Origin of the sequence: Nocardioides sp. (assembly GCF_036405735.1) — a bacterium.
Taxonomy (GTDB): Bacteria; Actinomycetota; Actinomycetes; order Propionibacteriales; family Nocardioidaceae; genus Nocardioides.
In genome coordinates, this window is record NZ_DASWXC010000037.1 from 1 (window position 1) to 55,589 (window position 55,589).

A 55,589-nucleotide genomic window follows, 5' to 3' on the forward strand; every position below is an offset into this window, starting at 1 on the left:
GGCGTCGGCGGCGATCCGGCGTGCCTCGGCGGCGGACTCCTCCGCCTCGATCCGCCGGGCGGACTCCTCGGCGGCGGCCTTCTCGGCGAGGGCGCGCAGCTGCGCGGCGGCCTCGGCGGCGGCCACCTGCTCACGGGCGCGCGCCTCGAGCTCCTCGAAGGTGACCGGGGGCTGCTGGGTGCTGTCGGGGCCCGTACGGCGGAACCACCGGCGGTCACTCGAGTTCTGAGGCTGGTCCATTGCGGGGCCGATCCTATCGGCGCGAACCGGTTCCGGCTCAGTCTTCAGCCGGATGCCCATGTCGCCCCCCGAGGCGCGGGCACCTGACATTCTCAACCGCGACACGCCGGTGGCTCGTCAGCAGCGTCAGGTGCCCGCGGCGACACCGGCCCGGAAGGCTCAGTAGACGATCGCCTGCACGCCCTCGGCCAGGATCTCCTCGGCGAACGCGGCGGCCCCCTTGATGGCCGCTCCGGGCACCAGGTCGGCCTCGGCCAGGCCACGCCGGGCGGCGCACTGGCCGCAGACCGTCACCGAGCCGCTCTCGAGCACCAGGTCGAGCAGGTCGCCGAGCGGGGTGGCGAGCTCGAGGTCCAGGGACGCCCGTCCGGGTACGCCGAACCACGCCGCCTCGCCGGTCAGCCACAGGCTCACCGACGCTCCGGCGGCCACCGCGGAGGCGGCCACGGTGAACGCCTGGTTGGCGCGCTCGGCCTCCTCGGCTCCGGCGGTGCACTTGACGACGAGGGTCCGGCTCATGCGGCCACCCTACGGAGCCGCCGGCTCCTAGAATGCCCTGGTGGCCTTCCAGATCCCGGAGAACCTGAACCCCGACTGCGCGCCCATCGCCTGGCTCCTCGGGGCATGGCGCGGCAACGGCCACGGCGACTACCCGACGATCGAGAAGTTCGAGTTCGAGCAGGAGCTCGTCTTCCAGCAGGACGGCCGCCCGTTCTTCCACTACTCCGCACGCAGCTGGGTCATCGACCCCGACACCAAGGAGCGGCTGCGCCCCGGCGCGATGGAGACGGGCTTCATCCGCTCGCGACTGGTCGAGCCCGGCAAGGCGAAGGTCGAGATGGTGCTGGCACACCAGAGCGGCGTGGCCGACGTCTGGTACGGCGAGGCGTCCGACGGGAAGATCGAGTTCGCCACGCGCGGGGTCGGGCTGACGGAGACCGCCAAGGAGGTCACCGCGGGGCACCGGCTCTACGGCAACGTCAACGGTCAGCTGCTGTACGCCTACGACATGAAGGCCATGGGCCAGGAGCTGCAGCCGCACCTGTGGGCCCAGCTGAACCGGGTGGGGTCTTGAGCGACGACTGGCGCGAGGAGCTGCGGCGCAAGGGCTACCGCCTCACCCCGCAGCGCGAGCTGATCCTCGCCGCGGTCGACAGACTGCGGCACGCCACGCCGGAGGAGATCCTCGCGGAGGTCTCCACCCAGGCGTCGGCGGTCAACATCTCGACGGTGTACCGCACCTTGGAGGTGCTCCAGGAGCTCGGCCTGGTCCGGCACATCCACCTGAGCGACCGGGCGCCGACGTACCACACCGTCCGCGGCGACCACGCGCACTTCCACCTCACCTGCCGGAATTGCGGCGGCGTCGTCTCCGTTGACGAGAAGAAGGCCGCGAAGTTCGTCGAGCGGCTGCGCGTCGAGGACGGTTTCGAGGTCGACGTCGCGCACCTGACGATCTTCGGGGCGCACACCGTCTGCCCCGTGGAGGACCGTGATGAGGACTAGCCCGCTCCTGGAGCTGCCGGGCGCCGTCGCCGCCGACGGGATCGACGCGCCCGTGGCCGCGCACTACGGCTCGTTCAACGTCGAGCAGCGCACGCTGGCCGCGGGGGAGGGGTTCGTCGACCTCTCCCACCGTGACGTCGTCGTGATCGCCGGCCCGGACCGGCTCACCTGGCTGCACTCGCTGACCTCGCAGTTCTTCGAGGGGCTGGAGCCGGGACGCTGGACCTCCGCGCTGATCCTGTCCCCGCAGGGCCACGTCGAGCACTACTTCTCCGGCGTCGACGACGGCACCGCGTTCACCGCCTGGACCGAGCCCGGCGCCGGCGAGGCGCTCGCCGGGTTCCTCGAGCGGATGAAGTTCTGGTCCGACGTGACGGTCACGCTCGCGGACGACCTGGCCACCGTCTGGCGACCCGCCGGCTACCACGTCATCGCGCGCGACCAGCTCGCCGTCTTCGCCGAGGCGGCCGGGCCGGCGTGCGGACTGTGGGCGTTCGAGGCGCTGCGGATCGAGCGGGGCGAGCCGCGGTTCGGCGTCGACACCGACCACCGCACGATCCCCAACGAGGTCGGCTGGATCGGCCCGGCGGTCCACCTCGACAAGGGCTGCTACCGGGGCCAGGAGACCGTCGCGCGCGTCCACACCCTGGGCCGGCCGCCGCGCCGGCTCGTGCTGCTGCACCTCGACGGGTCCGAGAACCGGCTCCCGGCGGTCGGGACGCCGCTCGTCCACGGCGAGCGCGAGGTCGGGTTCGTCGGCTCGTCCGCCCGGCACTTCGAGCTCGGCCCGATCGCCCTGGGCCTGGTGAAGCGCTCGGTCCCGGTCGACGGACAGCTCACGGTCGACGGCATGCCCGCCACGCAGGAGGTCATCGTCGACCCCGAGGTGGGACTGCACGTCCGGCCGTTGCGCTGACCGTGCGTCAGGGTCGCATCCGCGCGTACTGGACGTGCGTGTCGGCCCGGGCATGGGTGAACCCCAGCCCCTCATAGAGCCGTACGGCGGCCGCGTTGTCGGACTCGACGTAGAGGTGCACCTCGGCGGTGTCGCTGAGGTGCACCAGCCCGAGCGCCGTGAGCACCTTGCCGAGCCCCCGGCCCTGCGCGGACGGGTCGATGCCGACGACGTACACCTCGCCGGACTCCGCCGAGTGCCGCTTGGTCCAGTGGAACCCCAGCAGTCGCGGGGTCTCGCCGGACCGGTCCCAGGCCTCGATCAGCCCCTCCGGCTCGAACCACGGCTCCGCCATCCGCTCGGCGAGCCCGTCGCGGGTCATCGCCCCCTGCTCGGGATGGTGCGCGAACGCCGCCGCGTTGACCCGCACGATCTCGGCCTCGTCCCCGGGCCGGAAGGACCGCACCTCGACATCGCCGAGACGCTCGTCGAGAGACGGTGTGCCGGGCAGCTCCAGCGACGTCGGCCGCCGCATCACCCACAGCTCGCGCACCGCCCGGAAGCCGTGCGAGGCGGCCAGCGCCACGGCCGCCGGCTGGTGGCCGTGTGACCACGCCCGCAGCTCACCATCGGCCCCGGCACTGGGTCCACCACCGGGTACGTCGGCCAGCGCCTGCTCCAGCAGCTCGGTCCCGACCCCGCGACCCCGGCAGTCGGGCCGCACGACGAGCGAGAGCTCCGAGCCGACGACCAACGCGAACCCCTCCTGCGTCACCCAGGACCGAGCCTGCTCGGGCCGGTGCCGCAGCGACAGCCGGGTGGCCTCGTCCAGCGGCGCGACGCCGTCGTACGCCTCCGCCTCGAGCGCGATCCGCAGCACGTCGTCCATGGGCCCACCCTAGGCGTGGGCGTTTGAGGGAGCGCCACGGTCAGCCGATGACCGTGGCGCTCCCCGAACCGAGAGAAGCGACAGCACAGCTCGGCGAGCAGGGGACCGGGGCGCCGTCCCAGCCGCGCCGCTGCAGGATGCCTCCGACGGCGCCCGCCGTGAGGCACGACTCGACCATCACCTGGCGCCACCGCAGCCGGAGCACGATCCGGCCCTTCGTCAGATCGGCCAGGTCGCGGGCGGCGTCACGGTTCCCCGCCCGCCAGGAGTCGTGGTTGAGCTGTCCGTCGAGCTCGATGACGAAGTCGAAGCCCGGGTACTCGATGTCGCGCCGCTCGACCCGTCCGCCGACCCGGCTGACCGCCTGCCTCACGGGGACGGGGAGCCGGTGCGGGCGCTCGACGCGCGTCAGGTAGCCGTGCTCGAGCACGGACTCCGTGCCGTTCTCGATGTCGTCGAGCAGGCGCAGCAGCAGCTGTCGTCGCGACAGGCGACGCTGCCTGCCGACAACGTGACGCAGCGACGCCGCAGTGAGCCCCCGGCGGCCGACATGCGCGGCGAGCAGGGCGACGATCTCCTCCTCGTCCTTCGCGAGCCGGATCGCGAGCAGCAGGTTCTCCTCGAACGTCAGCCGCGGCGGGTTCGTGTGCGGCCGGATCCGCCGGGGGAGGCCGGCGACGGGGTGGTACTCCACGTCCTTCAGGCGGGCGATCCGTCGCGTGCTGTCGATCGCGAGGTGCACCGGGCCCGGTGCGCTGAGGTCCCAGGCCGACGCCAGGCACAGCGCCGCGGGCGCCGCATGCAGGACCGTGGCCCAGGCCCGTTGCCGGGACGTCAGCGGACCGGTGTGGTCGACGTACACCCGCGGGTGCACGCGGACCAGCTCCTTGCGCCGCTCGGAGCGGCGTACGTCGTTCCAGGACCAACCGCCGTCGACCAGCTGCTCGTAGCCGACCACGCCGTCCTGCATCCGACGCTGGTTGTCGAGGATCCGGCGTGCCAGCAGGGCGTCCCGCTCCTCGTCGGTGATGGGTTCCATGCCGAGGCATCTGCCCCGCGGGGCAGCCCTCAAGAGAGCTCACGAGCCCTCGAGCGAGCCCTCCAGCTGCGCCAGGTCGGCGGGGGCGGTCTCGGTCGACCGCGCGGGGAGCACGAACCGGTAGCCGACGTTGCGCACCGTGCCGATTAGCGTCTCGTTCTCGGGACCGAGCTTGGCGCGCAGCCGCCGGACGTGGACGTCGACGGTGCGGGTGCCGCCGAAGTAGTCGTAGCCCCACACCTCCTGCAGCAGCTGCTGACGGGAGAAGACGCGGCCGGGGTGCTGGGCGAGGTACTTGAGGAGCTCGAACTCCTTGAACGTCAGGTCGAGGGAGCGGCCGCCGACCTTCGCGGTGTAGCTGGCGTCGTCGACGACGACCTCGCCGGACCGGATGACGTGCGCCTCCGGGTCCGCGGCGTCCCGGGCGGCGGCGAGCCGGCCGATGGCGAGCCGGATGCGGGCCTCGAGCTCGGCCGGGCCGCAGGTGTGGAGGACGACGTCGTCCATGCCCCAGTCGTGGGCGACGACGGCGAGGCCGCCCTCGGTCACGACCAGCAGGACCGGGACGTCGGTGCCCGTCGTACGGATCAGGCGGCACAGGTCGCGGGCGTGGGCGAGGTCCTGGCGGCCGTCGACCAGCAGCAGGTCGGCCTCCGGCGCCTCCAGCAGGGCGGCGGCCTCGGCGGGGAGGATCTTGACGGAGTGGCCGAGCAGCGCCAGACCGGGAAGGACCTCCACCGAGGGCTGCAAGGCGCTGGTCAGCATCAGCAACGTGCTCATGGCCGGTTCCTCCAGAGCTCGGGCGCGACCGCGCGGAGGATCGCGACGAGGAGCACCGAAACGCAACGCTGGGCCTCGGTCGGTTGGATCGTTCCCGCATACTACCGAGACCGGCACGTCACGTGTCGAGCGTCTGAAACGGGATCGAGATGAGCCGGATACGGATTCGCTACTGGGCGGCGGCCAAGGCCGCGGCCGGTACGCCGGAGGACCAGCTCGAGGTCGAAGGCCCCCTCGCCCTCGACGAGGTCGTACGCCGCGTCGTGGCGCTCCACCCCGGCACCCGGCTGCCGGACGTGCTCGCGGTCTGCTCCGCACTGGTCGACGACCGGCCGGTGAAGCGGCTCGACCCGAGCACCGTGCTCGTGGAGCCCGGTCAGTCGGTGGAGTTCCTCCCGCCGTTCGCCGGCGGCTGAGGAAGAGGCCCTTTACCAAAAGATGGTCTAGACCACCGTTGCCTCCGGGCGCGGGCCTCGTTGCTCCCATCGAACGGCCGTCCGAGCGGGTCGGCCCCAGAAGGGAGCAGATGAGATGACCACCCCCCTGAGGCGAGTTCTCTCGACCGTCGCCGGTCTCGCGCTGACCGCCGGCCTGGTGGCAGGAGTGTCCGCGAGCCCCGCCCAGGCCGCCGACTGCGCCGCGCCGAACCAGACCTACGGCCAGACCCAGGTGCACACGGCGAAGGCTGCTGCCTGGCAGAAGAAGACGGCCACGAAGGTCAAGAGGGCGCAGAAGGCCTACGCCAAGTCCAAGTCCACGGCCAACCGGAAGAAGCTGAAGAAGGCCAAGCGGCTCAACCAGCGCGCGATCCGCAACCTCCGTGCCTGGCAGGCGCACAACGCCACCGCCCGTGACGCCGCGGCTCGCTGCAACGCCCAGAGCGACGACCGGCAGCCGGGCGGCCCGCAGGCGGCTCCCGCCGACCCGACCGTGATCTTCCAGCAGCTGATCGACGCGCTCGCCGGCCTCGGCGGCGGTGGCGGTGGCTTCTCGCCGGAGCAGCTGCAGCAGCTGGCCCAGCAGATCGCCGACGCCTTCGGTGGCGGCGAGGTGTCGCCCGACGTCCTGACCCAGATCGTGGAGCAGGCCGTCGAGGCGCTGACCGGTGGCGGCGGAGGTGCCCCGGTCGACCCGGCCGACCTGCAGCAGTACATCGACCAGTTCGCCGACGCGCTGTCCGGCGCCGGGCTGCCGGCCGACCGGTTCGCCGAGCTGTTCCAGCAGTTCGTCGACGCCCTGGGCTCCGGCAACCTCGACCCGTCCATGCTGGCCCAGGTGGTCGACGCCGTGACGACCGCGCTCACCGAGGGCGGCGTGCCGGCCGAGGCGGCCGGCGACGCGATCGAGCAGGTGATCGCCGACCTCGCGAACGGCGGCTACCCGAGCGACCCGAGCGGCCTGGTCGCCTACATCGTCAACAGCGTGCAGAACGGCCTCGACGGCACCCCGCTCGACGAGCCGATCGACCCGGTGCTGCAGCAGGTCGAGGACGGCCTCACCAGCGCCCTGGGCCAGCTGCTCGGAAGCATCCCCACCCCGTGACCGGCTGACCCGCTCCGGCGTACGGCGACGAGGCCGCCCTTCCCCCCATGGAGGGCGGCCTCGTCGTGTCCCGGGAATGACGTCCGGCCCGGCCGGCGTTGCGCTGGCATGACGACCGGTCTGTGGGTGGCGCTCGGCGCGATCGCGGTGGCGCTGTGCTTCGGCGGCTACCGGCGCGTGGTCGACGGCCGCTTCATGGCCCGCTCCGCTGGTCGAGCAGCGAGCGCCAGCGAGCGTGTCGAGACCCCCGCAGCCGCCCTCGCCACCCTGCTCCCACAGCTCGGCGAGCGCGCCACGCTGGTCCAGTTCTCCACGGCGTTCTGCGCGCCGTGTCGCGCCACCCGCCGGATCCTCGGCGAGGTGGCGCAGGTCGTTCCCGGCGTCGCCCATGTCGAGATCGACGCGGAGCAGCACCTCGACGTCGTCCGCCGCCTGGGCGTCGTACGGACGCCGACGACGCTCGTGCTCGACGCGGCCGGACGTGAGGTCGCGCGGGCGGCCGGGGCGCCCCGCAAGGAGCAGGTACTCAGCGCGATCGCCGCGATCGATCTCGATGGCTGAGACGCACGTCCACATCGCGAGATTCCGAGTTGGTGGCCCCGGGGAACGGCCCTAGGGTCTACGACATGTTCTCGACCATGCTGACCAAGCGCCGGGCAGTGGATCACTGCCTCGTGCGCTCGTCGCTGTGTCGAATGTCGTCCTGAGGACCGCTGCACCCGTCGCCTGACGCCCGCAGCAGATGCCGCGAGCCGCGCCGCCGCTCGCACCGTCCCCCGGAAACCGTCACAGGAGACCCATGTCCGCCGTGTCCGAGAACGTCGTCGCGCCGCGTGTCGGCATCGACCCGCGAGGCCCGCAGTTCACCGCTGTGGTCACCATGCTGGTGCTGCTCGCGGTCCTCGCGACGGCGGGGACATGGGTCGCGACGGTCCTGACCGCCGTCCAGGCCGGACTGTTCGCCCTCGGCGCCGGTCTCGGGGTGCAGCGCACGCCGGTGGCGGCGCTGTTCAAGGTGGCCGTCCGGCCGCGGCTCGCGCCGCCGGTGGAGCTGGAGGACCCGGCGCCGCCGCGGTTCGCCCAGGCGGTGGGTCTCGTGTTCGCCGCGACCGCGCTGGCCGCGTTCGTCGCGGGCGCGGACACGGTGGGCATCGTCGCGATCGGGTTCGCGCTCGTCGCCGCCACGCTCAACGCGGTCTTCCGGTTCTGCCTGGGCTGCGAGCTGTACCTCCTCATCAAGCGTTTCGCCTGACACCAAGACTCCCGAAGAGAAAGAAGAACCAACATGAGCCGCGAGAACTCCCTCGTCTCCGCCCAGTGGGTGGAGGAGAACCTGGACAACCCCAAGGTCGTCCTGATCGAGGTCGACGAGGACACGTCCTCCTACGACAAGGGCCACATCCGTGGGGCCATCAAGCTCGACTGGACCCACGACCTGCAGGACCAGGTGCGTCGTGACTTCCTGAACAAGGCGCAGTTCGAGGCGCTGCTGAGCAGCCGCGGCGTCGCCAACGACGACACCGTCGTGCTCTACGGCGGCAACAACAACTGGTTCGCCGCCTACGCCTACTGGTACTTCAAGCTCTACGGCCACCAGGACGTCAAGCTGCTCGACGGCGGCCGCAAGAAGTGGGAGCTCGACAGCCGTGAGCTGACCGACGAGCTGCCGCAGCGCGCGGAGACGACGTACGTCGCCCAGGAGCAGGACCGCTCCATCCGCGCCTTCCGCGACGAGGTCGTCGACGCGATCGGCGTCAAGAACCTCGTCGACGTGCGCAGCCCCGACGAGTACGCCGGCCGACTGCTCGCCCCGGCGCACCTCCCGCAGGAGCAGGCCCAGCGTGCGGGCCACATCCCCACCTCGGTCAACGTGCCGTGGAGCAAGAACGCCAACGACGACGGCACCTTCAAGTCCGACGCGGACCTCAAGGCGCTCTACGACGAGGTCGGCTTCGACACCTCCAAGGACACCATCGCGCTGTGCCGCATCGGCGAGCGCTCCTCGCTGACGTGGTTCGTGCTCCACGAGCTGCTCGGCCACCAGAGCGTCAAGAACTACGACGGCTCCTGGACCGAGTACGGCTCGCTGGTCGGCGTGCCGGTCGCGCTCGGCGACGAGCCGGGGACCGTCTGATGTGCGGCGCGACCACCGGCGGGCTCTCGCTGGCCGGCGTCGACGTCGCCAAGGAGGCGATCATCCAGGGTCAGGTGACCCGGGATGGCGAGCCGGTCGGCGGTGCGTACGTGCGCCTGCTCGACCGCACTGGTGAGTTCACCGCCGAGGTCCCGACCTCCGCGACCGGCCACTTCCGGTTCTTCGCCGGCGACGGCCAGTGGACGCTGCGCACCCTCGCCCCGAAGGCCGACCCGGTCGACAAGGTCGTCCACGCCTCCGTCGGCAACGTCGCCGAGGTCACGATCGCGATCTGACCCACTCCGCTGGTCGAGCCGGCCTGACTCCGATGGTCGAGCCGGGCGTAACTCCGGTGGTCGAGCCGGCGAGGCGAAGCCGAGACGTGTCGAGACCACTCGAGCCACGTTTCGCTGGTCGAGCCGGGCCTGACTCCGGTGGTCGAGCCGGCGAGGCGAAGCCGAGACGTGTCGAGACCACCGTGTCGAGACCACCACGACAGGGCCGCAACCCACACCGGGTTGCGGCCCTGTCGCGCTATGGCGCGGGCGTCTCGACGATCACCGTGACCGGTCCGTCATTGACCGATGCGACCTGCATGTCCGCCCCGAACACCCCGCGGGCGACGGGGACGCCGAGCCGCGACAGCTCGGCGCAGAAGGCGTCGTACGCCGGCTCGGCGATCGCTCCCGGAGCGGCGGCGCTCCACGACGGCCGCCGGCCCTTGCGAGCGTCGCCGTACAGCGTGAGCTGGGAGACCACGAGCACGGGCGCGCCGAGGGACGCCACCGACTGCTCGTCGCGCAGGATGCGCAGCCCGTGGATCTTGCCCGCCAGCCAGCGCACCTCGGCGGGGCCGTCGGCGTGCGTGACCCCGAGGTAGACCAGCAGGCCCGGGGAGTCGATGGCGCCGACGACGGAGCCGTCGACGGTCACCGAGGCTGACCGGACTCGCTGCACCACTGCTCGCACGCGGCCATCTTGAGGCATACGCCAGATGGGGGATGACCCGGCTGGCACATCGAGCGGAGCGTGGGAACATGCTGATGTCTCACCCCGTCCGCGCGTGGAAGCGCCGTCTGCTCGGTCCGATCGAGATCGAGGAAGCGACGTTGGAAGAGGCTGTCGCGATGTTCGTGCAGAGCCGTCGTGGCCGGCGGTTCGTTCGCCGCATCGAGCGGCATCGACCAGCGCGACAGGGCCTATAGGAGAGTTCCGCTGGCGACTGCCTCTAGGGTCAGCCGCTATGACCGGCTTGCTCATCACCGTCGCGCCCACCGGCGCGGAGACGGCGAAGGACGACTGCCCCCAGCTCCCCACCACCCTCGAGGAGCTCGTTGCGACCGCGAGGGAGTGTGAGGCGGCGGGCGCGCGGATGATCCACGTCCACATCCGCGACGACCAGCACCGCCCGACCCTGGACCTGGGGCGGCTGAAGGACACCGTGAGAGCTCTGAAGGAGAGCACCGCGCTGATCGTCCAGCTCTCCACCGGCGGCAGCGTCCACGATCCGCTCGAGCAGCGGCTGAAGGTCCTCGACGCGGAGCCTGACTCGTGCAGTCTGACGATGGGCACGACGAACTTCGGCGACGACGTGTTCTCCAACCCGTGGCCGTTCGTCACCGAGCTCTACCAGCAGGCCCAGGCTCGCGGGATCGTGCCGGAGTTCGAGCTCTTCGACCTGGGTCACGTCGCGAGCCTGCAGCGCCTGCTGGACCGCTACGGCCTCCCCGCCGGCGGGCGGGTCCACGTCGACTTCGTCATGGGCGTGCCCGGCGGCATGCCCGGTACGGCGGCCGCGCTGGTGGCCGGCGTACACGCGCTGCCCGAGCAGGTGACGAGCTGGAGCGCCACCGGGATCGGGCGCACCACGCTGCCGGTGATGCTCGCCAGCCTCAGCATGGGCGGCCACCTGCGGGTCGGCATGGAGGACGTACTGACCCTGGCCAAGGGCGTCCCGGTGACGAGCAACCGGGAGCTCGTGGACCGGGCGGTGGGACTGGCCGAGATGGCCCAGCGGCAGGTGCTGACGGCGGCCGAGGCCAGGCTCCTGATGGGTCTCGAGTCGACATGACTCTCGAGTAGCCCGTTCGGACTACCGGTGATGTGAACCACATCGAAAAGGCTCAGGTCGGCGGCGTGTCGGTTCGGCTGAGCGTGGATGAGCGGGGATAGCCCCTTCGGGCCGGTCTAGATCACCGTGTCGCCGCTGTCTGTCCATCCCAAATTTTTGGGAAAGTTGGGCGGCCGACCGCAACCCCATGGTCTGCTAGACCCTCGACCAAATCGATTGCGCCGCTCCGCTCCCACGGAGACCGGCGGGAGGATTCCTTAATGAAGAAGATCATCGCCAGCACCTTCACGGCCGCGCTCATCGCGTCTGGTCTGGGCATCGCGTCGGCTCCGGCCGCGTCGGCCGCCGACAACTACGGCCCGAAGAACATCGGCCAGGTCGTCAGCGCCGCGGTGAAGAAGAAGGGCAAGCTCAACAAGAAGCAGGTCGCCGCTCTGGTCAAGCAGATCAAGGCCGCTCAGAAGAGCAAGCTCATCTCCAAGAAGCAGGCTGCCAAGCTCATCAAGAAGGTCAAGAAGGACGCCAAGAAGAAGAAGTGACCTTCTGATCTCTTCGGACAAGGCCCCCGGTCTCCGGTCGGGGGCCTTTCCGTTGGATCTGGTTCGTTGCAAGAGACGCGGCCGGAGCGGGGCTCGCCCTGACCCGTGCCGCGTGTGGTTCGGAAGTGAGTGACGTGCGGTTTCAGCACCCTCGGCGCCTCGCGGTCGGCGTACTCGCCGCCGCGCTGGTCGCTCTCATCGGGTACGCCGGCTGGCTGCTGTGGCAGGCGGCCGACAGCCTGTCGGCGGCTGCCGACGACGCGGCTGCGGTCAAGACGGCCGCGCTCGGAGACGACCCGACGCAGATGGCGGAGCCGCTCGACGACTTCGCCGACCACGCCGGTCGAGCGGCGGACGTGACCGACTCGCCGGTCTGGTCGCTGATGACGAAGCTGCCGTGGATCGGCGACGACGCCCGCGGTGTGCGCACCGTGAGCCAGGTCGCCGACGATCTGGCCCGTGACGGGCTGCGGGAGCTGACCGGCGTCGTGGGTGACATCGACGCGGTGCTTCCGGCCGACGGCGGCGTCGACGTCGCCCAGGTCCAGGGGCTGGTCGAGCCGGTCGCCACCGGACACGCCGCGCTGGTGGCCGCGCGCGAGGAGCTCGCGCGGGAGGACCCCAGTGGCTACGTCGAGGCACTCAAGCTGCGCTACCGCGACCTCCAGGCCGACGTCGAGGACGCCGCCGACGCGATGGGCATCGCCCACCGGGCGCTCGGCATCCTGCCCGCGATGCTGGGCGCCGACGGGCAGCGCAACTACCTGCTGATCGTGCAGAACAACGCCGAGATCCGGGCGACCGGCGGCCTGCCGGGGGCCGTCTCGCTGCTGACGGCCGACCGCGGCCAGATCGAGCTGGTGCGTCAGGTCGCGGGCAACGCCTTTGGTGAGGCGCCCTCCCCGGTGCTGCCGATGACGGCGGCCGAGGAGGAGATCTTCGGTGAGAACCTCGCGCTGTACTTCCTCGACGCCAACCTGACGCCCGACTTCGCGCGGGCCTCCGACCTGTGGAAGGCCCGCTGGGAGCAGACTCAGCCGGAGCGCATCGACGGCGTCGTGTCGCTCGACGCGGTGACGCTGTCCTACGTCCTGCGCGCCACCGGACCGGTGCAGGTCGACGGCATCGAGCTGACCGCCGACAACGCGGTCGACGAGCTGCTGAGCCGGGTCTACTCCCGGCTGCCCGACCCGGCCGACCAGGACGTGTTCTTCCGCAACGTCGCGGCGTCGGTCTTCGCGAAGGTGACGTCGTTCGCGGGCTCGAAGAAGGAGCTGCTGCAGGCGCTGCGCACCGCCGCCGGTGAGCGGCGCATCCTGCTGCACGCCTTCGACGACGAGGTGCAGGCCCAGCTGGCCGGCACGGCCGTCGCGGGCGAGATCGCCGGCACCGACCCGGTGAAGCCGCAGATCGGCGTCTACTTCGCCGACGGAACGCTCAGCAAGATGAGCTACTACCTGCGCTACGACACCCAGGTTCAGGCGACCTCGTGCCTGGACGGCGTGCAGACGTGGACCGGCAAGGTGACGCTGCGCTCCACCGCGCCGGCGGACGCCAAGATCTCACTGCCGAGATACGTCACCGGCTCAGGGTTGCCGAAGTCGTCGGCCGGCCTGCAGCTGGTGACGGTCTACGTCTACGCGCCGGAGGGCGCGACGGCGAGCGACTTCGACGACAACGACCTGGACTTCGACCAGTTCACCGCCGAGATCGGCGGGCGCAAGGTGATCGGCACCTGGGTCGTGCTCGACCCCGGTGAGACCACGGACCTGCGCTGGACGATGACGTCGGCCGCGGACCAGACCGGCGACGCCCGGCTCACCGTCACGCCGTCGATCGAGCCGGGAAGCAAGTCGACCATGGTGCGGTCCGCATGCTGACCGCTTGTGGCGGTGCCGCCGGTGCCGACCTGACAGCCATTGAGTTCGGGAACAGCGAGGCGATTCGCCTCGTCGGAAGTTGGAGCATCACATGGAACTGAGCGACTACCTCAAGCTCGTTCGCCGTCGGTGGGTCTCGATCCTTCTCGTGACGCTGCTGTGCGGCGCGTTGGCGCTCGCCTACACCGCGCTGCAGACGAAGCAGTACGCCTCCGACGTACGGCTGTTCGTCTCGACCACGGTCGCCGACGCGAGCAACGCGGGCACGATCAACGCCGGCGGCCAGTTCTCGCAGGCGCGCGTGCAGTCGTATGCCGGCCTGGCGTCGAGCCGTGAACTCGCCGAGGCGGTGATCCAGAAACTCGACCTCGATGCCGAGCCGGAGGAACTTACGGGCAAGGTCACCGCGTCGGTCGCGGTCAACACCGTCAATCTCACGCTCACTGTCACCGATGCTGACCCGCACCAGGCCCAGCGCATCGCCCAGGCCTACGCAGAGGCGCTGACCGAGTTGGTGCGACAGCTCGAGACGCCCCCGGGGCAGACTGATGCCCCCATCAAGGCGACCATCGTCGACAACGCCTCCCTTTCGGAGAACCCGGTCGCGCCCAAGCCTGTCCGCAATGTCGGCCTTGGGATCGTGCTGGGCGGATTGCTCGGGCTCGGCCTCGCGGTACTCCGGCAGAAGCTCGATACCCGCGTGCACTCGACCGAAGAGGTTGTCGAGCTCACCGACAAGCCCGTGCTGGGTGCCATCGGCTTCGATGCCGAGGCGAAGGATGCATTGCTCATCAGTGACATTCCGTCACACTCGCCGCGCGCCGAGGCGTTCCGCGTGCTGCGGACGAACCTTCAGTTCGTGGACGTCGACAACCACAACAAGGTGTTCGTGCTCTCCTCCGCCGTCCCGGGCGAGGGCAAGACGACCACGTCGGTCAACCTTGCGATCAGTTTGGCTCAGGCAGGAATCAAGACACTCCTGATCGAGGCCGACCTACGTCGCCCGCGAGCGGCCATCCGCCTCGGCCTCGACGGCGCTGTTGGCGTCACTACGGTGTTGGTCGGAAAGGTCAAATTCGAGGACGCGCTGCAGCATGATGAGAGGACAGGCCTGGACTTCCTCGCGGCTGGTCCGGTTCCGCCTAACCCCGCCGAACTCTTGCAGTCGAACGCGATGCGCGAGCTCCTATTGCGCCTTCGCGACTCCTATGAAGTCGTCCTCATCGATGCGCCGCCGTTGCTCCCGGTCACGGACGCCGCCCTGCTGGCACGGCAGGCTGACGGTGCCATGCTCGTGATCAAGCACGGCAAGATCACGCGCGACCAGGTGAAGCTGTCCGTCGACCGCCTCACCCATGTGGACGCGCGCCTGGTCGGCGTGGTGATGAACATGGTGCCAGCCAAGCGCGGCAGCAGCTATGGCTATGGCTATGGCTACGCCCCGGACGACGCTTTGACGTCACCTGAATAGGACGTGGTCGTGGCGCGTGACCCCGAGCCCTTATCGCCGGTAGGTGGCGTGGAGACGGTCGCCTTCGCCCAGGTGCCCGTGGTGGCTACCGACCGAGTCGAGGCTGCTCGTCGGCTCATCGCGTGGCTGGGTGGACGGCGAGGTGCGTCGCACGTGCACCTTGTCAACGCCTACTCAATCGCCTTGGCCAGCACGGACCCGGCGCTATCGGCCGTCTTCGCGTCCGGCGTGTGCCTGCCCGATGGTAAGCCGCTCGGCTGGATTGCACGATGGCTGCGGGGTGTGCCGACGTTCCGCCAGGTACGAGGGCCTCAGCTCTTCCTCGATGTTATGGACGGCGGCCGTGACGTGGGATTGCGACACTTCCTGCTCGGCTCGACGGAGGAGACACTGCAACGGCTGCGGACGGAGCTGGAGCGGAGATATCCCGGCGTAGAGATCGTCGGCACCCACAGCCCACCGTTTCGCCCCCTGACCGACGAGGATTTCGTCGCCCAAGACAGCCACGTGCTGACGGCAGCACCCACCGTCGTATGGGTCGGCCTCGGCACGCCGAAGCAGGACTTCGAGGCGCTTCGCATCGCTCGGGACCTTGGACTTCCGGCGGTCGCCGTTGGAGCCGCCTTCGACTTCACTGCTGGCGTCATCGAGCCGGCACCGGAGTGGATGTCGGCGTGCGGACTGGAATGGTTCTACCGGCTGATCCGCGAACCGCGACGACTTTGGAGGCGGTACCTATTCGGGAATCTGCGGTTCCTATGGGTAGCAATGCGGCCGTCTTCGAAACGGTTCCCGCATGACGACTAAGCGCAGCGACCGCCGCAGTGCACGACCCGCCAAACCAGTTCGCGCGGCTCAGAGGGTGTTGGTCGTCGGGCCCGATGGCACGGGTAAGACGACGTTGCTGCACCTGGTCGAGGCCGAGCTGAGGCGGCAGGGGTTGACCACACGTCGGGTTCACTTCAACCCCTCACAGCCGGCTGACGGAGCCCGAGTAGTGGGGACGCCCCAAGAGCAGGCGCCCCGACAGACCATCGGCCAGGTCCTGAGCGTGCTCGCGCGCTTTGCGCTGTATCTTCGTGCCCGACTCGGCCCTGGCGGTCTACTGCGCACCGACGTCGACTTTCTCTTTCAGGAGCGAGGCTGGCTCGATCAAGTCGTCGATCCGGCTCGCTATCGCATGCGTCCAGGCGTCGCGGTGCGTCTCGTTCGAGTTCTGGCCCGCTTCGCGCCACCCCGCTACGACCTGGTGGTGACCTGCGTGGGAGATCCATCGACGATCCATGCTCGCAAGCCGGAGCTGGGGGTGAGCGAGGTTCAGCGCCAGATTGGAGTCTGGGCTCGGCTGACCGGAGTACGGACGGGCTGCGAGATCGACACTACGCAACTCAATGCTGATGCCGCCGCAGCGGTCGTCCTCAGCAGGGTCGCGGCCCTTCGCGCGGATGTCCTCACCCGGCGGTCGGTTCGGCTGGTGCCCGCGCCCCGTCGCCTGGAACTGCGCGCAACGCCGGGTGCTCAGCGTGCGGCAGGCAATCTCTATCGACCCGAGCGGCCTCTTGGCCGCCTGTCGAGGATTCTGATGCGTCGCATCGTCTGGTGGCGTGGTGTGAGCAAGGATGACCCCCTTGCCGTCCTGATGCGGCTGCTGTGCCGAGAGGACATAGTGCAGTTCGACAGAGTTGCCTCGATCCGATCCCATGGTCGCGAGAGGCTGGTCGCCGCCCTCGAGAACGCAGGTACCGAGGTCGCATATGCCAAGTTCGCGTGGGGAGCCGATCACGGTAGCCTCGGTCATGAGCTCCGTGGCATGCGTCGGGCCGAGGACCTCGAGGGCTTCGTCGTCCCTGAAGTGCTCGCCTATCTCGACAGCGGCGAGACCGAGCTGCTGGTGCTTCGCAGCTATCCGCACGTCGCCGGTCAGCGGTTGGAAGCCAGTGACGTAGTCGCGATGGCGGTGGCGCTGGCTAGGGCCGACGGGGGCCATGGGCTCACACACGGTGACCTCGCGCCATGGAACGTCCTCATGAGCAAACCCCCGGTCATCCTTGACTGGGAGAGGTGGGATGCGGAGTTCCGCCCCTATGCGGATATCGGTTACTGCCTGGGCGAGATGGTCCGCCTTGGGATCGTCTCGAGCGCCGACGCCGTGGCGGCGGTCGCGGCGTATGCGCAGACGTGTTCATTGCCGCCGCCGGATCCCGATGACATGCCGGAGGCGCTCCGGCTCTGCCTCAACACAGAAGGCGCCTGACACGTATGACTACCGTCTCCATCCTCACCCCGAGCTACAACTATGCGCAGTTCTTGCGCGCGGCCTTGGCCTCGGTATCGGCCCAAGAGACGTGCGAATCGGTCGAGCATGTCGTCTCCGACGGCGCATCGTCCGACGGTACCCGCGATCTGCTGCGCTCCTTCCAGAGTCGACACCGCTTGGTCTGGTCATCGAGTCCGGACCGCGGTCAGAGCGACGCGTTGAACCGAGCGTTGGAGGCGTCATCGGGTGACATCATCGGCTGGCTCAATGCCGACGACGTCTACCTCCCCGGTGCCATCCAGACCGTGACTGACTACTTCTCCGCACATCCGGACGTCGGGGTCGTATTCGGCGATGTCGTCATGATTCACGAGGACGGCGCGGTGGCCAGGCTGATCGCGCTGTACGATCGCCCTCGCCTGCCGCTCCGCTGGCGTGGGTGCATGCTGCAGAGCACTGCGACATTCTTCCGTCGCGACGTCCTCGGTGACGCACCGTGGGACGTCCAGCTGCGAACGGTGATGGACTGGGACGTCTTTCTCGGACTCCAGGGGTCCGGCGTTGCCTTCGCTCACCTTGCGCGACCTTTGGCCGGCTTCCGCCTTCACTCAGCCCAGGTCACCCATGGACTCGATTCTCGGTCGACGGACGAACACCGCATCGTTCGGGCGCGCCACCGTAACGCGGCTCATACTGCCGCTCTTGCACGACCCATTGGCGACGCTATCCATGGCCTGAAAAAGGTCCGCGCCGGTAGTTACCGACGCGAAGGTGCAGCCCGCGCACTGGCATCACTGCCATTGGTCGCTGGGGACGGCAGCGTCGATGAAACCACGTGGCGCAAGGTGCTCGACCTCTATCGAGCGCGCTAACCAGGCACTGCGTTGAGATCAAAGAGGGAAGTAATCTAGTGCGCGTCCTGTTATCCGCCTACGCCTGCGACCCTGTCGAAGGAAGCGAGCCGGGGGTGGGCTGGGCGGTTCTCCAGGGTGCCCGTTCGTGGTCCGGTGAAGTCACCCTCGTCACGCGCACCAACAACGTCGCCGCGATTGAGGGGGCCCTCGGTCCGACGTCGGGCGTACGGGTCATCGGGCTCGACCTCCCATCCTGGCTCATGCGGCTTAAGCACATGCTGCCCTGGGGGCACACGCTCTACTACGCGTTGTGGCAGCTCAGACTCGCACACTTCCTGTCCACCAGGCTCCGGCATGAGGCGTTCGATGTCGTTCACCACGTGACCTTTGCGAGCGACTGGCTCCCGGCGGGTGTGCTGCGGCTACCGGGCACTGCGATGAAGGTGTGGGGTCCGGTCGGAGGAGCGAGCGTCTGCCCCGTGCGTCTCTATCCCTACCTGGGGGCGCGCGGAGTATGTACCGAGATTCTTCGCCGGTTCACCGGGGGGCTCGGTCGCTGGCTGCTGGGTCGGCGAAACGCCCGGGTGTCTGACCGGGTTGTCGCACAGAACCCGGACGTCGCAGGATACTTCTCGAGCGTCGCCGTGCGCATGTTCGTCGAGCCCAATGCCTTCATCCCGTACTCACTGGTCGCCCCGTCAAGCCACGCGAGCACCGAACCTGGAATCATTGTGGGTGTCGGGCGACTGATGCCGTGGAAGGGTTGGGCGCTCGCCCTTCGTAGCCTGACACATCTGCCGTCCCACTATCGCTTGCGCCTCTACGGTCGTGGACCCGACGAGGCGCGCCTTCGTCGGCTCGTCGAGCGGCTCGGGATCGACGGGCGGGTGGAGTTCATGGGTCATGTGCCACGCGCAGAGGTTGTGCAGGCAGTTTGCTCCGCTGAGGTGATCGTCTTTCCCAGTTTCCACGACTCAGCCCCGGGAGTCGTCGGCGAGGCAATCGCTCTTGGCAAACCCCTGGTGACGCTCGATCTTGCGGGTGCGGGATACATGGCCAAGCTGGCCGGAGTCGAGCCTGTTCCCCACCGCGGCGGCGAGCTCGCTCGGCGATTCGCTGACGCGATCCGCGCGCCAGCAAGCCCGACCGATCACGCTCGATTCAACTCGGAGCGAGTTCGGGCACTCGTCGGCGAGTGGTACGGCATTGGGCAGACAGGGGCATGATCATGGGAACCACCGATACCCGACTGGCGCGACGACTACTGGAGTCCCTCGACGCTCTCGAGGTCGACTATGCCGTGCTCCATAGTGCGGCGCGCGTCGCGGAATTGCAGACGATCAGCGACATCGACCTGCTCGTCGACGACGAGCCGGCGAACGTGATCCGCCGGTTGAAGGTCGCGGTCGACAGCTGCGAACTGGCCCACGTCCTGACCTGGCGGTACGACACCGGTGCGCTCACGACGTTCTGGATGACGCCCGGCCTCGCTGACGGGGTCCAACTGGATCTGATTCGGGACCCCGAGGGCTCGGGTAGGTATGGCGTGCGAACCGTGGATCTGGCCGATGCGTTCCGCATTGATGCGCCGTGGCCGCGACACCTAACGGAGCGTGGCACGGCTCACTATCTCTTCGCTAAGCGACTGGTGAAGGGAGACGTGCGTCGTTGGGAGGAAGCAGCGCACATCCTGCGCACGGGTGGTGGGATCGACCTGGCCCTGTTCGCCCCGCGCCGGCAGCGGGTGTACCGCCGGGCATACGAGGGCCGGTTTCCGGGGCGCGCGTTTCGCGTGCAGGTACTGGCTCGCCAGCGGCTGTCACACAACGGCACCCGCCGGCTGGTCCGGCGTACCGGTGAGGTCGTCGAGGTGTCCGGGCGCCTCGATCAAGAGGCCCGAAGGTTCCTCGAAGAGCGCGTACGGCCGGTCGTCCCGCAGATCGTGTTCCTCAGGCGCCGCCCCGGCGCCCTGCGCAGGTGGTCGCTGACCCGGCGCCCAAGGATCGTCGTGGTGGAAGTCGGGGGACCGTCGATGTCGGGTGCTACGGCGGCCCGGCAGATCTGGGAGGCGCTACGAGCACGGGCATACGAGGAGTCCCCATGACTGAGGTGAGCGTCGTGTTCGTCGGCTTGGCCCGTGACTGCGAGGTCTCGGCGGCAGCGTTCGTCGAGGCGTTGGCTGGCCTTTCCGCGCAGGGCGGCCGGGTGAGCGCCGTCATCGGAGAGAATGGCTCGACCGACCGGACGCGCGAAATCCTTACGAGGTCGCCGCTGGTGCGGGTTGTCGATACGGGCGCGATGACGGACGCGGGCCCGCGTTTGCGCCGAATGGCCGTCGGGCGACAGTTGCTGCAGAAGGCCGTCGCGAACGAGCCAGCGAACTTGGTTGCGGTCATCGACATCGATGAGCGCTTCTTGGACGATGTGACCCTCGAGCAGATCGATGACGCCGCGGCGCGCCTGGCGACGGGCGAGGTGTATGCGGTGGGCGCCACGTCGCGGCCGGCCTATTACGACCTGTTGGCCTATCGGGGCCCGGAGGGTGACTTCGCAGGGCTTGATCGCCGTATCGACGAGCAACGTCGCCGACCACTTCGCTACTACCGCTTGTTCCGTGAAGAGATCTATCCCGCCCAGCGCAGGCTTACCCGTCATGAGGACATGATGTGCCGGTCCTCTTTCAACGGGCTGGCCTTCTACCGCGCTGAAGACTTCCGGTTGGGCTCCTATCTCTCTGAGGCGTATGACGAGTGCGAGCACGTCCCCTTCCACGCGTCCCTCGCTTCGGCAACCGGTCGTGGAGCGATGGTGATCGCCGGAACTCTCATCCTCCGGATGCCTCGTGAGCACGGTCCGCGCGGCGTGTTCGGCTTCTTCTGGCAGCGGATAGTTCGGCAGACTAAGCAGCGCTTCCTCTGACGGGCGGCCCGACTCGGCATCCGCCAGCGCGCTGACCGCCATAGGTCGTCGCGGTGCCCGTCGGGTCGTTACCTGGAAGTGGACCGCGGCCGAGTCGCGCGGATTACCACCACCACGACTTGCGCCGCGCGGGCGCGAGACGGTACCGAAGATCGGCCGTGCGATCGCCGATCCAGCGGGCCGGAACCCCGCCAACAAGAACACGGGGCGGAACGTCCTTGGTGACGACCGACCCGGCTGCTATCACCGCTCCTTCGCCTATCCGGACTCCCGGAAGAATAGTGACACGTTCGCTTATCCATACCCGATCGCCCACCACCACCGGAGCCTCTATCTGTTTGAAGTCCGCGTCGTTCCAGTCATGCTGCGCCGTCCAGATATGTACCTGGGATGAAATGTTCACATCGCAGCCAATAGTCAAGTTCCCGCGCGCATCCAATATCGCCCGCTCGCCAACACTCGTACGTGCGCCTACGCGGAGCTTGCGGGCTCCGCGGATCTGAAACCCATGGTAAAGCGTAGCGGTGGGATCAATTCTTGCACCCCACTGGCGCGCGACCAACAGCCGTACGCGGTGCCACGGCGAAAAGCTCGCTGCGTGGAGGGACACAAGTTCGAGATTGCCTGCGCGCGAACGCAGCCAATTGACAATGAATCCAGAGCTCACAGCAACTGCCACCTTGCGTCCTGAGGCGAATACGCGAAGAGGGGCGGTCTCCAATGTCGGCGCAACTTGTCCGGAAGCTTCCAGCGAACGCGCTCGGGCAGCATGAGAAATCGATCGACAAAGCGCAGGCGGCCAGCGATCGAATCGATTTCTTCCAAGTATTCGTCCATGGCGGAGCTCAGATGATTGCCGTGGTACCTGAATCCGCCGAGCGCGACTTGCGCGACATGGAGCTCGAAGTGTTGGTTGATGCGATGCCACAGATAAAAGTCGCCGGCGAGGCGAAACGTGGCGAGCTGGGCTAGATCGACCGTCCGCATGGCTGCTGCGGACCAGAAAGTGGACTCTTGCTGGATTCCGGGCAGCCCGCGCCAGTAATAGCCGCGCTCGAGGAACGAACGCCGGTAACGGAACGGAAGTCGAGACGAGACAATCTCGCCGGATTCGGAATAGAAGAGCTGGAGTCCACAGACCCAGTCGATCCCTCCGTGGTTGAAGACATCAGCGAGCCGGAGGAGCGCCCGCGGCTGGAGCATGTCGCCCGCGTTCAAGTAGAAGAAGACATCGCCATGAACGGCCCTGAAACCCTTGGCGAGAGCGTCGTACATGCCAGCATCCGGTACCGAGGCGACCCGCACGCGACCGCGCCCTGAGGCCAGCGCGGCCGCGACCGTCTCGTCAGTGGACGCTCCGTCCTGGACGATGTAGTCGATCTCGACCCGTCCGTCATCGAGACCCTCCTGGGACACGATGCTCTTAACCGTGTCGGTGATAAGGCTTTCGCCATTCCAGACAGGGGTAACGATCGCGAAGCGCATGAGTCATGCCTTTCGGTAGGCGAGCGTGATGGTGGCGATGACGAGGATCACTGTTCGGGGGTCGATGCCGACGAACTGCACTGGCACTTCGGTAATTGCCGTAACCAACACCAGGGCCGCCAGTCCAGGAAGCGGTCTTCTGCTCGTGCGCACCCAAGTAAGCAAAGCCCACGCGTGCATCGCGAGGTAGGTGAACACGACTCCCGCCAGCAGCGCCCCGCTGACCATCAAGGTGTCCAGGAGTTGGTTGTGAGCATGGAAGGCAAAGTTCGGAAAGCCGTCGATCCGAGCCTGTATCCCTTGCCAGTAGAACAGCCCGTGTCCTCTGAGAGGCGACGCCGTCCAGTGAGCCCGTGCGTTGTTCCAGATCTCCTGTCGCCCCATTGAGTTGATGAAGTGGGGGGTCATGAGGACAGGAAGAGCGACGATTGCGAGCAGTCCGAATGCGAGCCCGCGGCGCGCGAGCGATCCGAAGGGCCCACGGACTGCCCAGATCAGTAGCAGGATCGCGGCCGCGAGCAAGGCTGTGCGTGACCCCGCGGCAAAAGAAGTGAGACCAAGAACTGTGAGACCTAGACGTCGGTAAGGGACCCGGAAGGAGAGGCCGACAGCGAGGAGGGCGCTGGTCCAGTACGCTAATTCATTAGGGTGACTGAAGACTCCTGTCAGTCGCTCGCCCGAGACCAAGGCAAGTCGGTCCTGGGTCCCGGTGCTGACCCAGGCCAGGCCGGGTGCAAGCCCGGCCACAGCCCACGATGCGACGACGCTGATTAGCCCCCAGTTCCAGAATGTGCGGACAGCCAGTGTTGCTGGAGGGGGCGCCAGCAGGAGTCCGAGGACGGCAAGGCACAGCACCAGTACCGATCGGTTGAGCTGGTGGGTCGCAGAGTAGTTAAGTGCCAGCGCAAGCAGCGCGCCGACGATGATCAGCACCGTCGACCGCTGGGGACGGTGCCAGCCGTGCAGCTGCAGCACCACGCAACGTGCGAGCACAAGTGTTGCGATGGCTCCGTCGAGGACGAAGCCAAGCTGGCTGGATAGGGGTACCGACCCTGCTTGCGCCAACACTTGGACGTCGTAGATGTGACTCCCGTGGGCGACGGTGGCAATGAAGACCGGGAGCGTGCCACGCAGGACGGTCAATACGAGCAGCGCCCGCCAGAGCTGGTGGCCCTGCGGGTGATCGGTCGGCAGGACGACGCCGGCTGTGGTGACGGTTGCCGTGGTCACGTCGGCTCGACAGCGCAAGCCAAGCGCTCGGTGTCGGCGCTCAGTCGACCAGGCGCAGACATCCAGGGGCGAAGGAGGCGAATCACTGGCGCAATTGTAGAGGGCTTGACCGCTTGGCGATTCCCGAATCCTGGAATGGCGCAGGGCCGCGGGCGCGCCGCCGCGACTAGGGCAGCGTCGGACCGGTTGGGCGGGGCTGCTTTCGCATGAAGCGCCACCACAGGATCGACGCGTGGAACGCGACAAGGGAGACGACGGAAGCCCATACCGGTCCTGAGACACCCCAGGAGTGAGCAAGCACCAGGCTGAGTGGCACGTTGGCCACGGCCATAGCCGTGGTAGTCCATACCTGGAACCGAAGTGATGCATCATCTGTCAACGCCGCCGCAGGGACGAGCTGAACCGCGATCGCCACCAAGAGGGCACCCATCGCGACGAGCAGTTCACGGCTGTGGCGGAACTCCTCTCCGGCCCAGTGTCGTATGACAAAGGGGCCGCAACTCGCCAGGCCGACGGCGATGACTACTGCGAGCGTCACAAGAAGGACGACCCCCCGCCACGGAATGCGATGTGACTGTGCCGCTGCGCGGGCAGTCGCGAAGTGGGTCCAGAGGACGGGATAGCCGGCTGTTACGACGGTCAACCCAAGCGAGTAGAGCTTGAAGGTCACAGCATAGTCCGCTGTAGCTGCCGGACCCAGGACCGACGAGAGGATGATCGGGTGGGTTGAGTACGACACGGAAAGCATGACGCTCACCAGAGCGATCGGCCATGAGCTTGTCCACATCCGACGAACCGTTACTAGTTCCCTGTCGCTTGGGGTGACGTCTCTTGGACCGTCTGGGAGAGCTCGGTGCAGTGCACGTGATGCGAAAAGAAGCGCAGGCAGACTTGTGAGAGCGGCCGTAACGAGGAAATAGCGGATTCCTCGGTCGAGGGCTACCCCGATCGCGACGGTGCCTAGCAACCAGGCAGAGCCGAGGATCGGAAGTCGCGCGACTAGGGCGGACCGACCGACCCCCTCCAGCGCGCGGAGCGGGACTGTGGCACACAGCAGTACAACCGCGGGAACCAAGTAAAGAAGGACGACCGCGGGGGACGCGCCGGGAACGACGACTGCCCAAGGCACGAACGGAGCCGCTACTCCCAATCCTGCGACGAGAGCGACGACGATGGCCAGCATCATCCGCCACGTGGCGCGCAGTGAAGCGCGCAGCGCCAAGGCGTCGCCAGTGGCGACGGATTGGGCAACGTACGTACGTGCGGAGACGGCGAGGCCTTGGTCCGCGAAAACGAAGAAGGCTGATAGTGAAACGACGGCGGCATAGACGCCGTACTGGTGCCGTCCCAGTCCTGAGACTAGTAGCGGTATGGTGGCGAACCCCAAGATGGCCGTGACGGCGCGAGCCGCGAGGCTGCTGGCTGTCACTGCAAGCACACGCCTTCGGAGCCCGCTTGGGCCTTGTGTCACGGCTATTGGCTCCCTGGTCCGGACAGTGATACGCGGGCCGTGCCGAGGCCGCGGGTCGGCGACGAGCCTAGTGGAGCCCCGGACCGGCGGGACCCAGATGCTGGAGAGTCAGGTCACACTTGCTGAAGTCCGTGCGTCGACAAAGGGATCCTGCGAGACTCGATTGCGGAAGAAGCTCATCCGCACGGATCCTGCGGCGGACACGGCAGCGCCATGGGGACGAAGAAGACTGGGGACTAATGACTAAGAAGGCGCTCATCACTGGCATCACTGGCCAGGATGGTTCCTATTTGGCGGAGCTGCTGCTCCAGAAGGGCTACGAGGTCCACGGGTTGATTCGCCGGGCATCGACGTTCAACACGCACCGGATCGACCACCTGTATGTCGACCCGCACGACCCCGACGCCAAGCTCTTTCTGCACTACGGTGACCTCTCGGACGGCGCCCGGCTGGTGACGTTGCTCGCTACGATCAAGCCGGACGAGGTCTACAACCTTGCGGCGCAGTCGCACGTCCGGGTGTCGTTCGACGAGCCTGAGCACACTGCCGATACGACCGGCACTGGCACCATCCGGTTACTCGAGGCGGTGCGGCTCTCCGGCATCCACTGCCGCTATTACCAGGCCTCGACGTCAGAACTCTATGGTGCGACCCCGCCGCCTCAGAGCGAGGAGACCCCGTTTTACCCTCGCTCTCCCTACGCCGCGGCGAAGCTCTACAGCTACTGGATCACGAAGAACTACCGCGAGGCTTACGACATGTTCGCGGTCAATGGCATCCTCTTCAACCATGAGTCGCCTCGCCGCGGCGAAACGTTCGTGACTCGCAAGATCACGCGGGCCGCTGCGGCCATTGCTGCAGGCAAACAGGAACACCTCTACATGGGAAACATCGACTCGATCCGGGACTGGGGCTACGCAGCTGAGTATGTCGAGGGGATGTGGCGGATGCTCCAGGTGGACGAGCCGGAGGATTTCGTCCTCGCTACCGGTCTGGGCATCACTGTCCGTGACTTCTTGGAGATCGCCTTCACCGAGGTCGGCCTCAACTGGGAGGACCACGTTCGCTTCGACGAGCGCTATCTGCGTCCGACCGAGGTCGACGCCCTCATCGGTGATCCGACGAAGGCGGAGAAGAAGCTGGGCTGGAAGGCCACGATCGACGGCCGCGCCTTGGCGAAGCTGATGGTCGAGGCCGATGTCGAGGCGCTGAAACACGAAGGCCGCCCCTGGATCGACCAGGTGGACCTCCCGAGCTGGACGACAGCATGACGGGATACGAGTTCACGCTCGATAAGGACGCGCCCTTCTATGTGGCCGGCCATCGGGGACTCGTGGGGGGCGCCATCTGGCGCGCCCTAGAGCAGCGCGGGCACACAAACCTGGTGGGCCGCACCTCCGCGGAGCTCGACCTGAAGGACCGCGGAGCCGTCTTCGACTTCATGTCAGAAGAGCGCCCGGCGTACCTCGTGCTGGCGGCCGCGAAGGTCGGCGGGATCATGGCCAACAACACCTACCCGCACGAGTTCCTGTCGGAGAATCTGCAGATCCAGACGAACGTTATGGACGCCGCCTTGGAGTACGGCGTCGAGCGGCTCCTCTTCCTCGGCTCGTCGTGCATCTACCCGAAGTTCGCGGAGCAACCGATCCGCGAGGACTCTCTACTGACCGGACACCTGGAGCCCACGAATGACGCCTACGCGATCGCCAAGATCGCGGGAATCATGCAGGTCCAGGCAACGCGGCGGCAGTACGACAGGGCGTGGATCTCCGCCATGCCGACGAATCTCTACGGGCCAGGTGACAACTTCTCCCCGACCGGCTCTCATGTGCTGCCAGCCCTGATCCGGCGCTACGACGAGGCGCTGCAGTCAGGCGCCAAGAGCGTTGCCAACTGGGGCACCGGGACACCTCGCCGAGAGTTCCTCCACGTCGATGACATGGCCGACGCGTGCCTCTATCTGATGGAGCACTACGACGGGCCGCAGCAGGTGAACGTCGGCACAGGCAAGGACGCCACGATCAAGGAGATCGCTGGCTACGTAGCCGAAGCGGTCGGCTACGAGGGCAAGGTCGAATGGGACTCGACGAAGCCGGACGGCACGCCGCAGAAGTTGCTCGATGTCACCCGGCTCAACGAGCTCGGCTGGCATGCCTCGATCAGTCTGCGCGAGGGGATCAAGTCGACGGTCGACTGGTTCCGCGAGCAGCACGGACGCGTCCGCGAAGCCAACTGATCGGCCGGGCGTGGTCCTTGAGCACACGGTCTTGTTCCGGCTCTGGCCCGGTGCCGACCCAGATGAGGCGATCGACGTAATCGACCGCGCTCGCCCCGACGATCCCGGTGTGTTGAGCTGGCGGGTAAGTCGGTCGGTCGACGACCGCAAGGGCATTGTGCTGCTCGAGCGCGCGATCTTCGCCGACCGGTCGACGTTCGAGCGCTTTCTCGAGACTCCGGCGCACAGGTCGGCCGGTCGCTATATGGCGCAGTGCTCAGACTGGCTTGTAGCCGACGTGGAGCTCGGTCAGCCGTAGTGGCAGACGTAGTCCATGAGTTCCACGACCTCGATGTCGAAGCTTGAGTCGCCTGCGACGTCGAAGGAGTCGCCGGCGGCGTACTCGCTCCACTCCTTGCTCCCCGCGAGCCGGACGCGGCAGCGCCCGGCCTGGACCTCCATGCGCTCCGGCGCGGCCGTGGTGAAGACGAGCTGCGACGGGAAGATAACGCCGGCGCTCTTGCGGGTGCCGTCGGCCAGCGTGAAGGAGTGGCTGACGCACTTGCCGTCGAAGTAGACGTTGGCCATCGGGGCGAGCGTGACGCCGGCGTATTCGGAGGTCATGCGCGGAGTGTAGAAAGGGCCGCGAGCATCTCGCTCGCGGCCCCTTCCAGGTGAGACAGAGATCGTCAGCTGGCGCTGTTGATCATGCCCGCGTCGACGGTGACGCCGGTGGCCTCGTCGATCAGCACGAACGAACCCGTGGTGCGGTTCTTGGAGTAAGGGTCGCACGGCAGCGGCACCGTGGTGCGCAGCTGGACGCGTCCGATCTCGTTGAGGCCCAGCTCGTTGGTGTCCTGGTCGCGGTGCAGGGTGTTGACGTCCAGGCGGTACTGGATGCCCTTCATCAGCGCCCGGCCGGTGCTGGTGGTGTGCTGATCGCGAGCTTCTGGCGCGGCCTGGGCTGGTCATGCGAGAGGACGACGCTGGTGGCGCGGACTGTTGCATCAACTTCAAAGGTTGACGGAGGTTGAAGTTCGTTTGAAGTTGCCGAGAGCTAGGCGTCGACAAGACGAGCAGGCAAGTCCTCCGGCGCTGTCCAGGCGTGCTGACGGCCGAGCTTGTGCCAGGTCAGCAACCCCTGACGCTCGAGATCGCGGAGGTCGTTACGGGCGGCCTGTTCGGAGACACGGTGACTGCGTGCGTGGCTGGCCGCCGTGTAGTCCTGACCCGGATTCTTCACCGCGTGCTCTAGCAACGCGACCTGTCGATGGTTCAGTCCCACCGGGCCGGCTGCGGCCCGCCTGCGGAACTCGTTCAGCTCGGCCGCCTTGGCTGCCAAGTAGGCGTGAAGATCATTGATCGCGCGACTGATGACTTTGACGTTGTAGATGAAGAAATGGGTGAGGTCACCCTCGTCGTACTCGGAGTGGAGGTAGGCCTGCGCGTACTGGGAAGGCGCCTGTTTAAGGATACGGCTGATGGTCAGGAACTCCGCGAGCCAGTAACCGTTGTGGAGCAGCGTCCAGTAGAAGAGTGCCCGGGCGGTGCGGCCGTTACCGTCCTCGAAGTAGTGATCGAAGCCCATCATGAAATGCACGGTGATGGCGCGCAACACCGGCGGCATGAAGCCGTCCGGGGTCTGACCGTTGGCGAAGTCGCACAGCGCCTCCATGCGCTGCGGCAGTTCGGCGACGGGAGGAGGCTGGTGGAGCAACTGCTGGCCGTCACCCCAAACGGCTACTCGGTCAGCGTCGTCATCCTGGATTTTCCCGGCGCTGAGAGGGTCATCCAAGGTGCCGTCGGTGACGATGCGGTGGATCTCGCAGATCAACGCGGGGGTCAGCGGCTCCTCCTTCAGATCGACGATCCGCTGCATCGCATGGAAGTTGTTGAAGATCATCCGCTCACCGCGGTCGCGCGGGTCGCGTCCGCTGCGAATCATCTCCTTCGCGACGCGCCGGCTCGTCGCTGCGCCCTCGAGCTGGCTCGACGTGATGGCCTCTTCGATCAGAGAGTTGACGACGTAACGATCACGGGTCGTTGCGTTCGTGACCTGTTCGCTGATTGTGATGCTGCCGCTTGCATGGCGGTTGATGAAGTCCACGCCCTCGAGTACTTCGTCGGCGAGGACATAGGAGAACGGTTGGTGCCTGAGATCGATGAGCGTCGGTAGCATCTTGCGCGCCGCTTGGCGGGCCACCTTGGTCGCGAGCCACCACTCCTCCGGCGTCAGGTCGCCCGGAGGCTCCTTGTGACGGAGCTTGTCCCATGCGAGGTAAGGGCCACCCGAGACCTCGGGAAGCGCCTGAAACACCGCGGCCAACCGATCGTTTCGCCGGGCGGCATCCAACAGTGTCGACGTCGCAGGTGGCGGAAGTGGGGTCTTCACCATGGAACTCCAACTTCAAGCGAATGTGTAAGTTGGGGTTCAGTGTAACTTCAAACATTGAAGAAGGTTGAAGTTCGTTTTGGTTGGAGCCTCAGTGCCCGACCGGGTCGCGGGGTGCCTGCCGGCTCTGGTGCACTACTTGCCCCAACCAACGAAAGCGAAGGGCCGCGAGCGTCTCGCTCGCGGCCCTTCCAGGTGAGACAGAGGGCGTCAACTGGCGCTGTTGATCATGCCGGCGCCGACGGTGACGCCGGTGGCCTCGTCGATCAGCACGAACGAACCCGTGGTGCGGTTCTTGGAGTAGGGGTCGCACAGCAGCGGCACCGTGGTACGCAGCTGGACGCGTCCGATCTCGTTGAGGCCGAGCTCGTTGGTGTCCTGGTCGCGGTGCAGGGTGTTGACGTCCAGGCGGTACTGGATGTCCTTCACCAGCGCCCGGCCGGTGCGGGTGGTGTGCTTGATCGCGAGCTTCTGGCGCGGCCGCAGCGGCTGCGTCGTCATCCAGCAGATCATCGCGTCGATGTCCTGGCTCGGCGTGGGGGCGTTCTTGACCCGGGCGATCATGTCGCCGCGGGAGACGTCCACGTCGTCCTCGAGCCGCACCGTCACCGACATCGGCGGGAACGCCTCGGAGAGCTCGCGGTCGAACAGGTCGATGCCGGCGATCTTGGAGGTCATGCCGGACGGCAGCACGACGACCTCGTCACCCGGCTTCAGCACGCCGCCGGCGATCTGGCCGGCGTACCCGCGGTAGTCGTGGTGCTCGTCGGACTTGGGCCGGATGACGTACTGCACCGGCAGGCGCACGTCGACCAGGTCGCGGTCGGACGCGACGTGGACGTGCTCGAGGTGGTGCATCAGCGTCGGGCCGGAGTACCACGGCATGTTCGTGGAGCGCTCGACGACGTTGTCGCCCTGCAGCGCCGAGATCGGGATGACCTCCAGGTCCGGGACGTTCAGCTTCGTCGCGAACTGCGTGAACTCCGAGGTGATCTGCTCGTAGATCTTCTGGTCGAAGTCGACGAGGTCCATCTTGTTGATCGCCAGCACCAGGTGCGGCACCCGCAGCAGCGAGAGGAGTACGGCGTGGCGCCGCGACTGCTCGGTGAGGCCGTGACGAGCGTCGACGAGCACCAGGCCGAGGTCGGCGGTCGAGGCACCGGTGACCATGTTGCGGGTGTACTGCACGTGGCCCGGGGTGTCGGCGATGATGAACTTCCGCTTCGGCGTCGCGAAGTAGCGGTAGGCGACGTCGATCGTGATGCCCTGCTCGCGCTCGGAGCGCAGACCGTCGGTCAGCAGCGACAGGTCGGTGTAGTCGTGACCCTTGCTCTGCGACGTCGCCTCGACGGCGGCGAGCTGGTCCTCGAAGATCGCCTTGCTGTCGAGCAGCAGCCGACCGATGAGGGTCGACTTGCCGTCATCCACGGAGCCGGCGGTGGCGAAGCGAAGCAGGTCCATCTTGGTCTCGTTGGCCATCAGAAGTAGCCCTCCTTCTTCCGGTCCTCCATGGCCGCTTCGGAGAAGCGGTCGTCACCCCGGGTCGCGCCGCGCTCGGTCACCCGGGCGGTCGCCACCTCGGCGATGATCTCGTCGATGGTGCTGGCGGTGCTCTCCACGCAGCCGGTCAGGGTCAGGTCGCCCACGGTGCGGAACCGCACCGTGCGCTCCTCGGCCACCTCGCCGGGGCGGCACGGGTTGAACTCCGACTCGGTCAGCAGCATGCCGTCGCGCTCGAAGACGCGGCGCTGGTGCGAGAAGTAGATCGAGGGGATCTCGATGCCTTCCCGGCCGATGTAGTCCCAGATGTCCAGCTCGGTCCAGTTGGAGATCGGGAAGATGCGCATGTGCTCGCCCTCGTGGAGCCGGCCGTTGTAGAGGCTCCACAGCTCGGGGCGCTGGTTCTTCGGGTCCCACTGGCCGAACTCGTCGCGGTGGGAGTAGACGCGCTCCTTGGCGCGGGCCTTCTCCTCGTCGCGCCGGCCGCCACCGAAGGCGGCGGTGAAGCCACCCTCCTCCAGGGCGTTGAGCAGGGTGCCGATCTGCAGCCGGTTGCGGCTGGTCTTGCCGTCGTCGACGACGATGCCGTCCTTGATGGCCTGCTCGACGCTCGCGACGACGAGCCGCACGCCGAGCCGGTCGACCCAGTTGTCGCGGGTGGCGAGCACCTCGGGGAAGTCGTAGCCGGTGTCCACCTGGAGCACCGGGAACGGGATCTTCGCCGGGTAGAACGCCTTCTCGGCCAGGCGCAGCATCACGATGCTGTCCTTGCCGCCGGAAAACATCAGGACCGGCTTCTCGAACTCGGCGGCGACCTCACGGAAGATGTGGATCGACTCCGCCTCCAGCTGGTCGAGCTGGCTCAGCCGGTAGTCGGGGTGGGTCTGGGTCATGGGTCTCTTTCCGTGGCAGAGGGCAGCCCTCATCGTAGACGCGCCGACCAGTGACGCCGAACCACGTCCACCCCGCGTCCGGCGCCGTACCCTGCCGGTGTGAAGATCGCAGTGGTAGGCATGGGGTACGTCGGGCTCTCCAACGCCGTCGTGCTCGCCCAGCACCACGACGTCGTGCTGCTCGACATCGACGCCGGCCGGGTCGCCGCCGTCAACCGGCACGAGTCGCCGATCGAGGACCCCGAGCTGGAGGAGTACCTCCGCGAGCGGCCGCTGCGGCTCGGCGCCACCCTCGACCAGGCCGAGGCGTACGCCGGCGCCGACTTCGTCCTCGTCGCGACCCCCACGAACTACGACGAGCGGACCAACTACTTCGACACCTCCACCGTCGAGGCGGTGATCGCCGACGTCCTGCGGCTCGCGCCGGCCGCCACCGTGGTGATCAAGTCCACCGTGCCGGTCGGGTTCACCCGGCGGATGCGGGAGCGGCACCCCGACGCGTCGCTGTTCTTCTCCCCGGAGTTCCTCCGGGAGGGCCGCGCGCTCCACGACAACCTGCACCCCTCCCGGATCGTGATCGGCGCCGTGACCGAGGAGGCCAAGCGGTTCGCCGACCTGCTCGTCGAGGGCGCCGTCGACAAGGACGTGCCGGTGCTGTTCACCGGCTCCACCGAGGCCGAGGCGATCAAGCTGTTCGCCAACACCTACCTCGCGCTGCGGGTGGCCTACTTCAACGAGCTCGACACCTACGCCGCGATGCTCGGCCTCGACACCGGCCAGATCATCCAGGGCGTGGGGCTCGACCCGCGGATCGGCACGCACTACAACAACCCGTCCTTCGGGTACGGCGGCTACTGCCTCCCCAAGGACACCAAGCAGCTGCAGGCCAACTACCGCAACGTGCCGCAGAACCTCATCAGCGCGATCGTCGAGGCCAACACCACCCGCAAGGACTTCATCGCCGAGGACGTGCTCCGCCGCCGGCCCACCACGGTCGGCATCTACCGCCTCATCATGAAGGCGGGTTCGGACAACTTCCGCGAGTCGAGCATCCAGGGCGTGATGAAGCGGATCAAGGCCAAGGGCGTCGAGGTCGTCGTCTACGAGCCGGCGCTCACCGAGGACCGGTTCTTCAACTCCGAGGTCGTCCGCGACCTCGAGGAGTTCAAGCGGCGCTCCGACGTCATCATCGCCAACCGCCGCACCGACGTGCTCGCCGACGTCGCCGAGAAGGTCTACACCCGCGACATCTACGGCCGCGACTAGGCCCTTCCAGCCCTTCCGGAGCGGTCTATACCGGTCGGTAACCGGACGGCCACAGTCGACCCTCAGCCGGGACCACGGTCCCAGGACGGTCCTAGCCTGCCCAGATGGGGATGATCAGAAAGTGGCGACGGACCATTCGATGTCGGCGGAAGTACGGCGACCGCTGCCCGCACCTGGAGCGGCACAACCGCCGGCGCTACGTGCCGGTCAAGCCCGTCGCGACTGCTCCGGATCAGGCACCGGCTCCTGCGGCTGACTCTCGGCCACCCGCCACGCCCCCGAGTTGACGTCGAAGGCCGGCAGGCCGTGGCGCTGGCGCACCCAGCCCCAGGCCAGCGGGCCGAGCAGCAGCAGGCCGGCACCGATGATGCCGACCCACGTCGGCGAGACGCCGAGCATCTTCAGGCCGGTCAGCGTGAGCACGATGACGATGCCGCGCCGGATCACCGACTGACTCACCCAGGCCGCGGCGCGCGCACCGAGGAAGGTGCCCGGCGTACCGCCCAGGATGAGCGGGATGAGGACCGACCAGTCGACGCCCGTGGTCACGACGTGGCCGATCGCGGCGGCGATCACGAGCGGGACTGCCTGCACCAGGTCGGTGCCGACCAGCTTGAGCGCCGAGAGCGTCGGGTAGAGCAGCAGCAGCGCCACCATGATCAGCGAGCCGGAGCCGACGCTGGTGATGCCGACCAGCAGGCCGCCGATCGCCCCGACCGCGATGGTCGGCAGCGCCCGGACGGCGGTGACCTCCGAGGTCGTGACGTTGCCGCTGACGACCAGCCGCAGCTGCAGGTACATCCGCAGGGTGTAGCTGGCCGCCGCCAGCAGCAGCGCGACGCCGATCGCGTAGGTCAGAAACTCCTCGGCGTCGTCGCCCCCGACCTCCTGCACGATGAAGCCGCCCGCGAGCGCGAACGGGACCGATCCTAGGATCAGGTACCCGGCGAGGCGGAGGTTCGGCTGGCCGCGTCGCCAATGGACGCCGGCGCCAACGGTCTTGTTGACGCTGGCGGCCACCAAGTCGTTGGCGACCGCCGCCGACGGGTTGATGCCGAGGAAGATCAGCGCCGGTGTCATCAGGGCGCCACCACCCATGCCGGTCAGACCGACGACGATGCCGACGCCGAAGCTGACGATCAGCACGGACAGCGCGTCGACGGAGAAGAGCTCGTGCACCCCTGCGCTCTCTTCCTTGGTTGGTTAAGTCGATGGCTTCAGTTGAGTTGCCGCGTCGACCCTACCTGCTCGCGTCCGTGACCCAGCGATTCACGACCGCCGGGTGAGCGCCGGGACGACCACACCGAGCAGCTCGGTGATGAGGTCAGCGGCCGCCTGGGCGGCCTCCGGTCCGCGGCGGTAGGGGTCGGCCACGTCGTTGTCGGCGCTGCCGCGGGTCTCCGCGAGCCGCCGCAGCAGCTCCTCGCGCGGCAGGCTGTCCGGACCGATCCGCTCGATCGCCGCGGCGGCCTGGCCCAGCGTGAAGACCTTGCGGAACAGGCCCGGGAAGTCGTCGAGGATGAAGCTGCGATGGCTCGCCTCGGCGGTGAGCACCAGGTCGGCCTCGTCGAGCAGCTGCCGCGTCAGCGGGCGGCTACGGAACGCGGCGCCGTCGATGCCAGCGGCCAGCAGCGGCACCATCGCCTCGTCCATCTCGCGGTCGGTGAAGCCGCGGGTGCCGGCGCTCTCGAACACGATGTCGGCGTTCTCGCCCGCCAGCCGGCGGGCGGTGAGCTCCATGAAGGGGCTCCGGGAGATGTTGGCCGTGCAGACGAAGAGGACGCGGAGTGGTCGGGGGGTCTCGACGACGCCCTCGCCTAGCGGCTCGGGCTGCTCGACCAGCGGGGAGGCGGGCTCGGGCTGCTCGACCAGCGGGGTGGGCTGCGGGGTGGGCCCGAGGCCCAGGTCGAGCCCGCGCCGCTCCAGGCCACGCAGCACGTCGGCCAGCGCGTCGTCGATGGTGCGGCCGGTGGTGTCGACCACCACGTCGGCGTCCTGCGGGGTCTCGTAGGGCGAGGAGATGCCGGTGAACTCGGGAATCTCGCCGGCTCGGGCCTTGGCGTAGAGCCCCTTCCGGTCCCGCCGCTCGCACTCCTCCAGCGGGGTCGCCACGTGCACCAGGAAGAACGCCCCGCCGGCCTCGTCGACGTAGTGCCGCACCTGCTGCCGGGTCTCATCGAAGGGCGCGATCGGGCTGCACACCGCCACCCCGCCGTGGCGGGCGATCTCCGCGGCCACCCACCCGATCCGGCGGATGTTGGTCTCCCGGTCCGCCTTGGAGAAGCTCAGCCCGGCCGAGAGGTTGCGGCGCACCACGTCGCCGTCCAGGCTCGTGACGGTCCGCTCGCCGGCCTCCAGGACGCGGTCCATCAGCGCGCGGGCCAGCGTCGACTTGCCGCTCCCGGACAGCCCGGTGAAGAAGACGACGACGCCCTGCTCGCTCGGGTCGGAGCCGGCCAGCACCACCGGCGGTGCGACCACCGGGTCGCCGTACGCCGCCAGGACGCGGGGCGTCCGCGGGTCGTTGGCCGCGATCGGGATGGCGACGACGGCACTGTTCTCGGCCAACGCGGCGCGCAGCACCGCCGGGCGGTCCACGATGCCGCCGACCAGGACGGCCGTGAAGCCGTCCGGGTGCTGTGCCCGCGCCTCGGCCGGGGTGAGGTAGAGGCGGCGGAAGGGCCCGTACGCCGGCCGCGTCAGCGCCGTCACCTCGCGGCCCGGCCAGGTGACCGACGCCAGGGGCAGGCCCTCGGGGTCGACCAGCTCCACGGACCCGGCCGCGGTGGCCTGCTCGGCCACGTCGGCGGGCAGCTCCAGGTCGAGCGGACCCGGGAGCGCTCCGGAGGCGATCAGCTCCAGGTCGTCGAGCTCGCGGGCGGAGGGGCAGAACTGCGGGACGCCGGGCACGGCGGCCATCTTAGGCTTGCGGACATGTCAGCCCCCGTGCCCGTCGCCGAGATCGTCCGCTCCGGGTTCGTGGAGGGCCGGCACCACGGCTCGGTGGTCGCGCTCGACCCGGACGGGTCGGTGGCCTGGTCGGTCGGGTCGGTCGAGGAGCCGGTGCTGCCGCGCTCGTGCAACAAGCCGCTCCAAGCGGTCGCCATGGTGGAGCTCGGGCTCGACCTCCCCGGCCGGCTGCTCGCGCTGGCCAGCGCGTCGCACTCCGGCGAGCCGTTTCACCTCGACGGGGTGCGGGAGATGCTGGCGCTGGGTGACCTCGACGAGTCCGCGCTGCAGTGCCCCGAGGACTGGCCGCTCGTCGACGCCGTCCGCGACGAGCTGGTCCGCTCCGGAGGCGCCCGGAGCCGGCTCGCGATGAACTGCTCCGGCAAGCACGCCGCGATGCTGCTCACCTGTCGCGCCAACGGCTGGGACCTCGACTCCTATCTCTCGCCCGAGCACCCGGTCCAGGCGGCGATCCTCGAGCGGTTCGCCCAGCTCACCGGCGAGCCGGTCGGAACCGTCGCCATCGACGGCTGCGGCGCCCCGCTGCTGGCCACCTCGCTGACCGGGCTGGCGCGTGCGTTCCAGCGGCTGGCGCTCGCCACCACGGGCGCCGAGCGACGGGTCGCCGACGCGATCCGGTCGCATCCGGCGTACGTCTCGGGGAGCACGCGCGACGAGCTCGCCCTCCTCACCGCGCTGCCCGGCGCGATCGGGAAGGCCGGGGCGGAGGCGGTGTACGCCGTCGCGCTGCCCGACGGCCGCTCGTTCGCGCTGAAGATCGACGACGGCGGCACGCGGGCACGACCGGTGGTGATGGCGGCGGCGCTGCGGCGGGCGGGCATCCGCTCCGACGCCGTCGACGCGACCGGTCGCCACATCCTCACCGGTGGCGGCCAGCCGGTCGGCGAGATCCGGGCGCTGCTCTGATGCCGACCTTCGACGTCTTCCCCGCGGCCTGGCCGGGCGTGTGGCTGGCCGCCGCACTGCTGTGCGCCTACGCCGCCGGGCGCTGGGGCCGGTGGGCGGCGCTGCCGCTGGCCGGCTTCTGCCTGCTGTGGCTGTTCAACAACAGCCTCGCCGAGGGCGGGACGCTGGTGGAGCTGTCGGCCAACCACGGGCTGAACACCACCGACCTCGTCGGCGTCGTCGGCCTGGCCGTCGCCGGGTGGGTGCTGCTCCGCGGCCGGTGAGTGGTCTCGACGCGTCTCGGCTTCGCCTCGCCGGCTCGACCACCGGAGGCTCGCCGGCTCGACCACCGGAGGCTCGCGGCTCGACCACCGGAGCCTTTCCGCGGCTCGACCACCGAGCCGGCGTACTCCTGTGACCGGCCCCACCTGACAATTGCTTGCAATTGTTAGCGCCTGCTAGCACCATGGAAACCATGGCCAAGAGCAAGGGCAAGGTGTCCACCACGGTGGGTGCCTTGGGGGAGTACCTCAAGGAGCAGCGGGTCTCGGCCCAGCTTTCGCTGCGCCAGCTCGCTGACCAGGCCGGGGTGTCCAACCCCTACCTGAGTCAGATCGAGCGGGGGCTGCGCAAGCCGTCCGCCGAGGTGCTGCAGCAGATCGCGCGTGCGCTGCGCATCTCCGCCGAGCAGCTGTACGTCCGGGCGGGGATCCTCCGTCCGGAGGAGGGTGCGGTGGGCTCGGTCGAGCTCGCGGTGCTCGGTGATCCTCAGTTGACCGAGCGGCAGAAGCAGTCGCTGCTCGACGTCTACGCCTCGTTCCTGGCTCTCAACAACCGGTCGGTCTCGGACGCTCCCGAGGTCGGGGAGAACTCCTCGTCCGACGAGACCTGACCCCTGTCTCGCTCTACTGCCCCTACTGCAAGGAGAAGTCCTGTGCCGAAGTTCGAACTCCCGCTCCTGACCAAGCTGGAGCTGCCGAAGGTCAAGCTGCCCGAGGTGAAGCTCCCGGAGGTCAAGCTGCCCGAGGTGAAGCTCCCCGAGGTCAGCCTCGCCAAGGTCAAGACCCTCGGCGGCAGCGCCCGGTCCAAGGCCGCCGCCCGCTTCGACGCCATCACCGACGACGCCAAGGCCCGCCGGGCCAAGGTCGAGGCCCGGGTCGCCGAGCTCCGCTCGGACGCCAGCGACGCCTACGCCGACCTGACCAAGCGCGGTGAGGCGCTCGTCGCGAAGATCCGTCGCACCGAGGCCCCCGTCGCCGTCGTGGCGCCGGTCGCACCGGTCAGCAAGCCCGCCGCCAAGCAGGCCGCTCCGAAGGCTGCTGAGAGCAAGCCCGCCAGCAAGCCGGCCGCCAAGAAGCCGGCCGCCAAGAAGGCGCCCGCTGCGAAGAAGGCTCCCGCCAAGAAGGCGCCGGCTGCCACGAAGGCTCCCGCCGCGAAGAAGGCGCCGGCCAAGAAGGCTCCCGCGAAGAAGGCGCCGGCCGCGAGCGAGACCGCCACCACCAAGAAGGACTGACCTCTCCGGTCGACAAGGCACCATTGCGGAGGCCCGCATCCCACCTGGGATGCGGGCCTCTGTCGCTCCCGTAGGCTGGCCCGGTGGACCTGCTCTCCCTTCCCGGCACCATCTCGCTGGTCGTCTACTTCGTCCTGCTGGCCGTGAAGCTCTTCGCGTTCGTCAGCGCGGTGATGTACCCCGCCGAGGCCTACCGTGCCGCCGGCAAGTGGACGAAGCCGGGCTGGTGCGCCGTCCTGGGTCTCGCGCTCGTGCTGCAGGTCATCCCCGCGGCGCCGATCAGCATCATCAACCTGGCGTTCACCATCGCCGCGTTCGTCTACCTGGCCGACGTACGTCCGGCGCTGATGGGGCTGCGCCGACGCTGACCCGCTGGTGTGAAGCAGGATCGACCCGCGCTCCGCGGGCCCTGCTTCACGCAGCGGCCGGTACGCCGAGTCGCCTGAGGTCGCGTGCCACCCGGCCCGGGTCGTCACGCAGCTCTCGGCTGGTGCAGCGCACGAGGATGCGGTCGCTCGCGCTCAAGGCCCGCTGCCGGGCGATGTCGTCGGCCCAGGCATCGGCGTCCATGTGGAAGCCGCCGTCCACCTCCAGGACGAGGATGGTGCCGTCGGGCAGGCGCCACTCGCAGTCGGTGTAGCGCAGCCGGCCGTCGGCGTCACGCCGCTTCACCTGTCGCGCGGGCGGCGCGAGCCGGTAGGTCCGGCACATCCGCTTCACGTCGAGCTCGGCGACGGAGTGTGCACCACCGGCGATCTCGAGCAACGCCGCGCGCATCAGCGGTGCCTGCGGCAGCCGGGCCAGGCGGTCCAGCCAGCGGGTGAGCGCGTCGGCCGTCGTGACCTGCTGCTGGACCAGCGCCGCGAGGAGTCCCTCGACGGTGCGCGGCTTCGACTCGGTCGATGCCCACAGCAGGGCGGCCGGCTCCACTTGGCAGGTCGGTACGCCGGCGCGGACGCTGCGCCACTGCGACACGGCGCGGCGCGTCCGGACGAAGTCATAGCCGGCCAGCGGACGGGGCGCCGAGGTGTAGGGGACGAGCACCACGACCTGCTCCCGTTGCCACGTGCGCAGTCCGGCGCGCTCACACGCCTGGATGCCGCCGATGAGAGCACCCGTCCCACCGTGCAGCACGCCGAGCCGGAGCCGCTGCTCGGTCGTCAGCGCGCCAGTGGTCGTGCACAGGACGCTCGGCGCGACCCGTTGCCACCGCTCGGTCTGGACCCGGAACGCGATGGCGCGGTGCGTCACGGCAGCGTCGTGCAGCTGGGACAGCGTGATCAGACCGTCCTGGCCGCTGGCGATGTCACGCCACGAGTGCTTCGGTTCCACCCGAGCATGGTCGTGGCCGGGGCACGTCGGTGCCGCCGGCTCTCCACAGCCCCGCTGGTGTGAAGCAGAATCGACCCGCGCTCCGCGGGCCCTGCTTCACACCACGGAGAGGTAGCGGCGCAGCTCCTCGAGCTGGTCGGCGGGGGTGAACCCCGTGGCCTCGAGCTTGGCCAGCGACAGCACCGAGTTCAGCGGCCGAGGGCTGATCGGCTTGCCGGCCGCGATCGCGTCCGCGAAGTAGGCCTCGGTCGACGTGCCGGTGACCTCGTCCCCGGAGCGGCCCGAGAGCGAGAACACCTCCGCGGCGATCTGCCGCCAGGACATCGGCTCGCCGGAGTTCGTCACGTTGTAGGTGCCGTATGGCGCGCCGGAGTCGAGCAGGTGCCGGACGGCGTCGGCGATGGTGGACGTGAACGTGAGCCGCCCGACCTGGTCGTCGACGACGGCGGGCGAGACGCCCTTCTCGGCGAGCGACCGCATCGTGAGCACGAAGTTCTTCCCCTCGCCGATCACCCACGAGGTCCGCAGCACGTAGTGGCGCGGGGTGGTCGCCACCGCGATGTCGCCGGCCGCCTTGGACTGCCCGTAGACGCCCAGCGGCGTGAACGGCTCGTCCTCGGTGTGGCCGTCCTCGCTGGTCGAGCCTGTCGAGACCCCGTCGAAGACGTAGTCGCTCGAGACATGGACGAGCGTGAGCCGGTGCTCGGTCGCGATCCGGGCCAGCGCCGCCGGAGCGGTCGCGTTGGCGGCCCAGGCGTCGCAGCGGCCCTCGGGGGTCTCCGCGAGGTCGACGGCGGTGTACGCCGCGGCGTTCAGCACGACGGCGTACTCCTGCCAGGGCCAGGCCGCCAGCGCCTCGGGGGAGGTGACGTCGAGCTCGGCGCGCGTGGCCACCTCGGCCCCCGGGAAGGCGGCGGCGAGCGCCCGGCCGAGCTGGCCGTTGCCGCCGAGGATCAGCGTCTTCTTCGCCGCCATGGGGGTGACCTCGGACAGCCGGGGATTGGCGCGGTCCTTGTCGGAGATCTCGACCTCGGGGGAGTCCAGCGGGATCGGCCAGTCGATGGCGGCGGTCTCGTCGCCTAGGTGCAGCGCCGGGTAGGCGAAGCCGGGCCGCCAGTGGTCGTTGACGAGGTAGGAGTAGACGGTCCCGTCGGCCAGCGCCTGGTAGGAGTTGCCGACGCCGCGCGGCACGAAGACCGCGACCGACTCGTCGATCTCGATCGAGAAGGTGGCGCCGAACGAGTCGCCCTCGCGCATGTCGACCCAGGCCCCGAAGACCTTGCCGGTCGCCACGGAGACGAACTTGTCCCACGGCTCGGTGTGGATGCCCCGGGTGGCGCCGCGCGTGGCGTTGAAGGACATGTTGTTCTGCACCGGCCCGAAGTCGGGCAGGCCGAGCGCGGTCATCTTGGCGCGCTGCCAGTTCTCCTTGAACCACCCGCGGGCGTCGCCGTGGACGGGCAGGTGGACGACGAGGAGGCCCGGGATGGGGGTCTCGTCGACGCGCAGGTCGGTCACGGGGTCACTGCCCCTGGGCGGCGTAGGTGGCCTCGACGGCGGCCTTCTTCGGGCGCCACCACGCCTCGTTGTCGCGATACCACGCGATGGTGTTGACCATCCCGGCCTCGAAGTCCTGGAACTGCGGCTTCCAGCCGAGCTCGGTGCGCAGCTTCGTCGAGTCGATGGCGTAGCGCAGGTCGTGGCCGGCGCGGTCGTTGACGTGCTCGAAGTCGTTCTCGTCGTGGCCCATCAGGCGCAGGATCAGCTTGACGGTGTCGAGGTTGTTCACCTCGCCGTCGGCGCCGATGAGGTAGGTCTCGCCGATGGCGCCCTTGTTGAGGATCGTCCAGACCGCGGAGGAGTGGTCGTCGGCGTGGATCCAGTCGCGCACGTTGAGGCCGGCGCCGTACAGCTTGGGCCGCACGCCGTCGATGAGGTTGGTGATCTGGCGGGGGATGAACTTCTCGATGTGCTGCCACGGGCCGTAGTTGTTCGAGCAGTTCGAGATGGTCGCCTGCACGCCGAAGGAGCGCACCCAGGCGCGGACCAGCAGGTCGGAGCCGGCCTTCGTGGAGGAGTATGGCGAGGAGGGGTTGTACGGCGTCTGCTCGGTGAACCGCTGCGGGTCGTCGAGCTCGAGGTCGCCGTACACCTCGTCGGTGGAGATGTGGTGGAACCGCACCCCGTGCTTGCGGACGGCCTCCAGTAGCGTGAACGTGCCGACGATGTTGGTCGTGACGAACGGGCTCGGGTCGTTGAGCGAGTTGTCGTTGTGCGACTCCGCGGCGTAGTGGACGACCGCGTCGGCCTCCGCCACCAGCGGGTCGACGACCGAGGCGTCGGCGATGTCGCCGACGACGAGCCGGACCCGGTCGGCCGGCAGGTGGGCCAGGGACTCCCGCGACGCGGCGTAGGTCAGCTTGTCGAGGACCGTGACCGAGGCGTCGGTGTTCGCCACCAGGTAGTGGACGAAGTTCGAGCCGATGAAGCCGGCGCCGCCGGTGACCAGGATCTTGTTCACAGGGGAGGAGTCTACGGAGCGAGGCGCCAGTCCGTAGTCTTGCCGTTTGTGAAGGGAATCATCCTCGCCGGTGGCACCGGCTCGCGCCTGCACCCGATCACCCTCGCGGTGAGCAAGCAGCTGATGCCGGTCTACGACAAGCCGATGGTGTACTACCCGCTCTCGACGCTGATGCTGGCCGGGATCCGCGATGTCCTGGTCATCACGACGCCGCACGACGCCGAGGCGTTCGCCCGGCTGCTCGGCGACGGATCCCAGTTCGGCATCAACATCACCTACAAGCAGCAGCCGTCCCCCGACGGGCTGGCGCAGGCCTTCACGATCGGCGCGGAGCACATCGGCGACGACAAGGTCGGCCTGGTGCTGGGCGACAACATCTTCTACGGCGACGGCCTCGGCACCCGGCTGCGGCGCTTCGAGGACCTCAAGGGCGCGGCCGTGTTCGGCTACCGGGTCGCCGACCCGACGGCGTACGGCGTGGTGGAGTTCGACGACGACTTCCGCGCGGTGTCGCTGGAGGAGAAGCCGGCGCAGCCCAAGAGCAGCTACGCCGTCCCGGGGCTGTACTTCTACGACAACTCCGTCGTGGAGCTCGCCCGCACCCTCAAGCCCTCGGCGCGCGGCGAGCTCGAGATCACCGACCTCAACCGTCTCTACCTCGAGGCCGGCACGCTGCAGGTCGAGGTGCTCCCGCGTGGCTCCGCCTGGCTCGACACCGGCACGGTGGAGGACCTCAACGAGGCCGCCAACTACATCCGCGCCATCGAGCACCGGCAGGGCACCAAGATCGGCGCCCCCGAGGAGGTCGCCTGGCGGATGGGCTGGCTCTCCGACGAGGAGCTCGAGAAGCTCGCGCAGCCGCTGGTCAAGAGCGGCTACGGCGCCTACCTGCTCGACCTCCTCAAGCACTGACCCTTCGATGGTCGAGCCGGACCCTTCGGTGGTCGAGCCGGCTATCGGTGGTCGAGCGGGCCTTCGGTGGTCGAGCCGGCGAGCCGCTAGGCGAGACGCGTCGAGACCACCAACGGGTCGGTGGTCGAGCGGCCCCTCGGTGGTCGAGCCGGCTATCGGTGGTCGAGCCGGCGAGCCGCTAGGCGAGACGTGTCGAGACCACTCCACGGCCACCCTTCGCGCGCACGCTCTCCACAGCACCCGTGCACGACGGCGACGGATGTCCGTCGTCCGACCGATGCTGCCGAGCATGCCGTTCACCTACATGCTCAGATGCGCGGACGACTCCCTGTACGTCGGCAGCACCCGCAACCTCGAGAAGCGTCTCTTCGAGCACCAGTCCGGCCTCGGTGCGACGTACACGCGCTCCCGACGGCCGGTCGAGCTCGTCTGGTGCGAGGAGTACGACAACATCGGTGCGGCCTTCACGCGCGAGAAGCAGATCCAGAACTGGAGTCGTGCCAAGCGGCTCGCACTCATCGCGCAGAGGTACGGCGACCTGCCGGAGCTGGCGCTGCGGTCGAACAAGCGGCTGTGAGGTCGTGGGTGGTGGTCTCGACACGTCTCGCCTAGCGGCTCGCCGGCTCGACCACCGGGGTGTGGGCCGGGTCTCGACGCGTCTCGCCTAGCGGCTCGTCGGCTCGACCACCGGGGTGTGGGTGGTGGTCTCGACGCGTCTCGCCGGCTCGACCACCGGGTGTGGGTGGTGGTCTCGACACGTCTCGGCTTCGCCTCGCCGGCTCGACCACCGGGGGCGCCGGTCGACTGCCGGCGTCAGTAGGCGCCGCGGCTGCTGAGGACGGCGCCGACGGTGCGGGCCAGGATGCTGACGTCTTGGAGCATCGACCAGTTGTCGATGTAGTAGAGGTCGAGTCGGACCGCTTCGTCCCAACTGAGGTCGGAGCGTCCCGATACCTGCCACAGGCCCGTCACCCCCGGACGGACGTGGAGACGCCGCTCGGTGCCGGTGTCGTAGTTCTCAACCTCGGCTGGCAGCGGCGGACGCGGGCCGACCAAGCTCATCTCGCCGCGAAGGACGTTGAGCAGCTGCGGCAGCTCATCGAGTGAGAACCGGCGCAGCCAACGCCCCGGCTTGGTGATGCGCGGATCATCCTTCATCTTGAACAGGCCCTCGACGTGGCCGACCTCTTCGTGCAGGTCCGGCAGCCACTCCTCCGCGTCGACCACCATCGTCCGGAACTTCAGGCACGGGAACTCCGCCCCACCGCGCCCGACGCGGATCTGGCGGAACAGCACTGGGCCGCCGTCGTGCAGCTTTACCCGCAGCGCGATGACGGCGAACACCGGGAGCAGGACCGCTACGAGCGCCGAGGTGACGAGCACGTCGAAAGTCCGCTTCGCCCAACGCGATGCATACACCCAGCGGGGCGCTTCCATGTGGATGAGCGGCAGGCCGCCGACCGGCCGGATCCGCACCCGCTCGCTGGACATGTCGGTGATGCTGGGGGCCATCACCAGCTGGATGGAGCGCTGCTCGAGCTCCCACACGATCTCGCGCAGGTCGCTGGCCTTGCGGTCGCTGCCGCCGGTGAAGAACAGCACGTCGAGGCCCTCGACCGCGCCGACGGCGCGCGGGTCGGACGCGTCGCCCAGCACCGGGATGCCCGAGCCGGTCCGCTGGCCGGTGCGGCCGCCGGGGATGAGCGCGCCGACCACCTCGTAGCCCAGCTGGGTCTCGCGGTGGAGTACGGCGGCGATCTCGTCGACGTGGGCGGGACCGCCCACGATCACGACCCGCTGCAGCAGCGAGCCGCGGCGGCGGGCACGGTGCAGCAGGACGCGCAGCCCGGCGCGGCCCGCGAGCAGCGCCGGGACGCCGACGACGAAGAGCAGCACGAAGAACCCGCGTGAGAGCAGGGTCTTGGTGAGGTAGCAGCCGACGCCGATCGCGGCCGCGGCGTACATGCTGCCGTTGAGGACCCGCTTGAACTCGTCGGCGCCCGCGCCGAAGACGTCGGGCCGGTAGGCGTCGACGACGTAGAGCATCCCGAGCCAGCCCACGGCGATGAACGGCGCGGCCGGTCCGACGTTGGCGCTCAGGTCGGCCGAGGTGCTGAAGAAGTCGAGGTACTTGCGGCCCAGCACCGCGACGAGCGCGGCGACGGCGAGCAGGCCCGCGTCCACGGCCAGTGCCGTGGCGGGCAGGTAGCGCAGGGAGCGGCTGGGCGACGCGACGACGGTGCGACGATCGCTCCGCTCCGACACGATCGTCACAGATGGTCCTCACGTACCGGCTGATGCTCAGCACTCTCGCGAGCGAGGCATCGTGGAGCGCGGCCGGGCCCCCTGCCCGGTCGGCTGACTCAATGTAGAGCGGGGCGGGGACATCCGTCAGGAAGTTGGGACAATAGGCCCAAGCTGGACCGGACCACTGGCCCGGCCGGACTACGAAGGTGGTCGCGCGAGGGGTACGGCAGGGCTAGACCGGGTAGTCCGCACCGGCCCGCTGCCGGGCCGACCAGGCGCTGGCGACCATCGCGTGCAGGTCGTGCCGCATCGCCCAGTCCAGGTCGCGCCGGGCCAGCTCGCCGCTGGCCACGATCCGCGCGGGGTCGCCCGGCCGGCGCGGGCCGACGACCGGGTCGAACTCGATGCCGGTCACCTCCCGGATGGCGTCCATGATCTGCCGCACGCTGACGCCGTCGCCGCTGCCCAGGTTGTAGACCGGCTCGAGCGCCTCGCCGGCGGCGAGCTTGCGGGCCGCCACGACGTGCGAGTGCGCGAGGTCGGCGACATGGACGTAGTCGCGGACGCAGGTGCCGTCCGGGGTCGGGTAGTCGCCGCCGTTGATCCGCGGGGTGCGGCCCTCGGCCAGCGCGTCGAACACCAGCGGGAACAGGTTGTGGGGGCTGGTGTCGTAGAGGTCGTCGCTGCCGGAGCCGACGACGTTGAAGTAGCGCAGGCTCGTGTGGCGCAGCGGGTGGGCCCGCGCCACGTCGCGCAGCAGCCACTCGCCGATCAGCTTGCTCTCGCCGTACGGGCTCTCCGGGTGGGTCGGCGTCGCCTCCGTGACCAGGTCGACGTCGGGCGTGCCGAAGGTCGCGGCGCTGGAGGAGAACACGATGCTCTCCACTCCGGTGGCCAGCATGGCCTCGAGCAGGACGACGGTGCCCTGGACGTTCTGCGTGTAGGTGTGCAGCGGCCGCTCCACGCTCACGCCGGCGTACTTGTACCCCGCGAGGTGGATGACGCCGGTGACCTGGTGCTCGGTCATCGCCGCCTCGAGCGCCGGACGGTCCAGGATGCTGGTCTCCACGAACGGCACGTCCTCGGGCACGAACCGGGCGAACCCGCTGGAGAGGTCGTCGACCACGACCGGGGCCAGGCCGGCGTCCTTCAGGGCACGTACGACGTGCGAGCCGATGTAGCCCGCGCCGCCGGTCACCAGCCAGCTCATGTCGATCTCCTCGTTCGGGTCGGGGCGCCAACGATACGGACGTAGGGTCGTCGGGTGCTGCTCCGCCCCGCCGTCGTGCTGACCTCGTTGCTCCTGACCGCCGGGCCCGCCGCCGCGAAGGTCGTCTCCGTGCGCCCGCCCGCCTCCGGCGGCTCGGCCGGCGCGTCTGTCGAGGTCGACCGGGCGGCTCCGGTCGACCGGTCCGCGGGTCGGCCGCTCGCCGGCAAGGTGATCGTCCTCGACCCCGGCCACCAGCTCGGCAACAGCCGCTTCCCGCGGCAGATCAACACCCTGGTGTCGGCGGGTCCGAGCCGCAAGCCGTGCAACACCACCGGGACCGCCACCAACGCCGGCTATCCCGAGGCCACCTTCGTCTGGAAGGTCGCGCTCGCGGCCCGGCGGCAGTTGGAGGCGCAGGGCGCGCAGGTGCTGTTCACCCGCGGCACCAACAGCCGCTCGCAGTGGGGGCCGTGTGTCGACGTCCGGGGCCGGGCCGGCAACAGCGAGGGCGCCGACGCGAAGGTCTCCATCCACGCCGACGGCTCCCACGCCCGCGGCGCCCGGGGCTTCCACGTCATCGCCCCCGCGTCGGTGCGGGGCTGGACCGACGACATCGCCGCGCCGTCGCGGTCGCTCGCGCTCGCGATGCGCGGCGGGTTGGGCACGGGCGGCTTCCCGCGGGCCAACTACATCGCCGGGGGCGACGGGCTGGACTTCCGGTCCGACCTCGGCACGCTCAACCTCTCCGACGTCCCGACGGTCATGGTCGAGCTCGGCAACATGCGCAACGCCGCCGAGGCGCGTCGGATGACGCGTCGCGCCGGCCAGGCGGCGTACGCCCGGGCGCTTGTCGCCGGTCTGGGTCGCTTCCTGGGCTGAGGCGCTTCGCCCGTTGGTCGGGCAGTGGGTGGTCTCGACGCGTCTCGGCTTCGCCTCGCCGGCTCGACCACCGGGAGCCCGGCCCTCGCCGGCTCGACCACCGGGAGTCCGGCCCTCGCCGGCTCGACCACCGGGAGCCCGGCCTTGCCGGCTCTGCCACCGGGTGGGACGTTCGGTGTCGACTACCGGGTGGCGGCCTTCGCTGCTCGACCGGCAAGCGCCCGGCTAGGGTCGGGGCGTGACCTGGTTCGAGCGGAACACCCACCACTGGGGTGAGTGGACCGTCGAGGAGCTGGCCGCCGCCAAGGGTGCGACCCGCGTCAGCCTGGTGGTGCCGGCCCGCAACGAGGCGGCCACCGTCGGCGACCTGGTCACGCGTGTCCGAGCGGCGCTGATGGACACGGTGGCGCTGGTCGACGAGATCGTCGTGATCGACTCCGACTCCACCGACGCGACCGCGCAGGTCGCCGCGGACGCCGGCGCCGCCGTCTTCGCCTCGGCCGCCATCCGGCCCGACCTCGGCTCCCACCCGGGCAAGGGCGAGGCGATGTGGAAGTCCCTCTTCGTGACCACTGGCGACGTGCTCGTCTTCATGGACGCGGACCTCGTCGAATGGGACACCCACTTCGTGCCGGGCCTGCTCGGCCCGCTGCTGACCCGCCCGGCCGTCGAGCTCGTGAAGGGCTTCTACGAGCGGCCCGGCGAGACCGGCCCGCTCGACGGCGGTCGGGTGACCGAGCTGGTGGCGCGGCCGTTGATCTCACTGCTCCACCCGGAGCTCTCGGGGCTGGTGCAGCCGCTGGCCGGGGAGTGGGCGGTACGCCGGTCGCTGTTCGCCTCGCTGCCGGTCCCGACCGGGTACGCCGTCGAGCTGGCCGCCCTCGTCGACACGCTGTCCGCCCGCGGGCTCGACGCCATCGCGCAGGTCGACCTCGGCACCCGTGGGCACCGGCACCAGGACCTGCTCGACCTCGGCGTGATGGCGACCCAGATCATGGCGGCGATGCAGCGGCGTGGTCTCGACAAGCTCGACCAGCGAGCACCTCAAGGACAGGACGCCGTGTCGCTGCGCCAGTTCCGGCCGGTGGATGACCGCATCGAGCCGGTGGAGCGGTCGGTACTCGTGGCCGAACGGCCACCGGCGGAAGGGTGCTCGTCGTGACACTCAAGCTCGGACGGCACGCCTTCGACGACAACGACGCGCTGATGATGGCGATCGTCAACCGGACTCCCGACTCCTTCTTCGACCAGGGCGCGACCTGGGCCGAGGACAAGGCGTTCGAGCGGGTCCGGCAGGTCGTCGCGCAGGGCGCCGAGATCGTCGACATCGGTGGCATCAAGGCCGCGCCCGGGGTGGAGATCGGTCCCGAGGAGGAGAAGGCCCGGGTGGTCGACTTCGTGGCCCGGGTGCGGGCGGAGTTCCCCTCCCTCGTGATCTCGGTGGACACCTGGCGTGCCGAGGTCGGCGACGCGGTCTGCCGGGCCGGGGCCGACGTGCTCAACGACGCCTGGGGCGGTGCGGATCCCGAGCTGGTCGACGTCGCCGCCCAGCACCGGGCTGCGATCATCTGCACCCACACCGGCGGCGTGACGCCGCGGACGCGCCCCTACCGCATCGAGTACGACGACGTCGTGGCCGCCGTGCTGGCCGACTGCGAGGCCTACGCGCAACGGGCGCTGGACGCCGGCGTCGCGCGGGACTCGATCGTCATCGACCCGGCCCATGACTTCGGCAAGAACACCTTCCACTCCCTCGAGGTCACCCGGCGGCTGCCGGAGCTGGTCGCGACCGGCTGGCCGGTGCTCGTGTCGCTGTCGAACAAGGACTTCGTCGGCGAGACGCTCGACGTACCCGTCGGCGAGCGGCTCACCGGCACGCTGGCCGCCACGGCTGTCTGCGCCCTGGCCGGGGCGCGGATCTACCGCGTCCACCAGGTCGTGGAGACGCGCCAGACGGTCGACATGGTGTGGTCGATCGCCGGGCGCCGGCCGCCGGCGCGAGCGATTCGGGGTCTCCAATGAAGGTCGTGCTGATCCCTGGAGTGCTGGCGCTGAGGCCGGAGTACGCCTCGCTCATCGACCCTGTCGCCGAGCTGCGTGCGGCCGTCGACGCCGCGGTCGCGTGGGCCGGTTCGGACGGGCTGGTGGTCGTCGGCAACGGCTCGGCGAAGCGGACCGAGAAGGCACCCGGCTACCTCGACGAGCGTGCCGAGGGGTTCGACGCCGCCCTGCGGGACGCGCTGGCCGAGCCGTCGCCGGAGGCGCTGCGCGGGGTCGACCCTGCGCTGGCCGAGGAGCTGTGGGCGTCCGTGGAGTCGCTCGGCACGCTTGCCGACGCGCTCGAGGGGGCACGGTTGGTGTCGGTGGACTACGACGACGCGCCGTACGGCGTGCAGTACTGGGTCATGAGGTGGCAGCGATGAGGGTGCTGGTCGGGCGGGGGCTCGATACGACCAGCGAGGGGGCGGACTACTCGATCGACGAGTTGGAGGAGATCTACGCGCCCCCCGAGGGGCCGTGGCTGCGGGTCAACATGGTGAGCACCGTGGACGGCGCGGCCCAGGGCGGCGACGGCAAGACCGGGTCGATCAACAACGCGATCGACAAGGAGGTCTTCCACCTGCTGCGCCGCCAGTCCGACGCGATCGTCGTCGGCGGCGGCACGGCCCGCGCCGAGCGGTACCGACCGGCGGTGAGGCCGCTCGTCGTGGTCACCGCCAGCGGGTTGCTGCCGGAGACGCTGCAGGGCGCCGACGGCGTCCGGATCGCGCCCGGCGGCGGCCCGGACGAGCTGCGCGCGATGGTGGCCGGACTGCGGGACGAGGGGTTCGACCAGCTGCTGTGCGAGGGCGGCCCGGGACTGCTCGGCCACCTGCTGCGGGCCGGTCTCGTCGACGAGCTGTGCACCACCTTCACCCCGCTCGTCGTCGCCGGCGAGGGGCTGCGGATGGTGAGCGGCCCGCCGGTCGACGTACCCCTCACCCTGCACTCGCTCGTGGAACACGACGGGACCCTGCTCGCGCGCTGGCTAGTCTCCCGCCCGTGACTTCCTCCCCTGAGCTGCTGATCGACCGTCGTCCCGGCGTGGTCGAGGTGACCTTCAACCGCCCCGAGAAGTTCAACGCGTTCACGCGCGGGATGTACCAGGGCCTCCACGCCCTGTGCCGCGAGCTGGCCGCCGACGCGTCGGTCAAGGTGCTGGTGCTGCGCGGGGCGGGCGGGAAGGCGTTCGCGGCCGGGAACGACATCGAGGACTTCCTCGCCCAGGACCAGGTGCCGTACGAGGGTGAGATCCGGGCGATGTTCACCGCCCTGTTCGACCTCCCGCAGGTCACCGTCGCCGCGATCGACGGCGTCTGCGTCGGCGGCGGCCTCGCCATCGCCACCCACTGCGACCTGCGGATCGCCACGCCGGGCTCCCGCTTCGGGTACCCGATCGCTCGCACCCTCGGCAACGCGCTCTCCTCGCCGGTGCTGTTCCGCTGTGCGTCGGTCTTCGGGGAGTCGCTGACCCGCGAGATGCTGCTGACGGCGCGGCTGCAGTCGGCCGAGCGGGCGTACGGCGTCGGCGCGCTGCTCGCCGTCACCGACTCGCTCGAGGAGGAGCTGGCCGGGCTCGTCGAATCGATCCAGGGGCTGTCCTCGGTCACGCTGCGGACCACCAAGTCGCAGCTGGGCTTCCGCGCCTCGTTCCTCGAGCCGGTGCCGCATGGCGAGGAGGAGCTGCTGCGGGAGGTCTACGCCGGGCCCGACTTCGCCGAGGGCGTGCGTGCGTTCCTGGCCAAGGAGAAGCCCGCCTTCGGCTGAGCCGCGGGCACCTGACCTTTCCAACCGCGACACGCCGGATTCGGGTTGAGAAGGTCAGGTGGCAGCAAGATCGGCCGCCTCGATCAGGCTCGGCCCGTACCAGGTGATCAGCCGGCCACTCACCAGCTCCGTGCGCAGGTCGGGAAAGGCCTCCGGGCCGTCGTCGGCGGTGAAGACGTACGGCTCGTCGGGGAGGAGCACGACGTCGGGCTCGCGCTCGACGATCTCCTCGACGGTGACGTGCGGGTAGCGGGTCGGCGAGTCGGCGAACGCGTTCTCCCACCCGAGCCGACGCAGCAGGTCGCCGGTGAACGTGTCGGATCCGACCACCATCCACGGGTCGCGCCAGATCGGGACCGCGACCGTCCGGGTCACCGGCGGCAGCGGCCCGCACCAGCGCTCCCGCGCCTCGGCCAGCCAGCCCGGGCGCTCCCAGCCGAGCACCTCGTCGAAGAGATGCTCGTACGCCGCCACGGCGTCCGGCACCGAGCGGATGTCGGTGACCTCGACCCGGACGCCGGAGTCGCGCAGCCGGCGTACGTCGAGCTCGCGGTTCTCCTCCTTGTTCGCGATCACCACGTCCGGCTCGAGCGAGCGGATCGCGGCCAGGTCGGGGTTCTTCGTGCCGCGCACTCGAGCGACGTCGAGGTCCGCCGGGTGGGTGCACCAGTCGGTCACTCCGACGAGCGCGTCACGGTCGACGGAGGCCAGCCCCTCCGTGATCGACGGGACGAGCGAGACGATCCTCATCGCGCCTCCTCGTCGGTCGAGTAGCGAGCGCCAGCGAGCGTATCGAGACCACCGCTCGCGCCGTGGTCTCGATACGCCGTCGCTCGTTCCTCGCGCCGGCTACTCGACCAGCGAGTGCGACTCACACGTTCCGCCGATACGCGCCGCCGACCTCGAAGAACGCCTCGGTGATCTGCCCGAGCGTGCAGACCCGGGCGGCGTCCATGAGGACCGCGAAGACGTTCTCGCCCGCCATCGCCGCGTCCTTGAGCCGCGCGAGGGCCTCGGCGGCCTCCGAGCGGTGTGCGTCCTGGAACGAGCGGACCCGCTGCAGCTGGGAGGACTTCTCCGCCTCGGTGGCGCGGGCGAGCTTGACCTCGACAGGCTCGCTCGTCGACGAGCGGTCCGCCGGGGCCTCGGGACGGCGGAACGTGTTGACGCCGATGATGGGCAGCGAGCCGTCGTGCTTGCGCTGCTCGTAGAGCATCGACTCGTCCTGGATCCGCCCGCGCTGGTAGCCGGTCTCCATCGCCCCGAGCACGCCGCCGCGCTCGGAGATCCGCTCGAACTCGGCCAGCACCGCCTCCTCCACCAGGTCGGTCAGCTCGTCGATGACGTAGGCGCCCTGGAGCGGGTTCTCGTTCATGGCCAGCCCCCACTCGCGGTTGATGATGAGCTGGATCGCGAGCGCCCGGCGTACCGACTCCTCGGTGGGCGTGGTGACCGCCTCGTCGTAGGCGTTCGTGTGCAGCGAGTTGGCGTTGTCGTAGATGGCGATCAGCGCCTGCAGCGTGGTGCGGATGTCGTTGAAGTCCATCTCCTGCGCGTGCAGGGACCGTCCCGACGTCTGCACGTGGTACTTCAGCTTCTGGGAGCGCTCGTTGGCGCCGTACCGCTCCCGCATCGCGACCGCCCAGATCCGGCGCGCGACGCGGCCGATGACGGAGTACTCCGGGTCCATGCCGTTGCTGAAGAAGAACGACAGGTTGGGCGCGAAGTCGTCGATGTCCATGCCGCGCGCGAGGTAGGACTCGACGTACGTGAAGCCGTTGGCGAGCGTGAACGCGAGCTGGGTGAGAGGGTTCGCTCCGGCCTCGGCGATGTGGTAGCCGGAGATCGAGACCGAGTAGAAGTTCCGCACGCCCTTCTCGATGAACCACTCCTGGATGTCGGCCATGCAGCGCAGGCTGAACTCGGTGGAGAACAGGCAGGTGTTCTGGCCCTGGTCCTCCTTGAGGATGTCGGCCTGCACGGTGCCGCGCACCGTCTGCAGCGCCTTCTCCGGGTCGATGCCCTTCTCGCGCGCCTGGTCGAGCACGGTGTTGAGGAAGAACGCGAGTACGGCGGGGGCCGGGCCGTTGATCGTCATCGAGACGCTCGTCGTGGGGCTGAGCAGGTCGAACCCGTCGTAGAGCGCCTTCATGTCGTCCAAGGTCGCCACGGAGACACCGGACGTGCCGACCTTGCCGTAGATGTCGGGCCGCTCGTCGGGGTCGCGGCCGTAGAGCGTGACGCTGTCGAAGGCGGTCGAGAGCCGGGTCGCCGGCTGCCCCTCGCTCAGCAGCTTGAACCGCCGGTTGGTGCGGAACGGGTCGCCCTCACCGGCGAACATCCGCGCCGGGTCCTCCTCGGGCCGCTTGAACGGGAACACCCCCGCGGTGAACGGGAACCGGCCCGGCAGGTTCTCCCGCCGGAAGAACCGCACCAGCTCGCCGTGGTCCTCGGTGCGCGGCAGCGCCACCACGGGGACCTCCGAGCCGCTCAGGGAGGTCTTGGTCCGCTCGCGGTACGCCGCCTTCGTCTCCTCCCAGCCGTCCAACTGCGCCACGACGTCGGTGGGCAGGGTCTCGATACGCTCGCTGGCGCTCGCTACTCGACCAGCGAGCTCCTCGCCTTCGGTGGTCGAGCCGGCGAGCGAAGCGAGACGTGTCGAGACCACCCCACCCCGCAGCTCGCCCGCGACGATCTCGAACGCCTGCGCCCGGCGAGCCAGGCCGGCGAGCCGCTCGGTCTCGGCGTGGTAGGCCCGGACCGTCTCGGCGATCTCGGCCAGGTAGCGCACCCGCTCGGCCGGGATGGCCGGGTGCAGCTCGCTGGAGTGCTTGACCGCCACGGGGGCGAGCGCGCCCTCGCTGACGGCCAGCCCCTTGTCGGCGAGGAGGCCGCGCAGGTGCTGGTAGAGCGCGGTGACCCCGTCGTCGTTGAAGCGCGCGGCGGAGGTGCCGAAGACCGGCATGTCGTCGGGGGAGGACCCGAACGCCTCGCGGTTGCGGACCAGCTGGCGCGCCACGTCGCGCAGCGCGTCGGCCGCGCCGCGGCGCTCGAACTTGTTGATCGCCACGACGTCGGCGAAGTCGAGCATGTCGATCTTCTCCAGCTGTGAGGCCGCCCCGAACTCCGGCGTCATCACGTAGAGCGACACGTCGCAGAACGGCACGATCGCGGCGTCGCCCTGCCCGATGCCGGGGGTCTCGATGACGACGAGGTCGAAGCCGGCCGCCTTGACGACGGCGAGCACATCGGCGAGGTGCTCGGGCAGCTCGTGCGCGCCACGGGTGGCGAGGGAGCGGAAGAAGACCTGGTCCCCGTCGGCGCTGTTCATCCGGATCCGGTCGCCCAGCAGCGCCCCGCCCCCGCGTCGCCGCGTGGGGTCGACGGCGATCACGGCGACGCGCAGCTTGTCCTCCTGGTCGAGCCGGAGCCGGCGTACCAGCTCGTCGGTCAGCGAGGACTTGCCGGAGCCGCCGGTGCCGGTGATGCCGAGGACGGGCGGCCCACCGTTGGTCGTGCCCGTCGAGCCTCCCAGCGTCGCCGGGTCGAAGCGGCCCTGCTCGGCGCCGGTGATCGCCCGCGCGATGGCGGCCCGGTCGCCGGCCAGCACCTCCTCGGCGGTGACCGGGCGCGCTGCCCACAGGTCGGCGTCGATCTCGCGGACGACGGAGTTGACCATGCCCGCCAGCCCGAGCCGCTGGCCGTCCTCGGGCGAGAAGATGAGCACGCCGGAGTCCCGGAGCCGCGCGATCTCGGCCGGCACGATCACGCCGCCACCGCCGCCGACGACACGGATGTGGCCGGCCCCGCGCTCGCGCAGCGAGGCGACGAGGTACTCGAAGTAC

At 69.2% G+C, this 55,589-nt stretch carries 60 protein-coding genes (1 of these 60 running past the window's edge); 36 read left to right on the forward strand and 24 right to left on the reverse strand.

Features of this window, described 5'->3' with window-relative positions; all coding sequences use genetic code 11:
* Both VGE38_RS05345 and VGE38_RS05350 read right to left on the reverse strand, forming a co-directional pair.
* Positions 1–240, reverse strand: a 240-nt coding sequence (locus tag VGE38_RS05345) for a hypothetical protein (RefSeq protein WP_331141499.1), incomplete at its 3' end; no start/stop codon positions are given.
* A 159-nt stretch (positions 241–399) separates the two neighbouring features.
* Positions 400–759, reverse strand: a complete 360-nt coding sequence (locus VGE38_RS05350) for a DsrE family protein (protein ID WP_331141500.1) — start codon at positions 757–759, stop codon at positions 400–402.
* A gap of 40 nt (positions 760–799) precedes the next feature.
* On the opposite strand from VGE38_RS05350, the gene VGE38_RS05355 reads away from it, so the two are divergent.
* From VGE38_RS05355 to ygfZ, 3 genes are read left to right on the forward strand one after another with little or no spacing between them, the layout of a single operon-like run.
* Positions 800–1,315, forward strand: a complete 516-nt coding sequence (locus VGE38_RS05355; RefSeq protein WP_331141501.1) for a heme-binding beta-barrel domain-containing protein — start codon at positions 800–802, stop codon at positions 1,313–1,315.
* Positions 1,312–1,746 carry a Fur family transcriptional regulator gene (locus tag VGE38_RS05360; RefSeq protein WP_331141502.1) on the forward strand — a complete coding sequence of 145 codons (435 nt, stop codon included), beginning with the start codon at positions 1,312–1,314 and terminating at the stop codon, positions 1,744–1,746. Before VGE38_RS05355 ends, VGE38_RS05360 begins: the two co-directional genes overlap by 4 nt.
* Entirely contained in the window at positions 1,736–2,662 is a 927-nt protein-coding gene (gene ygfZ, locus VGE38_RS05365; RefSeq protein WP_331141503.1) for a CAF17-like 4Fe-4S cluster assembly/insertion protein YgfZ, read from the forward strand. The genes VGE38_RS05360 and ygfZ overlap by 11 nt, the downstream gene beginning before the upstream one ends.
* A 7-nt stretch (positions 2,663–2,669) precedes the next feature.
* On the opposite strand, the gene mshD is transcribed toward ygfZ, so the two are convergent.
* The 3 genes from mshD to VGE38_RS05380 are packed head-to-tail and all read right to left on the reverse strand — an operon-like array spanning position 2,670 to position 5,349.
* The gene (gene mshD / locus VGE38_RS05370; RefSeq protein ID WP_331141504.1) at positions 2,670–3,530 is read right to left on the reverse strand and encodes a mycothiol synthase; all 861 of its coding nucleotides are present in this window, start codon (positions 3,528–3,530) and stop codon (positions 2,670–2,672) included.
* Between the two features lie 40 nt (positions 3,531–3,570).
* Positions 3,571–4,569, reverse strand: coding sequence for a hypothetical protein (locus VGE38_RS05375; RefSeq protein WP_331141505.1), 999 nt, complete (start codon positions 4,567–4,569; stop codon positions 3,571–3,573).
* Between the two features lie 39 nt (positions 4,570–4,608).
* Complete coding sequence (locus tag VGE38_RS05380; protein ID WP_331141506.1) at positions 4,609–5,349, reverse strand: winged helix-turn-helix transcriptional regulator; 741 nt, start codon at positions 5,347–5,349, stop codon at positions 4,609–4,611.
* A 149-nt stretch (positions 5,350–5,498) separates the two neighbouring features.
* Here VGE38_RS05380 and VGE38_RS05385 point away from each other — a divergent pair, with 149 nt between their 5' ends.
* From VGE38_RS05385 to VGE38_RS05410, 6 genes are all read left to right on the forward strand, one after another.
* Positions 5,499–5,765 carry a MoaD/ThiS family protein gene (locus VGE38_RS05385; RefSeq protein ID WP_331141507.1) on the forward strand — a complete coding sequence of 89 codons (267 nt, stop codon included), beginning with the start codon at positions 5,499–5,501 and terminating at the stop codon, positions 5,763–5,765.
* 115 nt (positions 5,766–5,880) lie between these two features.
* The gene (locus VGE38_RS05390; protein WP_331141508.1) at positions 5,881–6,891 is read left to right on the forward strand and encodes a hypothetical protein; all 1,011 of its coding nucleotides are present in this window, start codon (positions 5,881–5,883) and stop codon (positions 6,889–6,891) included.
* A 108-nt stretch (positions 6,892–6,999) separates the two neighbouring features.
* Positions 7,000–7,452 carry a TlpA family protein disulfide reductase gene (locus tag VGE38_RS05395; protein WP_331141509.1) on the forward strand — a complete coding sequence of 151 codons (453 nt, stop codon included), beginning with the start codon at positions 7,000–7,002 and terminating at the stop codon, positions 7,450–7,452.
* A 238-nt stretch (positions 7,453–7,690) separates the two neighbouring features.
* Entirely contained in the window at positions 7,691–8,143 is a 453-nt protein-coding gene (locus tag VGE38_RS05400) for a DUF4395 domain-containing protein (RefSeq protein WP_331141510.1), read from the forward strand.
* Positions 8,144–8,176: 33 nt separating this feature from the next.
* The gene (locus VGE38_RS05405; RefSeq protein ID WP_331141511.1) at positions 8,177–9,025 is read left to right on the forward strand and encodes a sulfurtransferase; all 849 of its coding nucleotides are present in this window, start codon (positions 8,177–8,179) and stop codon (positions 9,023–9,025) included.
* Positions 9,025–9,321 (forward strand): DUF1416 domain-containing protein, encoded by a 297-nt coding sequence (locus tag VGE38_RS05410; protein ID WP_331141512.1) that lies wholly within the window; start codon positions 9,025–9,027, stop codon positions 9,319–9,321. The genes VGE38_RS05405 and VGE38_RS05410 overlap by 1 nt, the downstream gene beginning before the upstream one ends.
* A gap of 238 nt (positions 9,322–9,559) precedes the next feature.
* Here VGE38_RS05410 and dtd read toward each other — a convergent pair whose 3' ends face one another.
* Positions 9,560–9,994 (reverse strand): D-aminoacyl-tRNA deacylase, encoded by a 435-nt coding sequence (dtd, locus tag VGE38_RS05415; RefSeq protein WP_331141513.1) that lies wholly within the window; start codon positions 9,992–9,994, stop codon positions 9,560–9,562.
* A gap of 274 nt (positions 9,995–10,268) precedes the next feature.
* Between dtd and VGE38_RS05420 the strand changes: the two genes are divergently transcribed.
* From VGE38_RS05420 to VGE38_RS05465, 10 genes are all read left to right on the forward strand, one after another.
* Positions 10,269–11,096 carry a beta-keto acid cleavage family enzyme gene (locus VGE38_RS05420; RefSeq protein ID WP_331141514.1) on the forward strand — a complete coding sequence of 276 codons (828 nt, stop codon included), beginning with the start codon at positions 10,269–10,271 and terminating at the stop codon, positions 11,094–11,096.
* A gap of 260 nt (positions 11,097–11,356) precedes the next feature.
* Positions 11,357–11,635: a hypothetical protein gene (locus VGE38_RS05425; protein ID WP_331141515.1), complete on the forward strand. Its 279-nt coding sequence runs from the start codon at positions 11,357–11,359 to the stop codon at positions 11,633–11,635.
* 134 nt (positions 11,636–11,769) lie between these two features.
* Positions 11,770–13,515, forward strand: a complete 1,746-nt coding sequence (locus tag VGE38_RS05430; protein WP_331141516.1) for a DUF4012 domain-containing protein — start codon at positions 11,770–11,772, stop codon at positions 13,513–13,515.
* Between the two features lie 91 nt (positions 13,516–13,606).
* Positions 13,607–14,986, forward strand: coding sequence for a tyrosine-protein kinase domain-containing protein (locus VGE38_RS05435; RefSeq protein WP_331141517.1), 1,380 nt, complete (start codon positions 13,607–13,609; stop codon positions 14,984–14,986).
* Positions 14,987–14,995: 9 nt separating this feature from the next.
* Positions 14,996–15,793, forward strand: a complete 798-nt coding sequence (locus VGE38_RS05440) for a WecB/TagA/CpsF family glycosyltransferase (protein ID WP_331141518.1) — start codon at positions 14,996–14,998, stop codon at positions 15,791–15,793.
* On the forward strand, positions 15,783–17,240 hold the full coding sequence (locus VGE38_RS05445) for a phosphotransferase (protein ID WP_331141519.1): 1,458 nt from the start codon (positions 15,783–15,785) through the stop codon (positions 17,238–17,240). The genes VGE38_RS05440 and VGE38_RS05445 overlap by 11 nt, the downstream gene beginning before the upstream one ends.
* Before the next feature lie 5 nt (positions 17,241–17,245).
* Positions 17,246–18,115 (forward strand): glycosyltransferase family 2 protein, encoded by an 870-nt coding sequence (locus VGE38_RS05450; protein ID WP_331141520.1) that lies wholly within the window; start codon positions 17,246–17,248, stop codon positions 18,113–18,115.
* Between the two features lie 38 nt (positions 18,116–18,153).
* Positions 18,154–19,323 carry a glycosyltransferase gene (locus VGE38_RS05455; RefSeq protein ID WP_331141521.1) on the forward strand — a complete coding sequence of 390 codons (1,170 nt, stop codon included), beginning with the start codon at positions 18,154–18,156 and terminating at the stop codon, positions 19,321–19,323.
* Positions 19,324–19,325: 2 nt separating this feature from the next.
* Entirely contained in the window at positions 19,326–20,201 is an 876-nt protein-coding gene (locus VGE38_RS05460; protein WP_331141522.1) for a hypothetical protein, read from the forward strand.
* The gene (locus tag VGE38_RS05465; RefSeq protein WP_331141523.1) at positions 20,198–21,016 is read left to right on the forward strand and encodes a hypothetical protein; all 819 of its coding nucleotides are present in this window, start codon (positions 20,198–20,200) and stop codon (positions 21,014–21,016) included. Before VGE38_RS05460 ends, VGE38_RS05465 begins: the two co-directional genes overlap by 4 nt.
* 103 nt (positions 21,017–21,119) lie before the next feature.
* Here the strand turns inward: VGE38_RS05465 and VGE38_RS05470 are convergent, their stop codons facing one another.
* The 4 genes from VGE38_RS05470 to VGE38_RS05485 all read right to left on the reverse strand — a co-directional run bounded on the left by VGE38_RS05470 (position 21,120) and on the right by VGE38_RS05485 (position 25,160).
* Entirely contained in the window at positions 21,120–21,695 is a 576-nt protein-coding gene (locus VGE38_RS05470; protein WP_331141524.1) for an acyltransferase, read from the reverse strand.
* Positions 21,680–22,501, reverse strand: a complete 822-nt coding sequence (locus VGE38_RS05475) for a glycosyltransferase (protein ID WP_331141525.1) — start codon at positions 22,499–22,501, stop codon at positions 21,680–21,682. Before VGE38_RS05475 ends, VGE38_RS05470 begins: the two co-directional genes overlap by 16 nt.
* A 3-nt stretch (positions 22,502–22,504) precedes the next feature.
* Positions 22,505–23,731: an O-antigen ligase family protein gene (locus VGE38_RS05480; RefSeq protein ID WP_331141526.1), complete on the reverse strand. Its 1,227-nt coding sequence runs from the start codon at positions 23,729–23,731 to the stop codon at positions 22,505–22,507.
* A 166-nt stretch (positions 23,732–23,897) separates the two neighbouring features.
* Positions 23,898–25,160: a lipopolysaccharide biosynthesis protein gene (locus VGE38_RS05485; RefSeq protein ID WP_331141527.1), complete on the reverse strand. Its 1,263-nt coding sequence runs from the start codon at positions 25,158–25,160 to the stop codon at positions 23,898–23,900.
* Positions 25,161–25,441: 281 nt separating this feature from the next.
* Here VGE38_RS05485 and gmd point away from each other — a divergent pair, with 281 nt between their 5' ends.
* From gmd to VGE38_RS05500, 3 genes are read left to right on the forward strand one after another with little or no spacing between them, the layout of a single operon-like run.
* Positions 25,442–26,473, forward strand: a complete 1,032-nt coding sequence (gene gmd, locus VGE38_RS05490) for a GDP-mannose 4,6-dehydratase (protein WP_331141528.1) — start codon at positions 25,442–25,444, stop codon at positions 26,471–26,473.
* Positions 26,470–27,438 (forward strand): GDP-L-fucose synthase family protein, encoded by a 969-nt coding sequence (locus tag VGE38_RS05495; protein ID WP_331141529.1) that lies wholly within the window; start codon positions 26,470–26,472, stop codon positions 27,436–27,438. Before gmd ends, VGE38_RS05495 begins: the two co-directional genes overlap by 4 nt.
* Positions 27,439–27,448: 10 nt before the next feature.
* Positions 27,449–27,736, forward strand: a complete 288-nt coding sequence (locus VGE38_RS05500; protein ID WP_331141530.1) for a Dabb family protein — start codon at positions 27,449–27,451, stop codon at positions 27,734–27,736.
* Here VGE38_RS05500 and ppnP read toward each other — a convergent pair.
* The 5 genes from ppnP to cysD form a co-directional block, all read right to left on the reverse strand.
* Positions 27,727–28,041 (reverse strand): pyrimidine/purine nucleoside phosphorylase, encoded by a 315-nt coding sequence (gene ppnP / locus VGE38_RS05505; RefSeq protein WP_331141531.1) that lies wholly within the window; start codon positions 28,039–28,041, stop codon positions 27,727–27,729. The two genes, VGE38_RS05500 and ppnP, sit on opposite strands and share 10 nt — an antisense overlap.
* A 65-nt stretch (positions 28,042–28,106) precedes the next feature.
* Positions 28,107–28,325, reverse strand: coding sequence for an elongation factor 1-alpha C-terminal domain-related protein (locus VGE38_RS05510; RefSeq protein WP_331141532.1), 219 nt, complete (start codon positions 28,323–28,325; stop codon positions 28,107–28,109).
* Positions 28,326–28,474: 149 nt separating this feature from the next.
* Positions 28,475–29,812, reverse strand: coding sequence for a Fic family protein (locus VGE38_RS05515; protein WP_331141533.1), 1,338 nt, complete (start codon positions 29,810–29,812; stop codon positions 28,475–28,477).
* A 207-nt stretch (positions 29,813–30,019) separates the two neighbouring features.
* Positions 30,020–31,288 carry a sulfate adenylyltransferase subunit CysN gene (cysN, locus tag VGE38_RS05520; protein WP_331141534.1) on the reverse strand — a complete coding sequence of 423 codons (1,269 nt, stop codon included), beginning with the start codon at positions 31,286–31,288 and terminating at the stop codon, positions 30,020–30,022.
* The gene (cysD, locus tag VGE38_RS05525; protein ID WP_331141535.1) at positions 31,288–32,202 is read right to left on the reverse strand and encodes a sulfate adenylyltransferase subunit CysD; all 915 of its coding nucleotides are present in this window, start codon (positions 32,200–32,202) and stop codon (positions 31,288–31,290) included. Before cysD ends, cysN begins: the two co-directional genes overlap by 1 nt.
* Positions 32,203–32,301: 99 nt before the next feature.
* Between cysD and VGE38_RS05530 the strand changes: the two genes are divergently transcribed.
* Positions 32,302–33,468, forward strand: coding sequence for a nucleotide sugar dehydrogenase (locus VGE38_RS05530; protein WP_331141536.1), 1,167 nt, complete (start codon positions 32,302–32,304; stop codon positions 33,466–33,468).
* Positions 33,469–33,675: 207 nt separating this feature from the next.
* On the opposite strand, the gene VGE38_RS05535 is transcribed toward VGE38_RS05530, so the two are convergent.
* Together VGE38_RS05535 and cysC are read right to left on the reverse strand one after the other, a co-directional pair.
* Positions 33,676–34,647 carry a sulfite exporter TauE/SafE family protein gene (locus tag VGE38_RS05535; protein WP_331141537.1) on the reverse strand — a complete coding sequence of 324 codons (972 nt, stop codon included), beginning with the start codon at positions 34,645–34,647 and terminating at the stop codon, positions 33,676–33,678.
* A 90-nt stretch (positions 34,648–34,737) separates the two neighbouring features.
* Positions 34,738–36,378: an adenylyl-sulfate kinase gene (cysC, locus tag VGE38_RS05540; protein ID WP_331141538.1), complete on the reverse strand. Its 1,641-nt coding sequence runs from the start codon at positions 36,376–36,378 to the stop codon at positions 34,738–34,740.
* Between the two features lie 24 nt (positions 36,379–36,402).
* On the opposite strand from cysC, the gene VGE38_RS05545 reads away from it, so the two are divergent.
* The 5 genes from VGE38_RS05545 to VGE38_RS05565 all read left to right on the forward strand — a co-directional run bounded on the left by VGE38_RS05545 (position 36,403) and on the right by VGE38_RS05565 (position 39,204).
* The gene (locus tag VGE38_RS05545; protein WP_331141539.1) at positions 36,403–37,344 is read left to right on the forward strand and encodes an asparaginase; all 942 of its coding nucleotides are present in this window, start codon (positions 36,403–36,405) and stop codon (positions 37,342–37,344) included.
* The gene (locus VGE38_RS05550; RefSeq protein ID WP_331141540.1) at positions 37,344–37,607 is read left to right on the forward strand and encodes a hypothetical protein; all 264 of its coding nucleotides are present in this window, start codon (positions 37,344–37,346) and stop codon (positions 37,605–37,607) included. Before VGE38_RS05545 ends, VGE38_RS05550 begins: the two co-directional genes overlap by 1 nt.
* Before the next feature lie 191 nt (positions 37,608–37,798).
* Entirely contained in the window at positions 37,799–38,215 is a 417-nt protein-coding gene (locus VGE38_RS05555; RefSeq protein WP_331141541.1) for a helix-turn-helix domain-containing protein, read from the forward strand.
* 42 nt (positions 38,216–38,257) lie between these two features.
* On the forward strand, positions 38,258–38,836 hold the full coding sequence (locus VGE38_RS05560) for a hypothetical protein (protein ID WP_331141542.1): 579 nt from the start codon (positions 38,258–38,260) through the stop codon (positions 38,834–38,836).
* An 83-nt stretch (positions 38,837–38,919) separates the two neighbouring features.
* Positions 38,920–39,204, forward strand: a complete 285-nt coding sequence (locus tag VGE38_RS05565; RefSeq protein WP_331141543.1) for a DUF2516 family protein — start codon at positions 38,920–38,922, stop codon at positions 39,202–39,204.
* 46 nt (positions 39,205–39,250) lie between these two features.
* Here the strand turns inward: VGE38_RS05565 and VGE38_RS05570 are convergent, their stop codons facing one another.
* The 3 genes from VGE38_RS05570 to rfbB all read right to left on the reverse strand — a co-directional run bounded on the left by VGE38_RS05570 (position 39,251) and on the right by rfbB (position 42,689).
* Positions 39,251–40,168, reverse strand: a complete 918-nt coding sequence (locus VGE38_RS05570) for a putative endonuclease domain-containing protein (RefSeq protein ID WP_331141544.1) — start codon at positions 40,166–40,168, stop codon at positions 39,251–39,253.
* A gap of 96 nt (positions 40,169–40,264) precedes the next feature.
* Positions 40,265–41,686: a sugar nucleotide-binding protein gene (locus VGE38_RS05575; RefSeq protein WP_331141545.1), complete on the reverse strand. Its 1,422-nt coding sequence runs from the start codon at positions 41,684–41,686 to the stop codon at positions 40,265–40,267.
* A 4-nt stretch (positions 41,687–41,690) separates the two neighbouring features.
* Positions 41,691–42,689 (reverse strand): dTDP-glucose 4,6-dehydratase, encoded by a 999-nt coding sequence (gene rfbB / locus VGE38_RS05580; protein ID WP_331141546.1) that lies wholly within the window; start codon positions 42,687–42,689, stop codon positions 41,691–41,693.
* A 48-nt stretch (positions 42,690–42,737) separates the two neighbouring features.
* Between rfbB and rfbA the strand changes: the two genes are divergently transcribed.
* Positions 42,738–43,601: a glucose-1-phosphate thymidylyltransferase RfbA gene (rfbA, locus tag VGE38_RS05585; RefSeq protein WP_331141547.1), complete on the forward strand. Its 864-nt coding sequence runs from the start codon at positions 42,738–42,740 to the stop codon at positions 43,599–43,601.
* Between the two features lie 289 nt (positions 43,602–43,890).
* Positions 43,891–44,178: a GIY-YIG nuclease family protein gene (locus VGE38_RS05590; RefSeq protein ID WP_331141548.1), complete on the forward strand. Its 288-nt coding sequence runs from the start codon at positions 43,891–43,893 to the stop codon at positions 44,176–44,178.
* 236 nt (positions 44,179–44,414) lie between these two features.
* Here VGE38_RS05590 and VGE38_RS05595 read toward each other — a convergent pair whose 3' ends face one another.
* Positions 44,415–45,875 carry a sugar transferase gene (locus VGE38_RS05595; protein ID WP_331141549.1) on the reverse strand — a complete coding sequence of 487 codons (1,461 nt, stop codon included), beginning with the start codon at positions 45,873–45,875 and terminating at the stop codon, positions 44,415–44,417.
* A 205-nt stretch (positions 45,876–46,080) separates the two neighbouring features.
* On the reverse strand, positions 46,081–47,058 hold the full coding sequence (galE, locus tag VGE38_RS05600) for a UDP-glucose 4-epimerase GalE (RefSeq protein ID WP_331141550.1): 978 nt from the start codon (positions 47,056–47,058) through the stop codon (positions 46,081–46,083).
* A gap of 54 nt (positions 47,059–47,112) precedes the next feature.
* On the opposite strand from galE, the gene VGE38_RS05605 reads away from it, so the two are divergent.
* The 6 genes from VGE38_RS05605 to VGE38_RS05630 all read left to right on the forward strand — a co-directional run bounded on the left by VGE38_RS05605 (position 47,113) and on the right by VGE38_RS05630 (position 51,744).
* A complete protein-coding gene (locus VGE38_RS05605) occupies positions 47,113–47,937 on the forward strand; it encodes an N-acetylmuramoyl-L-alanine amidase (RefSeq protein WP_331141551.1) in 825 nt (274 codons plus the stop codon).
* A gap of 238 nt (positions 47,938–48,175) precedes the next feature.
* Positions 48,176–49,099: a glucosyl-3-phosphoglycerate synthase gene (locus VGE38_RS05610; protein ID WP_331141552.1), complete on the forward strand. Its 924-nt coding sequence runs from the start codon at positions 48,176–48,178 to the stop codon at positions 49,097–49,099.
* The gene (gene folP / locus VGE38_RS05615; protein ID WP_331141553.1) at positions 49,096–49,959 is read left to right on the forward strand and encodes a dihydropteroate synthase; all 864 of its coding nucleotides are present in this window, start codon (positions 49,096–49,098) and stop codon (positions 49,957–49,959) included. The genes VGE38_RS05610 and folP overlap by 4 nt, the downstream gene beginning before the upstream one ends.
* Entirely contained in the window at positions 49,956–50,360 is a 405-nt protein-coding gene (locus VGE38_RS05620; protein ID WP_331141554.1) for a class III extradiol ring-cleavage dioxygenase family protein, read from the forward strand. Before folP ends, VGE38_RS05620 begins: the two co-directional genes overlap by 4 nt.
* On the forward strand, positions 50,357–50,983 hold the full coding sequence (locus VGE38_RS05625; RefSeq protein ID WP_331141555.1) for a dihydrofolate reductase family protein: 627 nt from the start codon (positions 50,357–50,359) through the stop codon (positions 50,981–50,983). The genes VGE38_RS05620 and VGE38_RS05625 overlap by 4 nt, the downstream gene beginning before the upstream one ends.
* Complete coding sequence (locus VGE38_RS05630) at positions 50,980–51,744, forward strand: enoyl-CoA hydratase-related protein (RefSeq protein ID WP_331141556.1); 765 nt, start codon at positions 50,980–50,982, stop codon at positions 51,742–51,744. Before VGE38_RS05625 ends, VGE38_RS05630 begins: the two co-directional genes overlap by 4 nt.
* A gap of 54 nt (positions 51,745–51,798) precedes the next feature.
* Here the strand turns inward: VGE38_RS05630 and VGE38_RS05635 are convergent, their stop codons facing one another.
* Positions 51,799–52,494 carry a helical backbone metal receptor gene (locus tag VGE38_RS05635; RefSeq protein WP_331141557.1) on the reverse strand — a complete coding sequence of 232 codons (696 nt, stop codon included), beginning with the start codon at positions 52,492–52,494 and terminating at the stop codon, positions 51,799–51,801.
* A gap of 121 nt (positions 52,495–52,615) precedes the next feature.
* On the reverse strand, positions 52,616–55,589 hold the 3' portion of the coding sequence (icmF, locus tag VGE38_RS05640) for a fused isobutyryl-CoA mutase/GTPase IcmF (RefSeq protein WP_331141558.1). The gene runs 227 nt beyond the window's last position; 2,974 of the gene's 3,201 nt are visible here — the last part of the coding sequence; its start codon lies beyond the right edge, outside the window; it ends in the stop codon at positions 52,616–52,618.

Coding starts and splice junctions, on each gene's coding strand:
- VGE38_RS05635 (WP_331141557.1), bottom strand. CDS start 52,494: ATGAGGATCGTCTCGCTCGTCCCGTCGATCACGGAGGGGCTGGCCTCC.
- VGE38_RS05465 (WP_331141523.1), top strand. CDS start 20,198: ATGACTGAGGTGAGCGTCGTGTTCGTCGGCTTGGCCCGTGACTGCGAG.
- VGE38_RS05350 (WP_331141500.1), bottom strand. CDS start 759: ATGAGCCGGACCCTCGTCGTCAAGTGCACCGCCGGAGCCGAGGAGGCC.
- VGE38_RS05625 (WP_331141555.1), top strand. CDS start 50,357: ATGAGGGTGCTGGTCGGGCGGGGGCTCGATACGACCAGCGAGGGGGCG.
- VGE38_RS05460 (WP_331141522.1), top strand. CDS start 19,326: ATGGGAACCACCGATACCCGACTGGCGCGACGACTACTGGAGTCCCTC.
- VGE38_RS05405 (WP_331141511.1), top strand. CDS start 8,177: ATGAGCCGCGAGAACTCCCTCGTCTCCGCCCAGTGGGTGGAGGAGAAC.
- VGE38_RS05545 (WP_331141539.1), top strand. CDS start 36,403: ATGTCAGCCCCCGTGCCCGTCGCCGAGATCGTCCGCTCCGGGTTCGTG.
- galE (WP_331141550.1), bottom strand. CDS start 47,058: ATGAGCTGGCTGGTGACCGGCGGCGCGGGCTACATCGGCTCGCACGTC.
- VGE38_RS05475 (WP_331141525.1), bottom strand. CDS start 22,501: ATGCGCTTCGCGATCGTTACCCCTGTCTGGAATGGCGAAAGCCTTATC.
- VGE38_RS05495 (WP_331141529.1), top strand. CDS start 26,470: ATGACGGGATACGAGTTCACGCTCGATAAGGACGCGCCCTTCTATGTG.
- ppnP (WP_331141531.1), bottom strand. CDS start 28,041: ATGACCTCCGAATACGCCGGCGTCACGCTCGCCCCGATGGCCAACGTC.
- VGE38_RS05395 (WP_331141509.1), top strand. CDS start 7,000: ATGACGACCGGTCTGTGGGTGGCGCTCGGCGCGATCGCGGTGGCGCTG.
- VGE38_RS05435 (WP_331141517.1), top strand. CDS start 13,607: ATGGAACTGAGCGACTACCTCAAGCTCGTTCGCCGTCGGTGGGTCTCG.
- VGE38_RS05510 (WP_331141532.1), bottom strand. CDS start 28,325: ATGAAGGGCATCCAGTACCGCCTGGACGTCAACACCCTGCACCGCGAC.
- VGE38_RS05380 (WP_331141506.1), bottom strand. CDS start 5,349: ATGAGCACGTTGCTGATGCTGACCAGCGCCTTGCAGCCCTCGGTGGAG.
- VGE38_RS05450 (WP_331141520.1), top strand. CDS start 17,246: ATGACTACCGTCTCCATCCTCACCCCGAGCTACAACTATGCGCAGTTC.
- VGE38_RS05445 (WP_331141519.1), top strand. CDS start 15,783: ATGACGACTAAGCGCAGCGACCGCCGCAGTGCACGACCCGCCAAACCA.
- VGE38_RS05425 (WP_331141515.1), top strand. CDS start 11,357: ATGAAGAAGATCATCGCCAGCACCTTCACGGCCGCGCTCATCGCGTCT.
- VGE38_RS05550 (WP_331141540.1), top strand. CDS start 37,344: ATGCCGACCTTCGACGTCTTCCCCGCGGCCTGGCCGGGCGTGTGGCTG.
- VGE38_RS05410 (WP_331141512.1), top strand. CDS start 9,025: ATGTGCGGCGCGACCACCGGCGGGCTCTCGCTGGCCGGCGTCGACGTC.
- VGE38_RS05590 (WP_331141548.1), top strand. CDS start 43,891: ATGCCGTTCACCTACATGCTCAGATGCGCGGACGACTCCCTGTACGTC.
- VGE38_RS05385 (WP_331141507.1), top strand. CDS start 5,499: ATGAGCCGGATACGGATTCGCTACTGGGCGGCGGCCAAGGCCGCGGCC.
- VGE38_RS05420 (WP_331141514.1), top strand. CDS start 10,269: ATGACCGGCTTGCTCATCACCGTCGCGCCCACCGGCGCGGAGACGGCG.
- VGE38_RS05620 (WP_331141554.1), top strand. CDS start 49,956: ATGAAGGTCGTGCTGATCCCTGGAGTGCTGGCGCTGAGGCCGGAGTAC.
- cysD (WP_331141535.1), bottom strand. CDS start 32,202: ATGACCCAGACCCACCCCGACTACCGGCTGAGCCAGCTCGACCAGCTG.
- mshD (WP_331141504.1), bottom strand. CDS start 3,530: ATGGACGACGTGCTGCGGATCGCGCTCGAGGCGGAGGCGTACGACGGC.
- cysN (WP_331141534.1), bottom strand. CDS start 31,288: ATGGCCAACGAGACCAAGATGGACCTGCTTCGCTTCGCCACCGCCGGC.
- VGE38_RS05400 (WP_331141510.1), top strand. CDS start 7,691: ATGTCCGCCGTGTCCGAGAACGTCGTCGCGCCGCGTGTCGGCATCGAC.
- VGE38_RS05375 (WP_331141505.1), bottom strand. CDS start 4,569: ATGGAACCCATCACCGACGAGGAGCGGGACGCCCTGCTGGCACGCCGG.
- ygfZ (WP_331141503.1), top strand. CDS start 1,736: ATGAGGACTAGCCCGCTCCTGGAGCTGCCGGGCGCCGTCGCCGCCGAC.
- gmd (WP_331141528.1), top strand. CDS start 25,442: ATGACTAAGAAGGCGCTCATCACTGGCATCACTGGCCAGGATGGTTCC.
- VGE38_RS05555 (WP_331141541.1), top strand. CDS start 37,799: ATGGCCAAGAGCAAGGGCAAGGTGTCCACCACGGTGGGTGCCTTGGGG.
- VGE38_RS05390 (WP_331141508.1), top strand. CDS start 5,881: ATGACCACCCCCCTGAGGCGAGTTCTCTCGACCGTCGCCGGTCTCGCG.
- VGE38_RS05515 (WP_331141533.1), bottom strand. CDS start 29,812: ATGGTGAAGACCCCACTTCCGCCACCTGCGACGTCGACACTGTTGGAT.